Raw genomic sequence first — 57,671 nt, 5'->3', positions numbered from 1 at the left:
ACCGTTTAATAAAGACAATGCCCAGATCATCGCCCAGATTCTAAGTAATTCGGGCTTGATACTTTTTGAGAAAATCGAAGACGGCAAGGGTTGGATTTACACCAATATCCGGCAACTCAACGAGTTGGTAAAGCAAGTGATGGAAGTAGCGCGATCTGGAAATGAGCAAGGGATATTTACTAAACAACAGCTCCAAAAAATCCGCTTTCACGAGGAGATTACAGGGCTTTTGGTACGTAATAATTCCATCATCGAGATCAACCGAGATGAGTTTTTGGCTCCGCAGTTTTTGCCAACAGAACCGGATAAATTTATCCGATTTTTCCTACCTGGGTTTGTGCACACGCAAGTTCGGTACCTGTACCGGGCCTTTTTTCATAAAATACTTCTCCTGAATCTTTTCTCTAAATATCTGGAAAAGGAAAATATCGACACGACCCTGGGAGTTAGGAGTTTTCCTTTCTGGAGAAATGGCATCATCATCAAGAGAGAAAATCCTGAGATGAATACGATGGAAATGGTCTATGTAGAGTTTAAAAAGACAAAAGATTTTGGCTTGGTCAACATCCGAACTCAGGATCCATTTAATAAAAATGGGCTGGAACAGGATATCGTGACCACCCTCGATGAACTCAACAGGGGCTGGACCCATGAGAAGCAAATGTCCGCAGACAGCATCTCTTTTTTCAACATAGCAGAAATGGAAAAGGAGGTCGAAGCCAAACAGTATTCTTTCACCCATACGCCCCGATTTGACAACACAGATGTGCGGGTGTGGGAGGAATGGAAAACCAGAATCACTGATCAACAGGAGGGAAATCTGCCTCAAAACATATTTTCTGTATTTGACTTTAAACACATCGTGGACTTCAAGGAGCTTCCCAAAAAGCTTTTTATCTCCTATAGCTCCAAAAATTCAGGGTTTATCAGACGTTTTGCCACTCATCTGGAAGTACTGAAGTCCAACGGCAGCATCAATCCATGGTATGATCGAATGATCGAATCCGGCACCCGTTGGGATGAGTCTATTCTAGAGGAGATGAACCGGGCAGACCTGATTATTTTCATGCTGAGTCCTGATTTTCTAGCTACAGAATACGTAATGAAAACGGAGGTGAAAAAAGCAATTGATCGATTTCCGAGCGGAAACAAGTTCTTTTTTGTGCAACTCACTCCCTGTAGCTGGGATCAAACGATCCTGCGTCAATTTCAACAAACGGACGATTCCCAGGAAAACAGCAAGAACATCATCACCATCGGAACACCTGAAAACGATGGTGAATGGCAACGTGTCATGGCCGAATTGATTAAAAAATTGAAAATATCGTGACAGAAAAGCTTTGATTTCCAACGTCATTTCGAAGAGCCTAGTTTAAAAGTCTTTATATACGCTTTCTAGCCGGTATGGTAATTTTCCTGTGTCAATTGGGTTACCAGCTCTCAGGGTCAACGTGAAATAAAATCGGATGCAATCAGCACTAAGGGTCAAGCAAACTCCTAAAAGACGGCTCCCCCGCCCCAATAAATGTCGACACAGTCAAACACTTTCCAAAACTGACGGCGAATAGACAAATCCTAAAAGTTAAAGATAGTCTACCGCCTTATCAGTTCGATTGCAAAAAAGGATGAGCTCTATCTGACCAGCAGATCCGTTAGAAAGCATCGTCCATATTTTTTATTTCAGCAAAGTTTATTTTGCAGGCACTCCAAGTTTTTCGAGGTGAGCTTCCTTAATCTTCCTACGAAGAATCTTACCGACATTTGACTTGGGGAGTTCCTCCATGAAATGGACTTCTCTTGGCACTTTGTAGTTGGTAAGGGAAATCTTGCAATGCTGAATAACCTTTTCAGAACTAAGACTAGTGTCTTTTTTGACCACAAAAGCCACCACCTTTTCAGTGGATTTATCATCCGGCAGGCCGATCACTCCGACCTCCAAGACACCTGGACAGGAAGCTATCGCATCTTCCACCTCATTGGGATAGACATTGAAGCCGGAGACGAGGATCATCTCTTTTTTACGATCTACGATCTTCACAAAGCCATCCTTGTCCATCACTCCGATATCACCAGACTTGAACCATTCTCCGTGCATGACCTCGGCGGTCTCTTTGGGTCTTTTCCAATAGCCCTTCATCACCTGAGGACCTTTGATATAGATCTCACCCCGCTCACCGATTGGCACCGCATTGCCCTCATCGTCGGCGATCATGATTTCCGTATTGGGAAGCGGGATCCCTATGGTACCAACCCGCTCGGTCCCATCTATACAGTTGCAGGAGGCTACGGGGGAAGTCTCGGTGAGACCATATCCTTCTGCCAAGGGAACTCCGGTGACGGCTTTCCACTTTTCAGCCGTGGCTTTTTGTACAGCCATCCCACCGCCTACCGCGATCTTCAATCCTGAAAAATCAAGAGCTTTAAAAGCCTCCTGATTGAGCAATCCATTGAAAAGTGTATTGACACCCGTGATAACCGAGAACTTCTTCTTGGCTAAATCCCCGATAAAAGCCTTCATATCTCTCGGATTGGTAATCAATACATTATGAGCACCAATCTTAAACATCGCCAGACAGTTGACAGTCAGTGCAAAGATGTGATACAGCGGCAAAGCCGTGATCACGATCTCCTCACGCTCTTTCAGCTTGGGCTTCATCCATGCCGAAATCTGCTGCATGTTCGCTACGATATTGCCATGGGTAAGGTCGGCTCCCTTGGAGACACCGGTAGTGCCTCCTGTGTATTGAAGGAAGGCAGAATCATCCAGATCGAGCTTCACGGGTTTGAAGGTCAAGTCTTTTCCTTGGGCGAGTACTTCTTTGAAGGAAACAGCTCCCGGAAGTGAAAATGGCGGAACGAGTTTCTTGACATGCTTTACCACCAGATTGACGATAGTCCCTTTGAGCCCTCCCAGCATATCACCCAATTGAGTCAGGATGATGTGTTTTGCCTTGATTTCTCCTCGGATTTGCTGCAGATGGGAAGCGAAGTTTTCCACTATGACGATCACCTCCGCACCAGAGTCATTGAATTGATGCTTCATTTCCGAAGGAGTATAAAGTGGATTGGTATTGACCACCACCATACCCGCCCTCAGCGCACCAAACATCGCCACAGGATATTGCAGGATGTTTGGCATCTGGATCGCCACCCGGGTGCCTTTTTTCAACTTCAAAACCTGACTAAGGTAGTTTGCAAAATGGGCACTTTTCCTATCCAGTTCTGAATAGGAGATCGTTTTGCCCATGCACTCATAGGCTGCAGCTTCTCCATACTTTTTGACGCCTTCATCAAAGAAATCAACAACGCTATGGTACGCTTTGACATCCACCTCTTTATCAACTGAGGCAGGGTAAAATTTAAGCCAGGGAAAATCGGTCATATTTTGGGTGTTTTGAACCTTTGATCAATTACTTAAAATTATTGTGCTTCGCCAAGAATTTTATCCTCACTGTAGAATTTTTCGGGCAATCAATTCTTTCATGATTTCATTGGTTCCTGCATAGATCCGCTGCACCCGCGCATCAGCCCAGGCCCTCGCAACGCCATATTCCCACATGTAACCATAGCCACCATGCAGCTGCACGCATTCATCGGCTACTTTGCACTGCAGCTCAGTCATGTTATATTTTGCCGCTGAGGCCATGGCTGCATCGAGCCGTCCGGAATTGTGAAGGCCTACCAAGTAATCACAGTAAATCCTCCCCTGCTCTAGCGCTGCAGTCATTTCTGCGAGCTTAAATCGAGTGTTTTGAAAATCAGAAATACTCCTTCCAAACGCTTTCCTTTCTTTCACATAAGCAATAGTGGCCTGAAGCATATACTCTCCCAGCGCCACCGCCGCCAGCGCAACAACCAAACGTTCTTGAGCTAGCTCCGTCATCAAGTACTTAAAGCCCTCGCCTTCTTTTCCCAGCAGATTTTCCTTGGGTACTTTTACGTCTTCAAAAAAAAGCTCACAGGTATCCTGCGCATGAAGTCCTACTTTGTCAAAAGGAACACCTCTGGTAAAACCCTCCATTTCCCGATCCAGGATCAAAAGGCTTATACCTTTCGCTCCTTTTGCGGGGTCAGTCTTGACTGCCACCACGACGACATCCGACAGAAATCCATTGGTGATAAAGGTCTTTGAGCCATTGACCTCATAACAGTCTCCCTTATCCACTGCGCTAGTTCTGATAGCTTGCAGGTCGGACCCGGCACCTGCTTCAGTCATGGCTATAGCGCCGATGTAGTCCCCGGCAATCATCTTAGGGACGTACTTTTGCTTAGCCACCTCAGTCGCGTAGTGCAGGATGTAGGGCATGACAATGTCCGAGTGGAGCGGAAACCCTACCGCCGGAGCCGAGCAACCGCTCAGGCCAAGCTCCTCGATCAAGATGGCTTTGTACGTGAAATCCTGAATATTGACTCCTCCGAGGGACTCCGGTGCCTGGATACCCAGAAACCCATTCTCGCCAAGTTTCTTCCAAATCTCTCGCGAAACCATCTTGTTTTTTTCCCACTCCGCATTATTCGGCGTGATTTCCTTAGCAATAAATTCTCTGACGCTCTTTCTGAAAAGCTCATGCTCTTCGGTAAAAAGTGATCTGTGCAATCCGAACATATCTGGGCTGAGTTAGTTTTATCCAAAAATAGAGAATTCGGACGGTTACTATCTGACCGCCTGTCACCCCTAAACCCAATATATTTCACTTAGGAGCCCCTTTTCATTTCCAGCACGATTATCTTGGTGCAAAATCAAAGTCAAATGATTGATTTAATCGAACAGAGCAAATTAGAAACGCTGCAACTTCTTCCCTTTTGGGAACCAGAAGAGATCCTGATCCATGCTGAACCGGCTGGAGAAAGCAACATGAATCTGGTACTGAGGATCAAGACAAACCGACGAAGCCTGATCCTAAAGCAGTCCAAGCCATATGTACGAAAGTATCCGCAGATTCCCGCTCCAATCGGAAGAATCTCTGTGGAGCATCAGTTTTTAACTCGTATTGAGCACGACCAGCTCCTGGCGGCCATGTCTCCCAAAGTCATCCTCTTTGATCCCGAACAGCATATTCTGATCACAGAAGACCTAGGCAAAAGCCTTGATTACACAAGCATCTACTCCGGAAAACGCAGCCTGAAAGAAACCGAAATCAAATCGCTGGTCGACTATCTAAATCAATTGCATGCCTTGGATGCCACGGGTTTCCCAGAAAACCTGGACATGCGCCGACTCAATCATGAGCACATATTTCAATTTCCTTTTTTGGAGGAAAATGGCTTTGACCTGAACAGCATTCAGCCCGGGCTTCAGGAAATAAGCCTTACTTACAAAACCGACAGTCATTTAAAGGAAAAGTTAGCCATTCTTGGCGATCGCTATTTAACCTCAGGAAAGATCCTGTTGCACGGCGACTACTACCCTGCAAGTTGGCTCGATGTCCCGTCCGGCATCAAGGTCATCGATCCAGAGTTTGGCTTTCCCGGCGAAGCAGAATTTGACTTGGGGGTGTTTTTGGCGCACTTGGATCTCGGTCAACAAGAAAAAGAATTGGCAGAGTCTATCCTATCGGCCTATCAAAGGCCTTATGATCTCCAACTCGTCCAGCAATATCGTGGGGTAGAAACGCTCCGACGGTTGATCGGAATTGCTCAACTTCCTGTTGATTTGACCCTGAGGCAAATACAAAGCTTACTGGAAACCGCCAGAAACCTCATTCTAAACTGACGATGCGTTTATTGATTTTCATGCTGGTGGCTGCCTTCTTTTTCTCCTGCGGAGAAAATGAAAACCAACTCTCCCGTCCGGAGTTTTCAACCGAGCTCACCACGGCTTCCGGTCTGACGGAGGCCCAGCTCCACGACAAAGTTTTGGGGATGCTCGTCGGAGCAGCGATCGGGGATGCCATGGGTGCGCCCACCGAAATGTGGCCGCGGGAAAGCATACAGCTAGAGTATGGCTTTGTAGATGGCCTGGATTCTATGATCCGAGAAGTGTCTCCAGAAGGAATCTGGAAGGCCAATCTCCCGGCCGGCGGAACTACTGACGACACACGATGGAAAGTGCTGGCGGTGAACTACCTGCTGACCCAAAAGCCCGGATCGCTCGATCCTGCCGACTTTGCGAAGCATATACTAGGCATCTACGAAAAGGACGCGGACAATCTCAAATCGATCGAAAGCTCCGACCCCGAAGACTTCGAAAACGGGATGCTACGCATAAACTGGCTATCAGAATGGGCCAAAGTGAGCAAGCCCTATCTGGACGACAACCTCACCGGCTATGCAGATTCACTTTCCAAATTCTATGGTGGCGAAATGGTCTGCGCAGGCTTACTTTATGCGCCTGCATTGGGAATTTTCTTTCCCGGAGATCCGGAAAAGGCTTACCGGGAAGCCTTCAAACTTTCCATTTTTGATCTGGGATACGCACGGGATTTGACAGGGATAGCCGCTGCCATGACTGCCGGTGGGATGAAGCCAGAAGCTACCAAGGAGGACTTACTTGCGGTAACGCGCCTGGATCCGGAGGCGTATTTTCAAAGTCGATTGGTTGGAAGGACTGCCCAGCGGATTTTGAAGGATGCACTTTGGATCAATCAGGAAGCGAAAAAGCTAGACAGCGTTGGAAACGTAATGAACTTCGACAGCCCCTCTTTGGCTAGTGCCTTCGCACAACTCGATCAGAAGTTGCAGGATATGCCCTTTCATGCCGGAGAGATTTACCTGCAAACGCTCACGGCGATGCTGTACGCTGATTTTAATTTCAAGAACACCCTCATCTTCTTGGTCAACTATGGTCGGGACAACGACACCACGGCAGCCTTGGCCGGTGGGATATTGGGTGCTTGGATTGGTTTTGAAAAGTTACCTAAGTCAGAACGGGAGCAAGTCCTGCGCGTCAGTAGCGATGAGCTGGACATCGATTTGCAAAAAGTTGCTGAAGACCTGACCGCCCACATGTTGAAAAAATAAAAGCTCCGAATCCGAAGATCCGAAGCTTTTCTACAATAGGCTGGGTTTAGTCACTCAAAGTGAATGGTTTTGGTTCTGCCCAATGCGTCTGTTACGTTGATATAGACATCTTCAGGAGACACCCCATTTAGCCGATAGTTTTTGCGGAATCCCTCTGGTTGCTCGATCTGATCTTGGTGAAGCAATTTGTTGGTCTCTGCATAGCGGATCTCAACTCCTACTCCAGGTTCATCCAGACCAACTACAGTTAGATTGACGGTCTGGTCATCGATGATCTTTCCATAGGCCATCAGCGGAAGCTCATTTTTTGGGATCGGCTTGTCAAATGTAGCCACGGTGTAGTCAACTTGTTCATCCTCAGTGGTGATTCTGACTTTATATTCTCCGCAAGGAAGATCGGTTAAGTTATAAGGAACGATCAAGTCTGAATCTCCGACTTTTACTTTTCTTTGGTGAAGCTTTCTTCCGGTGTTGTCGTAAAGTGCGATTTTGGCCTCGCCCACTCCTTCTTTAAGGAGTACGTTTACTTTCTTGAATTTTGCTTTTACGTTTGACAGTGCCATCAAATCGTCATCTGCTGCGGATACGGCAAGGCTGCTAAAAGACAAGGCGCCTGCAAGTGCTAAAGTGAATAAGGTTTTCATAACAGTGTTGGTTTAGTGTTGTGCTTGACCTTATGCGAAGCCCATACCAACCCATTCCTATGCGTAAAAACCGCCTTTTTTATTCCTTTCCAATTTAAACTGTATTAAGACTGGAGGCCAAAGATCCTTTTGAATTGGACATCATTTGATAATCTGGCCTTGTGCGAATTTGGGATTTCGGCGATTTTCTGTCACAACAGCGGACAAAATTGCTCGGAATTGCCAAATCAGCGGGTTACACATTATTGCAATTTGTTAAGGAAATTTAATTTTCAAAAAATATAAGTTCCTGAAATCAAATGGTTTGCACAAAGAAAAACCTGTACGGTGGCGTACAGGTTTTGTCCGTCTGGACACATTGTTTTTGATAAAAGTCAAAGATCAGAATGCATAGCCCAATCCAACTCCGGCATACAAAGGCCAGAAACCGTTGTTGTTGTAGATCGGAGTCAGATTGACTCTCCAGGTAAATCCTCCGTCCACCGGTACGCGACGATAACCGAAGTTCATCGTACCCATCAGACTCGGCGATCCGTCCACCGGTAGTATAAACTCATAATAGCTATCCTGATCTTGATAAGATGTGCAGACGTAGTTTCCATTGGCGTCGTAGTAGCCGTTGTTACAATAACTATAGTTATCTTCATCAAATGCAAAAAACGTTAACCCAAAACCCAATTCGAAATAGTGAGGTCCTTTACCGTAGAGTTTATTCACCATCACCGGTAAGGAAAAGAATGAGTCGCTTCCGGTGGTGTATCCGCCTGCCCCGACCCGCATTCCCCAGGAGTCCATCCGTTCCTTGTCAAAGCGGAAGTCATAATTGAAACTATAAGGAAGCCCTGCGCCTCCCAATTCCACATAGACAGACTTGGTGGGAAGTACATCCTGAGCATGTGCGAAAACAGCAGAGGCCAGGAATAGAAGAACGAATAATGTTTTTTTCATAGCTATTTTAAAAGTTAATCTAAGATAGAACGTGAAACGAGAATCTTTTGCTACCATGTCCAGCAGAAAGAAATCTCCAATAGGTCCCCGCAATTTAAACTCTTGAATTCCTTACTTTTAAGGATGATTTCAGGTTATTTTTTCCAAAAAAAAGACTTAAAAAAAGCAATGGCAACCTTTGCCCTTTGCGCTTCCTATCTTTTGCTGCTGCTGACTTTCGCCTGTATCGATCAGGAAAATCTTGATCAAGGCGACGGCTGTCCTCGACCTTTGGAAGCTGATGCAATTGATATTAAGCAGGTTTTCTTCAGTCCTTACAGTAACAAAGCCTACGCTACTGCCTCGGATACGGTATTTTTTTCGGAGTTTGGATTCAACTTTGAGCTGGAAATCCAGGAAAAGGAAATGTCCTATGCCTCTACCCTTCCTGGACAGGCTTTGGCGCTCAGCTGTATCCGAACCTATACGATCCGCAATATCTCAAATATTGCAGTGATTCTTCTAGAGCCTTTTGCCGGTCTTCCAATTGGCACTGATATCGCCTATGCGCTCATTACACCTGAGAACAACAAGCTGTCCCAATTACGGGAGTTTGAAAATGTGTCGATTTATTTTGGTACCAGGCTTACCCTGACTCCGGAAAATTATTCTCAATTAAAAACAAGAACCTTTCTATTTTTGAAAAACGGTACTCAAAAAACCTTCGACTCTACGTCACCCTTCCTCAAAACCAACTGATTTTTATGCTACGCAAAATATTCCTGGGCTTGTTTGCCACAGCCATAGTCTTGGTGATCGTCTACATGCTCGGTCCAAGGATAGAAAAACAGGAACTGACGATTAATTTCCCCGAAGTTCCCACTCGGCTAAGCGAGCTCAGCGAGTACGTCCGCAACCGGGAAGACACCGTTATCGGACTCAAACCCGGAAACGAGGCATACATCCAATGGGCCGACAGCAGCAACAAAGCCAAGACGCCCTATTCAATCGTATACATCCATGGTTTTGGCGCCAGCCCGATGGAAGGTGATCCTGTTCACCGCTTCCTAGCTACGCACTTTGGCGCAAATCTCTTTGTAACTCGTCTGCCTGAGCATGGCATCAAGCGAGACAATGGCATGGAATACCTGACCGCACAAAAACTGGCAGATGCAGCCGGCGAAGCCTATCAAATCGGCAAAAGCCTAGGAGATTCTGTCATCGTCGTCGGTACTTCGATGGGCGGAGCCTTGACGCTTTTGCTCGCGAGTCAACAGCCGGACATCAAAGCAGTAGTACTTTACTCGCCCTGCGTCCGTGACGGCGGGGAGCAGCTCAATGCCTTGTTTAAGCCTTGGTCCAAACAGCTGATGGAAACCTTCGCGATGAACAACAGCGTGCTCCACGATGAGCGCACCGGCGAAAAGAAAGCTTACTGGTCCGAAGACTATCACATCAATGCGTACGTAAGCTTGGCGACCGTAGTCTATAGCGAAATGAATGCACAGACTTTTGCTCAAATAAAACAGCCCCTATTCTTGGGCTACTATTATAAGAGTGCCGAGGAGCAGGACTTCGTGGTCTCAGTCCCTAAAATGCTGGAAATGTACGGTGAACTGAGCACCCCGGCAGCGCTCAAACATGAACAGGCTTTCCCAAAGACCGGTGACCACGTGATCGCGTCATCCATTACTTCCGATGATTGGCAGGGAGTGATGTTCAGCACGATTGACTTTCTGGAGAATGTCGCCAAAGTACCTGCCCGGGCAGAGTTTCAAAAGAGGGTAGACGAAATGACCCTTGCAAAGGAATTAGTCGAGGAGATTGATTAAAGGCGGTCAGTTTGGACTATTCCTGTTCTTGCTCCAACTTAGCTCTGAAAGGCACCGCTGGCAAATTCAGGTTATTCACCAAATTTACCTCAGGATTGTCGGCCCAGGCATAGCGGACGCCGATCGGAACAAAACCTTCCGGAACTTTCAGCCTGACCTGATCCTTGCCGGAAATCTCTCCTGTCAACGCCTCAAACTTCCCAGCATCACTCTCAGCAATAAACCCAACAACTTCGTCACCTGAACTTAATTTCAACCCTTCTCCGACTTCCGCAAAAGTCAAAACCAGTTCATCGTTCCTCAATACCATTTCTTTGAAAACCGGCCCTGAGGCCAGAATTTTTTCACCAAAGGCCACTTTTTTGGCTTGGAGCCAAAGCCGCTCTCCTACATCCTTTTTATTTCGCGGGTGAATATCAGTTTCCTCTCCTATATCTATAATCGTTGCCATTCCGGTCGCAGGAAGCTCCAAGGTCTGAGTTTGTGACTCTCTCAGATGAGCCCAACTACTTTCGGGCTGAGGAGCTTTCCGCTCCATGAAATTCGCTAATTGAACGAACAGAAATGGAAAGTCACCAATCCCCCAGCGTCCTCGCCAGTTGGTGATCATCGCGCCGAAAAGCTCCCGATATTCGTCAGCCCTACCCGCGTTGCTTTCGCCCTGATACCAGATCACCCCTCTGATCGCATAATTGGTCAGGGGAGCTATCATGGCGTTGAACATAAATCCAGGCCGCCAATTGTGGTATTCCACCACCGGAACGCGTGGTTCCACAATGTTATTGGAATAAGTCCAAGCTCCTTCCAGGTTGATTTTCTTTTCGTTTTGGGTCAAAAACATCAAGTCAGCGGAGCCAATCTCAGGCTTATTATTCCATCCATTCACTGCACGAATCGCCAGTACATTTTGCCCCTCAATCAAAATCTCAGACGGAATCTTGATCTCCGGTACGGCAGCCCCCCAGTCTTTGAAATAGACCTCCGTGCCGTTGACATAGAAATACGCCATCTGCTGCACCTGCGGCAAGGTCAAGATCGCCTCTTCCGTGGAGGAAAGTTGGAATTTCTTCCGCACCCAAGCGATATGCTCCAGTGGATTGGAGGCTGGCAAGCTGATAGTCCTCCAGTTTCCATCCTTGTAGTTCACAGAGGAAACTTCTGCCCCTTTTGCATCTACCGGCGAGCCGATCAGACTGTCTCTGATCTCCCGGCGACGCTCATTTTCTGCCAGAACTTCTTTCCATTTTTCGGCAGTTTCTATTATTTCTATCGACTCAGCGGTATAGGATCTCTCGGGGATCTCAGCCAAGACTCCGACCTCTGTCCAGCCCTCTGCCGGAGTCCCTCCCCAATTGGATTCGATCACGCCTACCGGCACTCCTTTTTCCTGATGATTTTTCTTGGCGAAAAACCAGGCAACGGCAGAGAAATCAGGGAGGTTTTCGGCGTTGGCAACTTTCCACTGACCATCGGATACGTCCCATTTCTCTTCGACACTGTAGTCTTTTTCAACTTTGAAAAAGCGAATCTTTGGAAAATCAGGATTTGCAAATTCGGCCTCTGCCCCGATCACACTAGACTTCAACGCCCACTCCATATTCGATTGGCCACCTGCCACCCAAACATCGCCGATATATACATCCTTGACCGTTTGGACATTTACTACCAATTCATACGGCCCTCCAGCCGGTAACGGAGGCAGTTGAACAGACCAAGTACTATCAGGCAACACCTGTGAACTCCCGATTGCTCCGGCCAAGCTTGCGCGGATTTTTTCCTTGGGAATGCCCCGACCCCAGATTTTGATCGGTTGATCCCGCTGGAGTACCATGCCTTCGGAAATTAATTTGGGAAACTGAACGGCTGAGTCTGGCTTGGAAAGTCCACAGCCAAAAAACAGGGGGAAAAGCAGGAGTAAGAGTAAATTTTTTTTCAAGGGTCGGTAGGGTCGATTAGTTGGGAATTTGCTCAAAATAAATGATTTCTCCCGCCCAAACCTCCAGAAACTTTCGCCTTCATTTTCAATTTCAGCCCTTCTAAAAGCCATTGGAAGGCAATTGGTGGATGAGCAAGAAAAATCAGATTGCATCTATACCATTAATTCCTTTTTTTGCTGCTGTCTTTTTTATCTTGCCATCTTCTATGAGTCTTACCAAAATCAGCACAGTTGCATTTTTCTCGGTTTTTGCTCTTTTCTTATTGGGCTACACCTTCAAACAAAACGAAAAGAAGATTGTCCACGGCGACTTGGCATTTGTGCAGATTTCGTATACCAATCTCTACGGTATATCGGACTCCCTGTATCAGGCCTTGGAAGAGCAAATCGACAAAGCCTTGGCCTCCCCTGAGCATGTCGACCAAAATGAATTGGACATATTGCGATACTTTGACAAACGTCGTAAACACAATCTTTTGCGCAAGCCACAGATCTTACTTCGAAAGGCAGATGGTACTTATCTGGAAGTGTACCTGCCTGAAGATGAATACGCTAAAGTGAGGAATTTTCGGCTTAGGGAATTAATCCAAGAGGGCTTAAAAGTTTCGCTTACCCTGCAGATCGAAACGCTCGACAGCGCACTTTACTATTCTGACCAAATCATCGAATTGAAAGTCGTAGATGGCCAGACCTATCCGGATGTGCAATACATCGACAGACTCTGACAGGGGAATCCGTACGCAAGATTGCAGAGAACTTGGGCTGAGAGGAGTCGCTCCTGAGGGTTTCCCTTAACTTCTTACTTTGACGGTGAGGCAGTCGGAAGATCCAAGGATATCTATGTTTCTGGAGGAGGTGAAAATGTGATCTACAAAATCTCGAAGTGTCGAAAATGGTGTTGCAAGCGGACTTTCTTTTGAATTCAAGCGTACTCCGACGAAAGGTATTTTCATACGTTAAGTGAAACTTCTTGCAAATGGATAGGTTTATCAAAGCCTATCCATTTTTTTCTGGCCATCGACCCAAGACTTTCAAACCTCAATCCGATTCTGCCTCCGTTGCCTGAATCCCATTAACTAGGTAGGCAAATGCCGCGCTCCAGTTGATCGCAATCTCATTGGAAGCATAGCTACAGGAAACATCTGCATAGGACTCGTCCGGCACCTTGCTTGGATAGGCACATTTATCCTGTTGAGCTGGATTGGGTCCGCCTACCATGAATCCCGGCAAAGGCGGCAATTCTGGTCTGGAAGTGGCCAATCGATGATGTGGATGCAAGGGAGTTTTGCTGCCAAATCCCGTCACATAACTGAAGCCCGTTGCATTCCTGCCCAAGATATAATCCAGGTTAGCTCTGGCACTTTGGAGAAAACCCTCCTCCCCGTTTAGTCGATAGGCCTCAAGCAGCAAGATCCCCTGGTTGGAGGCCACGGCATTGCTACCCCAGATGAAATCTTTGGGGTCGGCTCCCATTGGCGAAAGATAGGGCTGGTTTTGTCCTGCCGACTGATAGGCCTTTGCCGCTGCGATCAAGTTGATCTTGAGCATGGACATCCACTCCACCGGGATCTGGGACAGGGCATCCTCATGACGAATCAAGGAATAAAAGCCCAACCATTTGACTTGAGACCAAGACGGCAAATGGTACTCCAAATCTGCATCTTCCAAGATGCTCCAATAATCCAAATTGTGGGTACTGATATAGAGCTCAGATGCTGCCCAAATCCATTCGTCGCCCAGGTTTTGATCGCCATAGGCTCCCGTGGTGACATCGGGATCAAAGGCTTCATTCATCTCGTTTTGACGATAGCGCAGCTCCGGGTTTTGGATGGCCCAGTTCCAGGCTTTCTCGGCCGCCTTCTGGTAGACGACTGCCCCTTCGGGGGAGAATGGCTTGAAAATCCGCGAGGCCTGCGCCATCACCGCAGCAAAATCCAAAGCCGCGGCAGTACTTTTTTGCACCAAATAACGCTGATTGACAGCCTTGTGAGGTTCCACCATCCCTTCAAACTTGGCCGTGGTCAACTTGTGATACACGCCCCCATCGGCTGGATCCTGCATACTCAGCATCCAGTCCAAGTTCCACAGGACCTCATCCAGAATATCGGGAAGCGCATTGCCAGACTCTGGGATATTCAGTTTTTGCTTTGCAAAAAAGGCAGGAAAGGCCTCATAGAGAGATAACAGCGTTCCCATTGTAATTCCGCTGTTGACGATGTACTTATTGTAATCGCCCGCATCGTACCAGCCTTTTGGAGCAGAAATGACTGTCCCCGCCGGACGCGCGGTACTGGCAGCCGAAGGGTGAATCTCCACCTGCGTATCCGGATGCCCTCCCGTTCTAGCCCACTTCCCGGCAAATTCGGAGAGGATATCAACGGAGGCACGCTGAAAATAAAAAGCTTTGAGCGCCGCATTTGACAAGTCAGAATAAATTTCTCGGTGGACAGAAAAGGGATGGGATTTGCCGAAGTCAACGAGACCGATTTCGAAGTTTCCTTCTTGCGAAAACCCTGTAAAATCAAGCTTCCACACGGTGTTGCCAGACAGAGTCTTTGCCTCGACTTTCTCCGGACGTCCCTCAAAGACGATCCTTTGCGCAGTAATATCCCAAATAAAAAACCCACCCAAAGTCTCCTCCGACAGGACGATCGCTACTTTGCTCTGATCCGGAAAATACCCAACCTGATTGAGCCGGATAAACTCGCTCAACTCCAGTGTATTCTTAGCCTGATCACTCGAACAAGTCGTCCAAATGGAGCAGATCATTAATACAACTATTGACTTCAAATACATATCCTAAATTTCTGTCTTCCAGATTTTTATAATTTTCACCAAAACAGTTTAATCAAGCTGTTTGAAAGATTGTAAGCCTTTGCCTCTTGTACCAATCCACACTTCCCTACCCAACTTCTGAATCGCCGACACCTCCCCATCTAACTCAAATCCAGACTCCGACTGAGGGACGGTTTTCCAGCTTTTTTTCACCGAATCCAGCTCCAGCAAGAGTCCTCGGTTGGCATCGAGCCGCCCGACCTTCAACCTTGGATTATCCTGATTTCCTCCCAACAGCAAATACTTTTGACCTCGGTGTCCCGAAAGCGAAACTGCCGCATTGATCGGTGAAAACTGAACCTGAGCCGGAAGAGAAACGGTTTCGAACTTGCCGTTATTCAAGGTAAAGAGTTGGGTTTCCAAGATTTCGGCGGAGAGGATTTCCGCTTTTGAAAGTTCCTCTGCTGTTAAAATTTCGTTGATCGTTGCGGTGGAAAATCCTTCATGGGTCGGAAAAAGTGCCTTTTTTCGATATAGCTGCCCAGCAAGTTCGTCCCGTGAAAGGAATGGCGCTTCCTTTCCTTGAATAGGGAAAGTCATTAGTGGATCGACAGAACCGTTTGCATCAAAATCGGTAAAATAAATCCGAACCGGAATGTTCGATTCCGTCTTAAGGCGGGAATTCAAGCCCCAATTTCCAGCCAAAAGCTCGGGGCTTCCGTCGCCGTCCAAGTCTTCCAGCAAAAGACATCGCCACAGTCCCGATTTACCATCAGCAAAAAACTCCAGCGTCCGGTCTTCCAACTTTCCATTTTCAAAACTGATCACCCGAAGCCTATCAAACTCCGACGCGACGATCAACTCACCTTTTCCATCCCCGTCCAAGTCATAGGCCACAGCGGCTTTGACCCGTTTCAAGTCTACTAATACGGGATCTTCAAGGAGCTCAAACTTCTCTCCGCTTTTCTTCAAAAGGTAAGAGCCAGCTGACTCCGGCCATTTTCCAGGCGTGTAGCCGCTGCCGACAAAGACCTCATTTTCACCATCTCCGTCATGATCCCAAGCAACGGCCACATCAGTCGCAGTAAGTCTTCTCGGTAATTTGCCCGCTTCGGCTGGTTGGAAATTCCCCTTGCCGTTGTTTATGAGCAATTGATCCTGGAGCGCCGGATCCGAATCGGTGAGATTTCCGTAGCCACCTTTCCCCAGATAAATATCTAGATCGCCATCGCCGTCTGCGTCGAAGCATAGCAGCGCAGAAATAGTCAGCGTGCCCTCAATCAGCGGAAACGCTAGAAGCTCCTGTCTTTTGCCATCAATCAACCAAAAACGCCCCCTATACGTCGTGAAAATTATATCTGATTCTCCATCACCATTCACATCCCCTTTGGCCATCACCGGCCCGGGTTGACTCAGCCCATAGAGCAATTGGCTTTGGCGCTTAAAGTCATTGAATTCCATAACAGCAGGGCCAAATTTGTTTTGCGATGCAATCTCAAACCTCGACGCTGTTTCTCCATTGGCGGAAGTTTTCGGCGCGGCATCTTGAAAATTCAACTCCAGGCGCTGATTGATTTTCGGAGAAACTAAGGTTTGTTGCTCACCAGAAAGCCACTCGATTCTCATCGAGTCCACGGTGTCGCGTTCCAAACCGAAGTGCAAAACCTCGGTTACGTTTCCCTGAAAACCTTTGTAAATCTGCTGCTCCTGATATTGAACTTCTCCTTGGGAATACACCTTGATTTTGGCACCGATTCCAGAGGGATTTCCTTCAGCGCCGTTCAATTTCACCTGAAGAAAATGAGTATTTCCAGTCTCAGAACTCCCATTCCTATAGATTTGAGAGGGTTCGTTCAAGTTATTGAGAATAAGATCCAAGTCGCCGTCATTGTCTAGATCGGCGTACACCGCTCCGTTGCTGTTGCCTGGGATATCGAGTCCCCAAGCAGCAGAAGTGTTTTTAAACGAACTCCCGTTCTCATTTTTGAAGGCATAGTTTCCGACTTTGGTTGCTGGCATCGCGGCGATCAGATCCAAGACTTGCTGCTGCCCCGGCTTGGGATTTTGCAAAACCTCCTGTCGGTAGTTGATGAAATCCAGGTTGGTGAAGTCCTTCAGGAAACCGTTGGAAATAAACAGGTCTTGCCACCCGTCGTTGTCAAAATCCGCAAAAAGCGGTGCCCAACTCCAGTCCGTCGCTGCAATCCCTACGGCCTGCCCGATCTCCGAAAACGTGCCGTTGCCGTTATTGACCTGAAGCATATTCCGCATCAGCTGATGGTGCAGACCCACTTCGAGAAAAAGCTCGTAGTGCTCGTAATTCTCCGGACTGTGCAGAAGTTTTTGTCGCTTGCCATCCTCCGGCAGCATGTCCAGCGAGATCAGATCCAGATGGCCGTCGCGATTGATATCCGCCGCATCGACTCCCATGGAATAGAGACTCGTGTGTCCAAATGACGATTGAAGCTGATCGACAAAAGTCCCGTCCCCCTGATTGACGTAGAAATAGTCCGGAGCAGAATAGTCGTTGCCGATGTAGATATCCGGCCATCCGTCGCCATTGAAGTCCGCAATGCTCGCGCCCAGCCCATAGCTCAGCGTGCCGGTTGCAATGCCGATCTCGGCAGATACGTCTCTGAATTTGTCCTCTTCATTTCGATAGATCTTGCTGGAGCTCATCGTGTCGGAAGTCGCAAGCATCCTCTTGAATGCATTTGCATTCAGGTTATTGAAGAGCGCCGGATTGTGATTGAGCAAGAGCATGTCCAGATCTCCGTCTTTGTCCAAGTCTGAGAAGTAGGCCGAGGTGGAAAAAGCCGGATCATCAAGCCCGAAATCTTTCGCCATCTCCTTGAAAAAAGGAATGCCTTTAGCGTCTAACCCTTGGTTTACAAAAAGTTGGTTTCTCCGCATATCCCCCGGCAAATCGCCAGAATAGCAGAGGTAAATGTCTTTGAGTCCGTCAGCATTGATGTCGACGATGACCGCGCCTGTGGACCAGGCTTGTTCTCTCCCGCCCGTGCCGGTGGCCAGCGTGATGTCGCGGAATTTCAGATTTCCTTGATTGAGGAAAAGTTTGTTTTGGCCTTGGTTGGCGGTGAAATACAAGTCTTCAAGCCCGTCGTTGTTCAGGTCGCCCACGGCCACGCCGCCTCCATTATAGAAATACTGGTAGGTCAGAATATTGGCCTGGGCGGTTTCTTGGATTTGGTTGGTAAAATGCAGGCCGGAAGAATTGGCTTCAACAGCCTGGAAAAGATATGCCACCTTGTTTTCTTTCTTTTTGCATCCCGAAAAAAAACAAACAGCCAACAGCAGAACTGTCAAGCGTGAAAGAAAAGGCAGGTGAAAGCAAACCAAGGCTGGATGTGTATTTTAGGTGGGTCGTTGTATTAGAAAAATCTCCGAGGCAAAACCCTCTGCCTCGGAGACTGAATATGTAAAACCGTCTATGAAATTATTGAACCGCTCTGACGATGCGGACATTGTCTATGCCGACCACAGCTTTGATGTCATTGCTGGTCGTGTTGATGACTACCAAGCGTAATTGCTTTGTGCCACTTTTGTCTCCAGCCAGCAATTCTCCGTAGGTGTTCAATCGAGTCGAGCCATTGGTCAATCTATTTAGCGCAGACGAAAGCGTGTACCAACTACCATCAGTCGCTTTGATAAAGTCACTCAATGGAATATTATAAGACAGGTCTCCATTTTTGGAAGGAAACCAGATTTGCAGCTCCAGTCCCGTAATATTTTCGGTCGTATTGATGGCGATGTCAAACCGTACGTCGAAGTTGGCCGACGGCGCACTTGAATTATATTCGTCAGCCGGAACGGTTGGGAAGATTTGCTCTCCTCCCCAGTTAGTGAGGTTGATTACCTTGTCGTTGTTCCAGCCGTAGTTGGCCGGAAAAGCCTGATTCATCCCACCAAAATCACCGTCAAGGCTTTCGATGCCTGGCTGACTGGATTGGATCATGTCACCTGACATTCCCCACCCCCAGTCCCAAGGCCACTTGAGTGCTCCATCGGTATCAAAGTCTGCGACCATCCCTTTCCCATTGTAGATTTGGGTATTTCGGTTGGTGGCAGAGCCCCCACTTTTGGTCACGACTCTGATAGATTGAAATTCACTGAAGTCCAAGCCATCCGGCACAGTCACCGAAAGAGAGGTACCTGAGGAATTCGTTTCAAAACCAGAAGTGACAAACACGTCCTCTCCGGGAAAATAAACCGTATCCACGAAGTAGAAATAGCGACCGAAAAGAGTCATTTTATCTCCTGCTTTTAGGTATTGATTTTTAACCTGAAGGATCTGTGGAGCTGGAGGGAGCGTCTGAAATTCAATGATAGACTCACCGCTTTTGGTCACCAATCTCAATTTGTTTGACACGTTAGGGTCGGTGGCGACAGTTGGCACGCTGTCTCCTATCGTCACGATGACGTTGGTGTTGGTCACATAGGCAGTGTTCACACCGAGTGGGTAGTCATTCAGGTATACTTCCTGTGTTCCCAGGAAGTTGGTACCCAAGATGGCTATTGTACTTCCCAAGGTCGCTGAAGTAAATGCGCTATCCGCTGTGGTCGGGTCAGTTGTCCTCACCCGCTCGATTGTCGGCGGGCCCACACTGATTTCATCCTCTTCTTGGCAAGCGCCAAGGAAAACCGTCGCCATCAGCATCCCTGCTACCAGCATCGAAGGAGAAGATTGAGTTATATTTTTGATAATGTTCATTTGATTTTCGAAGGTTTAAAATCCTAAAGATCAGTTTCCTGCCGTGAAATCATACGGCACTGGAGGCTTTCGCAAATTGGGCGCCCGAGACAATTCTGAAGATGGAATCGGAATCTTAAAATTTGACTCCCCTACCGCAAAGAACCTTGGCGAGGTGTCAGAGTCTGGAATCTCAATTTCCCACAAGGTCGGATCAGGAATCTGGTCCGCGTAGATTCTGAAAGTGCCACGATCTTGGTTGGCTAAGATGCTGTAAGCCTTAGCTGGATCGTAGTATTGCAGTTTGGTAAACTCGTACCATGCCTGACCTTCCATCGCAAATTCCTTGATCCTTTCCTCGAAGATCGCCTGCCAAGTGACGTTGTCCAGCTCGTTGACTCCGGCACGCTTCCTAACAAGGTTGACATACTTTAAGGCTTCAGCAGGGTTTTTATCCAAAACTGCTTCTGCATAAGTCAAATAGACATCAGCCAATCGAAGGATATAAGTATTGATCTCAGTGCCTTGCTGCACCACTTTTCCCTCGTTGTCTTCGGGTCTGCCGACGACGTATTTTTTCACCCAAGCTCGGCCATTATATGGTCGGCTGCCGTCCAAGCTTCTAGCCGGAACTCTGAGCTGCTGCGCAGATCCTCCGGGAGGCACCTGCGTGATATAAGGATAATGGTCCCCAGGAAACATGAAGGAAGCTTTTCTTCTTTTGTCAAAAACCAAATCATCATACATGTCCAGCATCCACTTGGAAGCTCCGATGTCTCCACCCCATCCGTCACCAAAACCGGTGATTTCTGAGCCGAAAGCAAGGAAAGCTTGCACGGAGTTTTGTGCGCCCCACTGACCCGCCTGACCGGCGTTATACACCCACTGCAAAGCGGCCAAGGTCTCCACGTTGCCATTGTTTTTGGTTTTGAACAGGTCTTCATATTCCGGCAAAAGTGTCGCACCGCTGTTGTCAATGACACTTTTTGCAAAATAGGCAGCGGAATCGAGGTCGGATTGTTTTCTGGTACCGCCTACACCTGCCTTGGTCAGGTACATCTTGGCCAACATGCCTTGAGCACTCCATTTGGTCAGACGTCCGCTCAATACCGCAGTTTCGGGAAGATTCTCCGAAGCATATCTGAAGTCCTTGATAATGAACTGCCAGACTGATTCCTCGGTGTTTCGGGAAATAGTCGTATCCTGAAGCAAAGCCGTATTGTTGGTGATGATCGGCACTGGACCCCAGTTTTGTACCAAGTAGGAATACGCCAATCCACGCATAAATCTGCCTTCGGCAAGGCCGTGGTTTTTGATCCGATCCGTCACGTCCTCACCCACAAACTGCTGGATGTTGTTGATCAGCGAGTTGGACTGGGCGACTACGTTATAGAATGCACGCCAAGAGGCTCCATTTTCGGCTGTTTCACCGGTGGTGTTGAAACGGACGTTTTCGAGCTGGTAGGATCCTGAAGTCAGGATACCACCCCGTGCATCTCCGATGCCATGGCTGGCTTTGTCGTTGTAGGCAAACCATACCATATTGTATAGCGGTGCAGAAGCAGCCAAGATTTGGTCATCGGTCTTGTAGAAATTTGCGTCCACAATCGCATCAAGAGGCGGTCTATCCAGAAATTCTTCCGAACAACCTACCAATCCTCCCAGCAAGAGCGTAGCGCCTGCCATTATATTTAGGAATTTCATGTTAGTTTTCATCGTTTTCATTTTTCGGATTAGAAATCAATACCTAAGCTGAAGGTGTACATTCTGGTCAATGGATATCGGCCATAATCGACACCAATCAGCTGATTTGCCGCGGACACATTGTTACCTACATAGGCACCCACTTCGGGATCATAGCCTTTGTATTTGGTAAAAGTGAATGCATTCTGGATTCCTGCCGACAGTCTTGCTCCCTGGATTACCTTTTGTTTCCCCATCAGAGATGAAGGAAAAGCGTAGGCTAGCTGGATGTTTTTGATCCGGATATAGCTACCGTCTTCTACAAATCGGTCGGAGATTCTGGTACCGTTTCCATTGAGATCGGTCGCGGTGATTCTTGGAATGGTCGCCTCGGGATTGCTCAGATACGGATTTCCGCTGTCATCCATCTCAACACGGGCATAGCCGTAAGTCTCCAAGAGCATGTTTCTTCCCAAGTTCACGTTATTGGGATTCGTGTTGTTGAATCGGGTGTAGTTGTAGATGTCGTTTCCAAAGGAGCCGGTCAACAATACGTCCAGCGTGAAGTTTTTGTAGGAAAACTGCTGGGTAGTACCGAAAGTAAACTTCGGCCAGGGGTTGCCAATAAAAGTCTGATCGCGTTCATCAATCACGCCATCCTCGTTGATATCGACATATTTGATATCCCCCACGTAGATCCCGTTGGTCTCACTCACCGGAAGAGGAGCTCCTGCGTTATCTACCGGGCGGGCACTCGACTCGACTTCTTCGATGGATTGAAAAATTCCATCCGCTTTATATCCAAAGAATAACCAAGGAGCTTGTCCTGGGATAGCCCGCTGGGTAAAATTGTTCATGTACCAAGCCGTACGATCGATGAAGGCCGTCTCAGAGAAGAATTTGGTAATCTCTGTTTTGAACCCTGAGAAATTGAAATTGGAAGTCCATTTAAACGTGCTTGCACGGTTGTCGATATTGATCGTATTGATCGTGATGCCGTAGCCTCTGTTTTCAAGTGCGCCGATGTTGACCGTTGGAGTTCCGATGCTTCCCTCGCCCGAAGTTCCCATGTACCAGGGAAGTGGGTTTGGTAGCAGGAGGTTGTCCGTCTTTTTTATATAGTAGTCTGCCTCGACCTGCACTCTGTTGTTGAACATGTTCAAGTTGAATCCGAAATTGACTGTAGATGTCTCTTCCCATTTCAAAGCCGGGTTACCGAATCTGGAAACCAAGAACCCGCTGCCCCATGGCGTAGGTATACTTGGTGAGCTCAACGGCGCGTAGATAGCATTTGCACTTCCTTGGTTACCAGTCAAACCCGTCTCGAAACGAAGCTTCAACTCGTCCATCCAAGTGGCATTGCTGAGGAAGCTTTCTTCAGAAACTCTCCAAGCTGCTGACATGGATGGGAAATATCCCCAACGGTTGTCAGGCCCGAAATTTGCAGATCCATCTGCTCTAAAGGCTGCAAGAACAATGTATTTTTCGTTGAATGTATAGTTCGCTCTACCGAAGAAAGACTCCATTGCCCAGTGACCTGCGCCACCGCCATTGGTTGCTCCTTGAGCAGATCCAAGCCCCATTTCCTGAAGATCATTGGAAGGAAAATTTACTCTCCCTGCATTCAGATATTCGTATTCGTTAGCCTGTGCTTCGTGGCTGGCCATTACGTCCACAGCATGCTTACCCCATACTTTGCTGTAGTTCAACATTTGGCTCCAGTTCCAGCCAAAGCTGGAATCGGTGTTTTTGTTTAGGCTATTGACATCGTTTGTTACCGAACCGAGGGTGTAGGTTGGCGTGAAGAAATGTCCGTTGTTATAGTTGACGTTTCCGTTTAGCATCGTTCTGAATTTCAATCCTTCGACGATACCGATCTCGATGTTGAATCCACCCAGCGCACCTCTTCTGATATAGGATCGATCGAGCAGATTTGCCAAAGCAATTGGGTTGGCAGGTGTAAACTGCAAGCTGGAACCGTTGATTGGATCCGCGCCACCCCAAGAGCCATCCGGGTTAGTCACCGGAATATTTGGCGCCATTTGGATCGCGTTGTTGATGACGTCGGAACTACCCGTAGCCAACTGCTCATCAGTGTGAAACAACTGAAGGTTCATTCCGATCTTCAACCATTTCCTGGTTTGGTTGTCGATGTTGGTTCTGAGAGAATACCTGTCGAAAGACGAGCCGATAGCAACACCATCCTGGCTGAAGTACTCACCGGAAATGTAGAATTGAGTTGCCTCGTTACCTCCTGATAGGTTCAGGGTGTGCTTGTTTAGACCGGCTGTTTTGAACAGTGCGTCCTGCCAGTTAGTCCCATCACCCAGCAAACTTGGGTCAAGAAATGCCGCGGGAGGATCACCACCTGTGATCTCCCGAATCTCGTTGGTCATGGTCGCATATTGACTGAGCGTCATTACATCCAACTCATCAGGCTTGTCCTGCAAGCTGTAGAGGTAGTTGTAGCTGATCTTGGTCATGCCGGATTTGCCGCGCTTGGTGGTGATCATGATTACCCCATTGGTACCACGTGAACCGTAGATAGCCGTCGCTGATGGACCCTGAAGAACTTCCATGGATTCAATGTCACTTGGGTTTAGACCAGCCATGGGATTGGTACTTGACGTATTGCCGTAGGACACAGTCTGAGGCTGTATCTGCACTCCGTCAATCACATAAAGCGGTTGGTTGGTACCACTGATGGAGTTGATCCCGCGGATGTTGACTGAGATGCCTCCTCCTGGTGCACCGGTGTTTTGCGTGACATAGACACCCGCAGCACGGCCTTGAAGGGCTTGCTCCACGGTCGTATTTACCGTGCGCTCGATGTCTTCGGAGGTTACAGAAACCTGGGCACTGGACATGTCCCGTTTTTTCATGGTACCATAACCTACGACGACAACCTCATCGAGAGAGGACATATCCTCCTCCATAGTCACGTCGATGGTGGATTGGTTTCCTACCAAAATCTCCTGGGATTTGAAGCCGATAAAGCTAAAAACCAACACAGAGTTGGCATTAGGGGCGGAGATGGAATAGCGCCCATCTCCGTCGGTGGCGACACCGGTGGTGGTTCCTTTGACCAAAACCGTTACTCCGGGTAGGGAAAGGCCGTCACCCGAGGAAGTAACTGTGCCTCGCACGGTCACCTGGGCTTGAACCACCCCTACCAACAGCATAAGCCATAGTGGTAATAATTTTTTCATCATTAAGGGTTTAATTATTAGAAATTGAATAATAGGTATGTGAGGGAAAAGGCATTTTCCAGGGAGGAGAATTCATTGACAGTTGATTTGTTCACGGTGTATGAGTTTGGGGTAAAAAATCGCTGCGATATTCCCAAAGAAACCACCGAATATTCCATCACTTTCGAAGTACAAGGACTCCAGTTTACACTTGCAGAGCAAATAATTTGAAGCAATGGATCGAGGTTTTGGGCTTATTGTTTTGATCCGAATAAATGTAGTTTGAGGTATTTTAAAGGAGGGTACTCAAATGTTTTCAATACGGGTATCAAATGTTAACACCGTAAAATATCGATTGAAAATGCCCTAAACGGGGTTTTCGAGCTGTTTTGGAAAATCCTTTTTTGCTATTTTTTTGGACATTCTATCGCAAAGTTTCCTTTTTGTTAAATGACTTCAGTTTCGAAGCCAGTTTTTAACTCTGCATCAAGCCTAAAGACTTTACTTTTCCTTTAGGATTTTTCGCACAGCCTGACCCCAGGGTTTGAGCTGAGCCTCCGTCCAATTTCCCGTTGACGAAGCGCTGGGCATGAGCATGGAGCAGGTTTCATCTTTGTCCGCCACTGACCAGGCTGTCCAGCTTATTCTTTTACTTTCCATCCAAGTAAGCCAAGCGTTCCAAGATGCCTGATCGATCGGCCCGTCTCCAGTCGCTTCCATCCCTGCACATTCCGACACGAAGATCGCTAGGCCGGCGTTAAGCGCTGCGTCCGCTCTGGTTCGCAGGTAGTCCTTGTGCGTTGCCGCATAGAAGTGCAGCACGTACATGATGTTGATCTGGTTTCGGATTGGATTCTGGGCGACCAAGTGCAGGTCCTGACTCCAGGTGGGTGAGCCGACTAAGATGATATTGTCGGGATCGTGAGCTCGGATTTCGGTAATGAGTGCCTCGCTGTATGCTTTGACTTCCCCCCAAGTCTCATAGTCCGGCTCATTGAAAAGCTCGTAGATCACATGAGGATTTTTGCCGTAGGTCTTTGCCATTTCACCAAAAAACTCCAACGCCTCGTCCTGATACAAGTCGTGGCTGTGCCAGTCGATGATGACATAAAGGTCAGCGGCAATGGCCGCTTCAATCACTGCCTTCATCTTTTCTAGCGCAAAATCCGGGTTTTCCAGATAGGCGCCATCGGGATCGACTCCCATGGATGCACGGACTACATTTGCATTCCAATCTGACTTGAGCCATTTGACGGCAGCCTCGTTGTAAAATCTTGGCCACCAGTTGTGCCATCCAAAACTGACCCCCCGCAGCATCACCGGATTCCCGTCCTGATCACTGAGTTGGGTGCCTTTGACCTGGAGCGGTCCAAAATATTTTTGGGTGGAGATTTCTTCGGGAGGTTTGACGTCAGGAGTTTGTTGGGAAGGCTCAGACGCCTCAGTGCATGACGCCATCAGCGCCAGACAAAGGATCAAGAATCGTTTCATGGATTGGGTCGGTTAATTGAGGAGCAAGTTTAAGCCAATCAATTCGACCCGATGGGTACCGATTGTTTCGGATTGGGGGGGTGAAAGTTAACAATGGGAAGGTAAGGCGTCGTCGCATACAACAATGAAGGGAAGTTTCAGTGATCAGTCGCTGTATTCAGTCATCTAGACGTTAGGAGAGATCTTTTCAAACATACCGCTGCTCCACATAAAAAGATTTCTCCCTGCGGTCGAAATGACATGTCCGCAGAGATCACCGAGACTGGTCACTACCTACCGGCATCTGTTTGGCAGCATACTCCGATGGTAGGATCTCATATTCGGCCTTGAAGTGCTTGGCAAAATACTTGGCGTTGTTGTATCCGACTTGGTAAGCGATTTCGGACACATTCAGCTTGCTTTTACAAAGCAATTGTGCCGCACGCTGCATCCGGATCAAGCGGATGAATTCAATCGGGCTTTTTCCCGTGAGCGACTGAAGTTTCTTATAGAGGTGCACCCGGCTCATCCCTAACTCAGCACTCAAAAATTCAACCGACAATTGCGTATCGTCCAGGTGTCGCTCCACCAGTTCAACCGCCCTCTGGATCAGCAAGTCATCCATAGAGACCACGTCCACTTCGGTTGCGTTAACTTCTATCTTTTTGCGGTTTTGCTCCTGCAGGACGTTTCGTTCACGGAGGAGGTTTTTGATACTCAGATTTAATACTTCAAGATTGAAAGGCTTAGTGAGGTAAAGGTTACACCCACTATCCAGCCCTTTAAGAAGGTTCTCGTCAGACTTTTTTGCCGTCAGCAAGATTACCGGAATGTGGGAAGTCTTGATGTCACCCTTGATTTTCTGACAAAGTTCCTTCCCGTCCATCATTGGCATCATCCAATCCGAGATCACCAAATCCGGAATCTGCTCCTGTGCTATCTCCCATGCCTGCACCCCATTTGCAGCGGTCATTACATGGTAGGTTTCAGACAGGCAGTCCTTCAGATAGTTTCTGAATTCCCGATGATCTTCCACGATCAGGATGCTATCTTTTTGCGATTGGGACAAAGCTTCATCTGGCAGCCCATTTTCTTCCCATTCTTCCGACAAAATCAATCCAATCGGCATAGTCAATATAAACACCGAACCCTTACCCAGTTCACTTTGCAGGGTGATATTCCCCCCCATGACCCTCGCAAAATCCTGAGCAAGCGAAAGTCCAATTCCACTTCCCTGGTTCAACTGATGACCGTGACCTTCGGTAGTAAAGAAGCGATCGAAGACTTTCTTTTGATCTTCCTCAGAGATTCCCACTCCGGTATCCGACACGGATAGCGACATAATCCCCTTGTCTTCCTGCTCAATCTGCAACTCCAAGTTCACCGTGATCTTGCCGTCCTCCGGTGTAAATTTGAAGGTGTTGGACAGCAGGTTAAAAATAATTTTCTCGAGCTTATCAGAGTCAAAGATTGCCTGCTGAGAATCTAACCCACATTCGAAGCTTAACTCGATGTGTTGATTTTCTGAAAGCTCCTTGAAGTCGGCAATACTTTCTCTTACAAACTGCACAATGTCGCCCTCCGACGGGTGAAAAGCCAATGCACCTTTGTCGACATTTTTCACATCCAAAAGTTGATTGATTAGTTTCAGCAGCCGGCGGGCATTGCGCTGTATAATGCGGTATTGTCCCGTCAACATCGAATCCTGGGATCCGGCAATCAAGTGCTCCGTCGGAGTCAAAATCAAAGAAAGCGGAGTCCGGAACTCATGGCTAAGATTTGTAAAAAACTTGGTTTTCAACCGATCCAATTCTTGGACTCTCTTGGCCTCTCTAATCGCATTTTCCCGCTCAAATTTCTCCCTATGCCGTACCAGCAGTTGATTTCTAAAAAAGTAAACCAACGCCGCCAGAACAAGCAAATACAAGAAATAAGCGATCGGCGTCCTCCAAAACGGAGCCTGAATCACGATCGTCAATGGGTACTCTTCCGTACTCCATCCTTCCAACATGGTACCCGGCTGCACGATCAAGGTGTAGGTACCGGGATCCAGGTTGGTAAAGGTGACTTTGGCCAGGTCATCATTGAGATAGATCCATTCCCCGTTGAACCCGAGCAATTTATAGCGGTATTTATTCTTTTCCGGATAAAGAAAATTAAGCGCACTAAACCCAATGCTGAACATGTTTTCGTCATGGTTCAGGATCAACTTTTCGGTGTGTTCCAGGGATTTGGTGAGCAGCACTCGATTTCCAATCTCTTGTCCGACCTCGACCATTTCATTGAACAGTTGGAAATAAGTAAAGACCACAGGAGGATTGTTTTGCTCAAAAGCGAAGTTTTCCGACTTGAAAATATTGTAGCCATTTGGCCCGCCAAAGATGAACTCCCCAGACTTGGTTTTGAGCGCCGAGTTTTTATTGAAAAGAGAGGCCTGCAAGCCATCTTTTTGGTCAAAGTTTTGGAAAACAATCTGGAAGGGTCTCGAGCGACGGTTCACCTGCGCATAGGCCAGCCCCTTTTGGGTGCTGATCCAAAGATTGCTCCGGTCGTCCTCCAACACGTCGACTAGATAATCTGACGGAAGTCCTTGCTCGAGTCCATAAAAGACAAAGACGCTGTCCCGATTGTCAAAATAGTGCAGGCCTTTTTGTGTCGCGGCCCAGATGACTCCTTCCGAATCGGTGAAAAGCTCCGTAAAACTCGACTCCTTCAGTCCATTGTCTTGGGTGTCTGAATAGAAAGAGGTCGTGTTTTTATCGTAATTGATGACGTTCAGCCCACTGCCTCCCCCGATCCAGATATTCCCGGCCTTGTCTTCAGTGAAGCCGGTGATGTATTGATTGTTTGTCCTGAATGGTGCACTGCCCGCAGGATAATTATGAAAGGTTTTGCGATCCGGATCCAACATCGACATGCCCGATCTCAGTGTACCGATCCAGATCCTATTTTTGCTGTCTTCAAAAAGCTTCCAAATATTCGGCCCCGGAATCCCATTCGTCGCACCTTGTTGGTAAGGATAATTGGTGAATGTGCGACCGTCAAATTTCCCCAGTCCATTGAGGTAGGTTCCTACCCACAAAATTCCCTCGTGATCCAGCATCAAGTCCACGATGACATCGCCAGTCAGACTTTTTGGATTGTCCGGATCGTGTCTGTATTGTTTATACTGATTTGTCTTGCGGTCATGGTAGATCAGGCCTCCCCCATTCGTGCCAATGTATAGGTTCCCTAAACTGTCCTCAGCAAAGGCATTGACATCGTTGAATGGCAGGGAATTAGGATCGGAGAAAATTTTTCTAACGTGAGAAAACCGAAGCAAACCTTGATGGTAGTAGGAGACTCCTTTTTTATGGGTACCAATCCAGACAATATCCTCCGGATCCTTGTATAAGGCATACACCACGTTATGCGGCATTGCCAATTCAGGATTGCTTTTGTCATAAAAAAATCCTACCGTTTCCGACTCCTTATCGATCACGTTGATGCCACCATGATCCGTGCCGAGCCAGATTTGACCCTTTTTAGCTTCAACCACCGCCTTAACCATGTTGTTGTTCAGACGCAGTTCGCCATCGCCCTCCCGACACACCCGAATCTCATGACTGAGCCCATCGATCCAAAACACCCCTAAATCCTGCTCGGGATTGTAAATCCAGGCGTCCCCCTCCGAGTCTATAAACAGGTCATAGTTTGCCAAGGCGGGGATCTTTGATTTGGGAAGTTTCAGGGTTTTTGTAACAATGAGTCGATTGGGATCGATAAGTTCTACCGTTCCGGCCTGATCAACTGCCCAAATCATCCCATCAGGGGACTCCGCGACGGCAGCCATTTGCCCGGTTGCCAAATTGCCATTGATGGTGCCCGCTTTTAGGTAGCTGGTGGTTTGGTACTTTGGGTCAAAGATGCTGATTCCTTGCTGCGTGTGAGTAAACCAAAATCGACCTTGGCGGTCCTTCATCACTATTCCGATCGAATCGGAAGCCAGGTGATACTCACGCGTGAACTTCGCTGTTCCTCGAGTAAATTTTCCACTTTTTGGGTCGTAGACGTCATAGCTGCCGTTGACGTTCTTCACCCACAGTTTATCATCTGGACCGATGCCGAGTTTATAGATCGAATTATGTGAAATCGAAGTGGAGTCATTGGTATTGAAAAAAGCCTTGACCCGAGTACCATCGTAGCGATATAGCCCAAAGGCAGTTCCGTACCACATCATCCCACTATTGTCACGAAGGATTGAGAGGACATTGGAATTAGAAAGACCCAAATCCTCGTCAAGATTGCGGAAAACCAGCTCCTCCAGCTGAGACTGCGCGCTCAGCTGCTGAAGTGACATGATCCACACCAAACAAGTTCCTAGAAAATACCGTCCTACTCTCCCCATATTATTTTGAATCAGCGGCAAATCCCTGTTTTGTTGACAAAGGATTAACTTAGCTCGACGACCAATGGCACATTTCCAAAAGAAACAAAAAATTCAGCCAATGAAAACACGACGGGAATATCGATGGTTTTTTTTGAATCAACAGGTTCCTTTAGCCCTATGCTTTCCTCACAAACTCAGACTTCAGCGCCATCGAGCCAAATCCATCAATCTTGCAATCGATGTTGTGATCGCCTTCGACTAGGCGGATGCTCTTCACCTTGGTGCCTGCCTTGATGGGTTTCGGCGCTCCTTTCACCGGAAGGTCTTTCACGATCACGACTGCGTCGCCGTCAGAGAGCAGGTTTCCGTTGGCATCTTTCACCACCAAACCTACCTCTACTTCAATTTCCTCCGGAACCCACTCGTGGCTACATTCTGGACAGACCAGCAGATTGTCCATTGGATAGGTGAACTCTGACTTACACTTCGGGCAAGAGGGTAAATTTTCCATTCGGCAAAAATACGCTATTCTAGTACCGAATGGTTGGATCACCGGAAAATCGGCATTCTAACATTCCAAGTTAGGGCTGCTCACCAATCAATTCAGTGTAGCCAAGAGTTGATAGACTGCGATATCGAGGTATTCCGCATTCATTTGCTTCAGCCCGTAGGTGATGCCAGTCCCCACACCCATCCAGGAGATATCATTAGTCTTTGTGTCTTGAATCAAAAATATCACCTTACCCACCATACCGGTGTTTATTGTACCTTCCACAATACTCGAAGTGGGTATACTGGAGAAAGCGTTGCCGTTGTAGACGCGATTTCGAACCAGATCTCTGGTAACCACGACTGCTTGAATCAAAAAATCAGGATTCTCTGAGGACTCTTCGAAACCATACCTGAGCAATCCCTCTCGGAAAGCCATGGTGAGCTGTTCGTTTCTCTTGTCAGAATAACTATCTTCTACTACTTTGAAGGTTTGGTATTGTCCGAGTTTCTCATTGTTCGCAACAGCGTCCACGGTAACGGTTTCGGAGGTTTTGCAGGAGGAAAAAATAAAAAAAGCGACAGAAACCAAAATGAGATTTTTCATCCGTAGATAGATTTAATGGAACTGACTAAAAATACGAGAAAACTATAAAATAGTTTTCCGATAGCCAGCTTTCTCACCAAGGTATTCGAACGGAAGATCCGGCTAGTCCCAAACTTATATTCTCCATCAATTCAGCCAATTCTTTCGCTTGAGTTTTATGAAAATCATACATGACCCCGTGCCAAAACCGATCAACCTGGAATTATCGGTTCGCAAACCTCTTTCTTTACTATAAAGTCCTCCTGTCATGAAGGCCAAATCCAGTGAACCATTGAGCAAAAGGATTTTCTCAATGCCATGCTGTGCGTCAATCGTTGCCCAAAAATCACTTCCAGGCGACTCTTTGGTCGCATGCCAATAGGCTAAGCCTGCAACTAAGAGATTTTACGGATTTCCGATACAAGTTCATCTGATGAAATGCTCTGGTTTCTCCGGTAGTTCGGCTGGCTCCTATCCCACCCCGGACCATATTTCCAATCGCCCAAGAGCCCAGAATCATCATTCCTTGGAGGTTGTAATCCAAGCGGGTTTGGCCTGCGATGTGAGAAAGTAGAAAACAAGTAGAAACAGTCCGAAAGTGAAAGGAGCTTTTTTTCATTTTTGCACGACTGGTTTTCCAATGCGAAAGTTTTGTCAGACTTGATACGTCAAGTAAATCATCCTCAGCCCATAGAAGATCAAGGCCCCGCCCACTCCTTTGTTGAGCAAGCCCAAAATTTTTGGCGTGACAAACCGGCTGAGCTGCTTCGCGACGAAAGCTTTGGCCAGATCAGTGCACAACACCGTCAGCAAAATCCCCGAATAGTAGAAAAAGGTCTGGATACTTGTCCAGTCATCGCGAAGCGAAACCAAACTGGCGATGGAAATCCAGAAAAGCAGCACGAATGGATTGATGCCATTGATGCTAAATCCTTTGGCGAAAGCGTTTCGTCTTCTTGCAACCGGAGGATTGAGTGCTTTGGAATTGGCGTCCGGCTTCTGTCTTTTCATTAATGAACTGACGCCAAAACCGACTAAAATCGCGCCTCCGACGTATCCCAATACTTCTTCAAATAGCGTCGTGTTAGCCAAAAAGCTAATGCCAAAATAGGTCAAAAAGCCATATAGCGAATCACTGACGAAGATTCCCAAAGCCAATACCGCAGCATATCGGAAACCATGCTGCATGCTGCTGCTGATCAGGGCAAAAAAGACTGGCCCAATAAGCAGCGACAGCAACAGCCCCATGCTTATCCCCTCCAGCAAACTTTGACTCATTTTTCCAACTCTTTTTCTGCCAAGAAATCCTTCCAACTTTCTGCCTTCTCTCCTTTTAAAACACGCGGAAACTTGTTTTGTCCACCTTCCTTTCCCTGCGATCTCATCCAATCGTAAAAAGCTGCCGACGGAAGTACCGTGACTTTCACTTGTTTCAAGGCATGTCTTCGCTCTACCGCGTAGTCGTCGTTCAGCTTTTTCAGGTGCTCATCAATGGAGTTTTTAAGTTTTTTGATCGAAACTTCATCATCCGATCCGATGTACCAGTGGTGTGCAAACAGGTTTTTATGTGGCTCTCCCAAAACAGTAAATTCCTTCACCCGAATACTGAGTTCGCCAGAGGCCAATTCAATAGCCTTGTTCATATTGTCCACGGACAGATGTTCTCCACAAAGACTCAGAAAGTGCTTCGTGCGACCGGTGATGATGATTTCGGATTCTTCTTTAGACACAAAGCGAACGACGTCCCCGATCAGGTAGCGCCAGGCACCGGCGCAGGTGGAGATCAGCAGCGCATAGTCCCTACCCTCCTCCACTTCGTCGATTTTGAGCGTCTGGGCATTCTCTTTCACATTCCCCTCCTCGTCAAAGTTGGCTTCGGTGAAAGGTATGAATTCATGGAAAATCCCATTGTTCAGCACCAGCCGCATGGATTTTCGATTGGGCAGTGCCTGCAAGGCCAAGAATCCCTCTGATGCCAGATAGGTTTCGATGTAGATCAGCGGCTTGCCCAGCAGCCCTTCAAATCCTTTTTTGTAGGGTTCGAAGGATACTCCCCCGTGGACGAAAATCTGCAGATTCGGCCAAATCTCGTGGATGTGCTTGACCTGATATTTTTCAATGATCTTTTCAATCAGAATCTGCAACCATGCCGGCACACCAGCTATAATCCCGATATCCCAGTCTCTGGCCTTTTCCACGATTTGATCCAGCTTGTCACCCCAGTTTTTATTTCTGGCAATTTTCTTTCCAGGCTTATAAAATCGTTGCAACCAGATCGGCAGCTTCCCGGTAGTGATACCGCTCAGATCACCGGAGAAATAGGTTCCGTTGAACTCCAGATCCGTACTTCCTCCGAGCATCAGGATACCTTTGGTAAAAAGCGAAGCGGGTAAATCGTACTTGGAAAGGCTCAGAATCTGCCTCACCCCCGTGCGCCTGATGGCCTTCACCATGGAGTTGGTGATGGGGATGTATTTGGATGCCGACCCCGAAGTGCCGGAGCTCAGCGCAAAGTATTTGACCGCTCCCGGCCAGGTGACGTTTTTCTTGCCAGAGAGAAGCCTGTGCCAAAATTCGGCGTGGATTGAATCATAGTCATAGATTGGAACCTGGCTTTTGTAGGTCTCATAAAAAGTCCCATCACTCTCCCGAAACGTCTTCAGGATACCGTGAAAATCATACTTCCTACCGATCTCGGTGTCTTTGGCTTTGAGTAGAAGTTTCTTCAACTGATCCTTTTGTAGGTCAAGCGGACTGGAATACTCCTGTTCCAAACTCTCCCGAAGTCGGATCCCTTTTTTTAGCAAAGTGCTGATGATTGCCATATCTTTGTTTTAAGCTCAAAAAGCAAAAAGTGAAGTCTAAAATTATACAATGGACATCAAAGCCAACCTCCAAACAGTAAAAAAATCCTTTATCAACCCCGACTGTCAGCTCATTGCCGTGAGCAAAACCAAGCCCCTTCCAGACCTTCAGAAAGCTTATGCGGCTGGGATTCGGGATTTTGGTGAAAACAAAGTTCAGGAGATCCAGACCAAGCAGCCCGAGATGCCCGCCGACACCCGTTGGCACATGATTGGTCACCTGCAAAGCAACAAGATCAAATACATCGCGCCGTTTGTTCATTTGATTCACGGAGTAGATTCTTTTAAGCTCCTCAAGGAAATCAATAAGCAAGGCAAAAAGATCGACAGAACCATTCCGATATTGCTGCAGATGCACATCGCCGAGGAGGAAAGCAAGTTTGGCTTTGACGGAAGTGACTTGGAAGAAATGTTAGCTTCAGACGATTTCGCTGCTTTAAGCCATGTCCAGATAAAAGGACTGATGGGAATGGCGACTTTCACCGAGGATGTAGCCCAAATCCGCAAGGAATTCCGCTCGCTCAAAAGTCTCTTTGACTCCCTGAAAGCAAGAGATCTTCCAAGGTTTGTTCAGCTTCAAGAACTTTCCATGGGCATGAGCGGAGACTATAGGATAGCCCAGGAGGAAGGCAGCACGATGGTACGGATCGGTTCGGCGATATTTGGGGCAAGAAATTATTCTGAAACATGAAAGGAAAAACCATCATCATGATAGCCGGCCTTTCAGGCACGCTTGCGGTGGGTCTAGGTGCGTTTGGCGCTCACGGATTGGCGGAAATTCTAAACAATACAGGTCGAGTGGATACCTTTCAAACTGCCGTCGATTATCATTTTTACCATACGCTGGCATTGCTTTTTATTGGCCTTTTGGCACTGGTACGACCGAACTGGAAAAGCTTGCCGTTCACAGTCTGGAGTTTCATTGGAGGAATTCTGTTGTTTTCAGGATCACTTTACATTCTATCCTTAACCGGGCGAACTTGGTGGGGTGCTGTAACTCCTTTGGGGGGTGTCGGATTCATTATGGGCTGGTTGGGTTTGTTTTACGCCGCATTAAGAAATGACCAAATTTTACCCGACTAAGCTTCTTGTAAGTTTGCTGTTTCTTTTGTTTCTCAGGGAAGCAAACGCTCAAATTACCCGAGATCAATACATCAAACTGGAATCGGCTCTGGGAGAAACCAGCTTTTTCAGCGGGCATATGACTGGATTCATGCTGTATGATCTGGATTCGCAGCGGGTTTTGTTTGAGAAAAACTCCCAGATTCGATTTCTTCCAGCCTCTACTACAAAACTGTTCACCCTTTTCTCCGCACTTCTAATCCTCCAAGACAGCACCCAGACGCTGCGCTATGTGACGGATGGCGACACGTTGAGAATATGGGGAAGTGGTGATCCGAGCTGGAAATACATGGAATTTGCCCAACCGGATTTTACCCGGTTTCTTGCCCCGTTCAAGGCTGTCGTCTTTTCGGATGCGAATCAGCTCACACCGGTTTTCGGCTACGGCTGGCAGTGGGACGACTATTACTACGACTATGCGGCAGAGCGGACTTCCCTTCCGATCTATGGCAATTTGGTTCAGGTGAGAAAGATCGGTAGCCGAGCGCAAGTCTTTCCTGCAAGATTTCAAAGCACGGTTGCGACTACCTCCCGTCCGATCAAAGAACTGGAACGGGACTTCCACTCCAATACCTTTGAATACAATCCAACAACGTTCTTGGGAAAAGAGGAATTCATTCCCTTCCTCACTTCGCCGGAGCTTTTTACAGAATTTGCCAGCATGGAAACTGGGAAACCATGGATCTACCGTCCCGACCCTTTGCCTCTGGAAAACCAAAGCTGGAGGGGGGCTCCGCTTTTTCCCCTTCTGAAAGAAATGATGCTCGAAAGCGACAACTTCATCGCCGAGCAGCTGATGTTGATGGTTTCCGACCGCCTTTTTCAAAATCTGGACACCGAGCGCGCCATCGAATACATCCAAAAAACCTATTTCTTCGATCTGCCAGACCAACCAAACTGGGTAGACGGAAGTGGACTGAGCCGACACAATCTTTTTACACCCCGATCCATGGTGGCGCTTTTTGAAAGGCTGTATCGAATCCTTCCCGAGAATCAGCTTTACGAGATTTTGCCCACCGGAGGCAAGAGCGGTACACTGAAAAACAGCTACAGGGCAGCGCAGCCCTACATATTTGCCAAGACCGGCACAATGAGCAACAACCATAGCCTCGTCGGCCTGATCAAAACCAAAAGCGGCAAAACCTATTGCTTCGCCTTTATGAACTCCAACTACCCCTACACGGCCTCAGTTGTGCGACGGGAGATGGAAAAGGTCATGGTGATGGTGAGGGAGATGTTGTAAGTTTTTCCGAACAGCTAGGAGCCACTGCCAACTGCAGGTAAAAGATCAATCCCGAAACCCTTGCCATCTTCCGGCGCGGACGGATGGATAGTTATCGCGGCGAAGATTTTTTCAAAATTCTGTAAGGTTTGGCCAAGGCCTTAGTCTAAAGAAGAAAAAACACCATGAAAAAGTTGATACTTCTTTACCTCTGCCTCTTTGGCTTGACAGCGACGGTACAATCCCAAAACCTGGAAGTCCAAGTGACCGGTTCCGGCCCGAAAATCGTCCTCATCCCTGGCCTGGCTTCTTCAGGAAAAGTTTGGGATGAGACGGTCAGCCAACTTTCCAAAAGCTACGAGTGTCATGTCCTGACTTTGCCGGGATTTGCCAAAAACTCACCCATAGACTTAAGTGCGGGGTTCCTTTCAACAATGGAGGGGTTGGTCAGCTCCTACATTCAGCAGCAAAGCGAACCTGTAGTGCTCATCGGACATAGTTTGGGAGGTTTTCTTTCTCTCAAGCTTTCTCAAAGTCTTCCTGATCGAATCGATAAAGCCATCATAGTAGATTCCTATCCTTTTTACTCGGCAGCTTTCAATCCCGCAGCGACCGAAGAAAACATGGTAGAAATGGCGGATCAGATGAAAAAAATGATGCTTTCGCTAAGCCCCGAGCAATACCGGGAACAACAGCAAGCCACCATGCCGGTGATGACCAGCAACCCGGGAAAACTTCCCTTGGCTGTAGAATGGTCCATCGAAAGTGATCGAAATACCACGGCGGAGGCGATGTATGCGCTGATGACGACGGACCTGCGGGATGAATTGGAAGAGGTGGGAACGCCTATTTTGGTCCTGGGAGCTTGGTATTCGGGAAAAAACTACGGTATGACCGAAGCAAGCGTCAAAAAGAACTTTGAAGGCCAGTACCAGCTGGCCAAAAATATCCAAATTGAAATGGCTCCAACAGCCCACCACTTCATCATGTGGGACAATCCAGAATGGTTCATGGATCAGATAACGCAGTTTCTCAAATGAAAAACTCCAAAGAACTTCAGTTCGAAGGCTTGTATCAAAGTCACAAGGATAAAGTGTACCGACTTTGTCTGGGCTTTGTACGGGAAAAAGAACTTGCAAACGACCTCTTTCAGGAGATTCTGATCAAGATCTGGCGACACTTAGATACGTTCAAAGGCGAAAGCGAACTAAGCACCTGGATCTTCAGAATCGCCTATAACACCGCCCTGACTTTCGCAGCAAGGGAAAAGAAAAAAGAGGGAAACCAGACCGGACTTCCGGAAAACCTGGATCTGGCCGAACCTGAAAACTTTACGGAGTTGCAGGAAAGCCGAATTCAGAGGCTGTATGAAGCGATCAACGGGCTTCCGGAATTGGATCGAGTAATCGCCACGCTGCTTTTGGAAAACACCCCGTACAAGGCGATCGCCGAGATCAGCGGAATCTCGGAAAACTATGTGGCCGTCAAGGTCAATCGGATTAAAACAGTTTTAACCCAAAAACTCAATCCTCAACTCCATGGAAACTAACTTCAACGATATCCAACAACTTTGGCAAAGCCAAAAAGCAAGTGATTTTGATCTCTCCGGCCTAATCAAACAAATGAAAGCCAACGAGAAAAAACAAAAACTAGGTTGGATGCTAGGCTTGATTTGTACACCAATCACAATCTTGTTTTTGGCTTATGTGCTTCCTTTAAAAGACAGCCTACTTGGTATTTCAACCTTGGTATTAATTGCTTTTGGAATGGCCTGGGTGATATGGCTCAATAGCAAATCGCTCCTGAATTCAGTGGAAAATTCAGAATCCTACAGCCAGCGGAAATTTGTGGAAGATCAACTCCGCAAACTCAACCTTCGCAGCAAGATCATTCAAAAACATATGATCACCTATGGAATTATACTAGCCGTGGCAATCAATCTGGGTTATTTGGAGGTTCTCTCTCCGCTTTCCTTGGAGCTAAGACTTGCAGCGCATCTTGGGGCGACTTTATTTGTCTTTGGAATCATGTGGTTTACCCTGAGAAAAAAGAGGAAAACCTTTGAACTTGAATCCAGACCCATAATCAGACAATTGGAAAAATTATTGGCTGAATTGGAAAAATAAACATAACCCTGTCATTTGGCAGGGTTTTTACTTTCTACCCCTCGGAAAAAGGAATTATTTTCACGCCAAATCCCAGCAACATGAACAAGCGCACCTTTCTAAAATCATTCGGGTTATTGGCCACGACTGCACCTTTTTTGGGTTTTGAGATGAAGAATCAAGCCTCAGAGGCCGCACTCCTGCCCAAAGCGATCAAGAAAGGAGACACCATCGGGATCGTCTCCCCTTCAGCCGCTTCTGCAGATCGCATGGAATTCACCTATGCGAAAGAGGCCATGGAGGCTTTGGGATTCAGGGTAAAGCTGGGCGAAAACCTCAGGAATCGTTTTGGCCATCTTGCCGGAACCGACGAAGAACGCGCCGGAGACCTAAATGCCATGTTTGGCGATCCAGAGGTAAAGATGATTGTCTGCATCCGTGGAGGTTCGGGTGCGGCGAGAATCCTCCCCCTTCTCGACTATGAGTTGATCAAGAAAAACCCAAAGCCGCTTCAGGGCTACTCCGATATCACGGCGCTCCACTCGGCGATTCAGAGTCAAACGGGACTGAACACCTTCCATGGACCAAATGGTTCGGGCAGCTGGAACAGCTTCAATGTAAAGCAGTTTGAAAAGGTCTTTTTCGGCACCGAACCGATCGTCTTCAAAAACGAAACCAGCAAAGGAGATGAGCTCGTCGCCAAGGCAAACCGCATCCAAACGCTCACTGGTGGCAAGGCTAAAGGAAAGATTCTCGGAGGGAACCTAACTGTATTGACTTCTTTATCAGGAACGCCATACTACCCTGAATTTCAGGATGCTCTTTTATTCATAGAAGACATTGGCGAGGATCCCTACAAGATCGACCGAATGATGAGTACGCTAAAGCTGAACGGCACTTTGGACAAGATCAAAGGTTTTGTCTTCGGGCAATGCTCGGACTGCTCGCCCGGTGGAGGATATGGGGCATTCACGGTCGATCAAATCATGGATCACTACGTCCTACCCCTTAAAATCCCAGCTTATACCGGCGCGATGATCGGACACGTGTCCCGCCAGTTTATCATCCCCGTCGGTGCGGAAGTTGAGTTGGATGCAGACTTGGGAACGATCACGGTGACCCAGAAGCTTTTTCAATCCTAAAAAAAGATGTCTTTTCTTATCTCGATTTTTCAACTCTCTCTAACGATTCTCGCCATGTCAGAACATTCATTACAAAATCAGAAGCCACTCACCTACCTCGCCCTTGGCGACAGTTATACGATTGGAGAGGGTGTTGCGGAAAAAGACCGCTACCCCGTTCAGCTTGTTCGAGCTTTAAATTCAATGGGTAATGACACTTGGTCAGATCCACAGATCATCGCCAAAACCGGATGGACGGTGGACGAACTCCAAGCGGGTATCGATGGCTCGGAAACCAATCCACAGGGATATGACTTGGTCACCTTACTCATAGGTGTCAATAACCAATATCGCGGCCGGTCGGTAGCCGAGTTTGAGAAGGAGTTTGAGGCTCTGCTGACTCGGGCGATCGGATTCGCGCGGGGTAAAAAGGATCATGTGGTCGTAGTATCCATTCCCGATTGGGGCGTCACTCCTTTTGCACTAAACAAAGGATCAGATCAGAAAAAAGTAGCCGTGGAGATCGATGCTTACAATGCCGCGAAAAAAGCGGTGTGTAGCCAATTGGGCGTAGCCTTCGTTGAGATCACAGCGGACTATCGGGCGATTGGATTTCAACCTGAAATGGTCGTCGAGGACGAACTCCACCCTTCAGGCTTGGTCTATTCACGCTGGACGCAAAAGCTTTTAACCCAAGTTCAAGAAATCAAATTTTGATATGAAAATCCTACTTTCCGTACTCGCTGTACTTCTGATGGCACAAACCTGCGAAAAACAAGGTTCTGGAAAAGCCGAGGCAAACACTGAAACGTGGTGGGTCAATTCCGCCAAAGTCGATTGCACCGGTGCCGGTCCCATGACCTGTATGCAGATCCAAAAAGGTGAATCCATAGAGGAAGGCGAATGGAAACTGTTTTACGACCAAATCTCGGGTTTTGAGTACGAGCCAGGCTTCATCTACCAGCTCGAAGTTGAAGTCAGCAAGAAAGAAGAACCTATTCCGGCCGATGCTTCTTCGTTGTCATACAAACTTGTAAAACAGATCAGTAAGAACCCCGATCCGAAATTGGCCCTGACCAACATCTGGAAACTCCTACATGTGGGCTCGATCAAAGATCCAAAGTCAGCAAAAGGTGAGGCGTTGGTCTTTGAGATCAACGGTTCCCAAAGCTCTTACTTTGGGGAAACAGGCTGTAATTCCATCCGCGGCGGGTTCTTTCTAGAAGGTGAAAATAGGATTCGATTCGGCCAAGGGGCGGCGACTATGATGGCCTGCCCGGATATGACGGTGGAAAGCGAGGTCAAGAAAGTAATGGAGCTGATTCGCAGTTTCGAGATCGAAAACAATGTGCTCTATCTCCGGGATGAAAAAGGACAAGCCTTGATGAGCTTGAGGGCGGTGGATTGAGACGGTGCCAGCCTGTACCTATTCCCCGTCTTTATAAAAATGTATTGGCGGGGAATTTTTATTTCCGCCCTGCCGTTTTCCCTTTTCCCGACTTTTCGGGACATAGGATCTTTTCAAACCAATTTACTACCACATGGATTTAAAACTCAAGGGCAAGAAAGCCCTAATCAGCGGTTCTACCGCAGGAATCGGATATGCGATCGCTTCACGTTTTTTGGCCGAAGGTGCCAGCGTCGTCATCAACGGCCGGAGTCAGGGAAGCGTCGACCAGGCTATCGCTGAGCTGAAAGCTAGCTATCCCAATGCCGACATCGCCGGCGTAGCTGCTGATCTTGCCAAAGCCGATGAGGTCAACAAGCTTCTTTCCCAAGTGCCCGAAGTCGACATCCTAATCAACAATACGGGGATCTTTGAGCCCAAAACCTTTGCCGATATTCCCGACGAAGACTGGCTCCGCTTCTTTGAGATCAATGTGCTAAGCGGCATCCGACTCGCCCGCCACTATTTCCCAAAGATGCTGGCGAAAAACTGGGGCCGAGTTATCTTCGTCTCCAGCGAATCAGGCGTATTCATACCCGAAGAAATGATCCACTACGGCATGACTAAAACCGCCCAGATTGCCGTAAGCCGAGGTTTGGCCGAGATGACAAAAGGCACAGCCGTGACCGTCAATTCCATCCTACCGGGCCCAACCAAATCCAAGGGAGTAAGTCAATATATCGAAGAGCTGGCTGTTGTGGAAAAGAAAAGCACCGCTGAAGTGGAGCGGGAGTTTTTCAAAGACATGCGTCCTACCTCACTGATTCAGCGATTTGCCGAGGTGGAGGAAGTAGCTGATACCGTCGTGTATTACTCCAGCCCACTCGCCTCTGCCACCAATGGCGCTTCAATTCGGGTAGAGGGCGGATTGGTCAAGTCGATTTTGTAAATTCACAAAACGAGTTGTAGGTATCGACTGGCGCTGCTCCATGTTCGGTCAGTTTTGCAGACCAAGTAAGCAGCGTCATCAGCACTCTCCATACATCAAGACTTCACCAAAACCCAGAATCCTATGGATGCAGCCACCCAAACCATGATCGACAATCTCCACAAAAACACAGGGAAATCCCTGGACGAGTGGATCAAAATCGTCAACGCCGAGAAGCTCCAAAAACACGGAGAAATCCTGAAGTTCCTAAAGGAAAATCACGGCTTCACACACGGGTTTGCAAATCTGGTGGCGCATAAGGCGCTCAAATCCGATGCGGGTTCTGCCGATGATCAGGATGAGTTGGTGAAAAAGCAGTATGTGGGCAAAGAGTCGTTTTGGCCTATTTATGAAAAAATTAGAACCGAAATTGCGAGCCTGGGGAAAGACGTTGAGTTTGTACCTAAGAACACTTATGTGAGCGTCAAGCGCAAGAAACAGTTTGCTATGCTGGTGCCCGCTACCAAGACCCGATACGAGGTCGGCATCAATCTCAAAGGCCATCCAGCCGAGGGAATCTTGGAATTGGAAAGCAAGTCAAACGCCATGTGCAGCCACAAAGTAGTCGTCAACCACGAGGAGCAAATAACCCCCGAATTGATCGACTGGCTCCAGAGAGCCTACGATGCCGCAGGATAATATCTATTTTCCTCCTACATGAAAAAGGGCCGTCCTGTACAAATTCAGGGCTGCCCTTTTTTCTTTTTGGCTATCTTCAAATATGCCCTAAACCTTGTTTCATGAACAGCTCCAAATATTCCGCGATTTTTCCAGCCCTCTTCCTTGCACTTGCCAGCATCTCGCCCCAGAGGCTGAGCGCCCAAATCACCGAAGACACGTATCACCGCGCAGAGTATTTCCTGCTCAATTCCATCCAAAAGGAAGTCTATCATCTCGAAGTAATCCCTTCCTGGACTCAGGAAAGCCGGGCATTTGTCCACTCGACCTACACCGCTGAGGGGAAGCGCTTCTTCAAGACCGACACGGAGGCATTGACGACGATCCCCGCCTTTGACCACTCAAAACTTGCCAAACTCCTCGAGGACAAAAGCGGTGAAAAGATAGACCCCCGCGAGCTCCCCATCGAGCGCGTATCCCTGAGCAACGGCTCCAAAGTCACTTTTGTGTGGAGAAGCCACAACTGGGTATGGAATACCAAAAATGATTCGCTGGAGTCACTCCCGATGTCGGATCGGAACGAGATGGAATCCTTTTCTCCCGACAAAAAATGGATGGCCTACTCCAAAAACTATAACCTCTACGTGAAAAACCTGTCCACCGGAGAGGAGACTCAGGTGAGTTTTGATGGAAAAAAGGGCTTCGAATACGCCTCCTACTACGGATGGAGCGATCTCATGAGCGGTGAAAATGGCGAAAGGCCTCCCCACTTTACCGTCAACTGGTCGCCCGACTCCAAAAAGATCTATACCCAGATCGTGGATCTGCGCCTAGCGGAAAAGATGTACCTGCTGGACTTCAGCAAGGATGAAAAATTCCGCCCCGAACTGCTCTCCTACTATCGTGGGTCTCCTGGAGACAGTACCGTGGTCATGTATATTCCGGTGGTTTTTGATCTGGAGAAAAAAACAGAGCAAAAGCTGCCAGCACTCGCCTCTCCCCATTTCATCGGTATCAGCCTCCGCTGGTCGGAGGATAGCAAAAAACTCAATGGCTTTCATTTCCCAAGAGGTTTCAAGGAGTTCCTGCTCCTTGAGATGAATACCGAAACGTTTGACATACGCCAGATATACTCCGAGTCCGCCCCCACCCACATCAACCGGGAGCATGCCTTCCGAAGATTGGAAGATGGAACGTTCATCATCAGCTCCGAAAAATCCGGCTGGAACCAACTTTACCTTCACGACTGGGTCACGGGTGCGGAACTCCACCCCATCACTACGGGCGAGTTTGTGGTCAATAGACTGAGTTATTTGGACGAAGAAAACGGCCTGCTCTACTTCGAGGCTTCCGGCAAAGAAGCAGGCGAAAACCCTTATTTCAACCACCTCTACCGCGTCAATCTCGACGGCTCTGACCTACAGTTGCTGACTCCCGAAAATGCCTTCCACGAAGTTTACATTTCACCTGACGGGAAATTTGCCGTGGACAACTTCTCCGCCGCCAACCAGCCTACCCAATCCGTCCTGATCGACCTGAAAAGCGGCGAACGAATCCACCAAATATCCAAGGCTGACATCAGCAACCTGTCGAGACGCGGCTACAAACTGCCAGTTCCCTTTACCGCAACTGCCAAAGACGGCAAGACAGAGATCCACGGCGTATATTTTCTCCCCACTACTTTTGATACGAAAAAGAAATACCCTGTCATCGACTACACCTATACTGGCCCGCATACCTCCACTGCGCCAAAAACATTTAAATCGGCGATCCTTGGCCATCAGCAGGCAACCGCAGAGATCGGGTTTGTCGTGGTGACGGTGGACGGACTTGGGGGAGCTGGCAGATCCAAGGCCTTCTCCGACGTGTCCTACAACAATCTCGGTGACGGCACCACAGACCATGTCTTGGCGATCACACAGCTGGCGGAAAAGGTGAAATTCCTGGACATCAACCGGGTTGGGATCTTCGGACACTCTGCCGGAGGATACGATGCAGGACGGGCCATGCTTTTGCACCCCGACTTCTACAAAGTCGGCGTGGCCTCAGCTGGAGACCATGATTTCCGGATGGAAAAAGCCTGGTGGCCGGAGATGTACATGGGTTACCCCATCGGCGACTACTACCACGAGCAATCCAACATCACCAATGCCGCCAATCTAAAAGGACATTTGCTCCTGGCTCATGGTGGAATAGACGAAAACGTGAACCCTTCGGCTACCTTCAAGCTGGCCGAAAATCTCATCAAAGCCGGAAAGGACTTTGACCTCTTTATATGGCCGAGCCGCAACCACAGCTTTGGCCGCCCTCCGGGAGATTACTTCACCAAAAAGCGCTGGGACTATTTCATCGAGCACCTTATGGGAGAAAAGCCGATAAGGCATTATCAGCTGCAGTTGGAGGACTAGAAACAGCTAAAAACGAATCACATTCGTTTGCTGGCATTCAAAAGGGTGATCCCCACTACTTCACCACCTTCATATCTTATGATAAGATCATCCTTCGTCATTTCAGAGTCATCGGAAATCGCATTTTCTTTGAAGTGGACGTATAGCACGTCCGACTGCTCGTCATAGCTAGTCCACAGAAATTTATGCTTTAGAAAATAGGGCAAAACCGCCTTGATGTCCTTATAGTCTATCGTCTCCATAGCAGTTTTTTATTTTTTAGCCGATCCAATTTTGATATCAAAAACGAGGTAATTAGAAACCCCTCGTCTCGAGTTGATTCTCGGTAAACAACAACAATGAGCTTCCCGAAGTTGCTTAAATAATCTCTTACAGCAATTTTTTCTTTACTATTTCCTTCAAACACAAAATCTGGCAGCTGCAAGGTCTCTAACACTTCCTTCTTATAATTAAGCATTTCTGGATGTCCCAATGCCACATGCTCCCATCTTTCATCTGGCACACGAATAGGCACTTGATCGATTGACAGCACAGTTTGCATCCTCTTAAAATAACAATTTCTCACATCTTAGTGACCATCTCTCTAACACAGCTTAAAAACAGAGTTCTAACTTCATTCTATCCGACACCCAGCATCCCGCTTCCAACAATTTCACCTCAAAATTTGCATTCTTTCATCGCCCGGTTATCTTTGCCAACCTGAATGGAAAACAACAATAGAAATATTGGATTTTTAGCAAATGCACAGCACGCCTACATGCTGCATCACTTCCATCATTCCTCCTGAGGAAGACTTTTACATACCCCATCCGGTGATGCTGATGACAGGGATTCGGCCATCCACCAAAATTTTACTGAAACCAAAACTTTCCAAGCGTAACTTGTCCCCATGGAACAAATCATCCGCATTGCCGTGCAGAAAAGCGGCAGACTATCCGATGACTCACTCAGCCTAATCAAAGAGTGCGGCATCAAATTTTACAACGGTACGGGCAAACTCAAGTCCACCTCGACCAATTTTCCTGCTGAGTTTCTGTTCCTCCGCGACGACGATATCCCCGGCTATGTCGCTGACGGCGTCGCTGATCTGGGCATCGTCGGCCAAAACGAACTCGTCGAAAAAGACAAAGACGTCGATACACTCAAGAAGCTTGGCTTCTCCAAATGCCGTCTTTCCCTCGCCGTTCCGAAAGGTCAGGACTACTCCGGCATCGGGTATTTCGAAGGAAAAAACATCGCCACTTCCTATCCGAAAATTCTCGGCGACTACTTGAAGACCCAAAAGATCAACGCCGAAATCCACGAAATCAGCGGTTCGGTAGAGATTGCTCCCAGCATCGGATTGGCCGAAGGCATCTTTGACATCGTCAGCTCAGGCTCTACCCTCATGATGAACGGCCTCAAAGAAGTCGAAGAAGTCTTCAAATCCGAGGCAGTTTTGATCGGCAACAAAAATCTGGCAGATTGGAAGAAGGTCATCCTGGACAAGTTGCTCTTTAGAATCAACGCCGTCCAAACAGGCAAAAGCAACAAGTACGTGCTGATGAATGCACCCAACGATTCGATACAGCGCATCATCGAGCTCATCCCCGGCATGAGAAGCCCTACCATCCTACCCTTGGCGCAAGAGGGCTGGTCTTCCATCCACTCCGTGCTGAGTGAAGATCAGTTTTGGGAAAACATCGAAGAACTCCGCGCCGCCGGTGCAGAGGGCATCTTGGTGGTTCCAATCGAAAAAATGGTTATTTAATCTTAGTCAACAGTCAACGGTCGACAGTCAGCAGCAAATCGTCAAGGCCAAAATTTGGTGGCACTTCCGTCTTCGGTCTTCTGCCTTCTGTCTTCTGTCGTTCCACCAAAATCGCCTTCGGACAATCTTAATTTTCAACATCCTATGCAACTCTTGGTCAACCCATCGCCCGAAAAGTGTAAAAAAAACCTGGCCCGTCCAGTCCATAAAACCAAGCAGATCAACAAGATCGTCAAGCCTATCCTGAAAAAGGTGGAGAAAAGCGGTGACAAGGCACTTAAGAAATTTGCCCAGGAATACGATCATGTGCAACTCGACACCCTGCTGGTGACCGAACAGGAAATCACTGCCGCCAAAGAACTGGTAAGCAAGGAGCTGAAAGCCGCCATTGCCGTGGCCAAATCAAATGTGGAGCGCTTCCACGCTGCCCAAGCCACTCCGGACTTGGTCGAAGAAGTCATGCCGGGAGTGGTTTGCCGGAGAAAAAGTGTCCCCATCCAGCGCGTCGGCCTGTACATTCCGGGAGGTACCGCTCCGCTTTTTAGCACGGTGCTGATGCTGGGTATCCCCGCGCAGCTGGCCGGTTGCCAAGAAATCGTCCTCTGCACGCCCCCAAACCGTGAGGGAAAAATCCATCCCGCGATCCTCTTTACCGCCGATCTGATTGGCATCAGCAAGATTGTAAAAGTGGGAGGAGCGCAGGCTATTGCCGCGTTGACCTTCGGTACGGAAAGCGTGCCCCAAGTCGACAAGATCTTTGGCCCGGGCAACCAATACGTCACCGCAGCGAAGCAGTTGGTGACCAAGTACGGCGTAGCGATCGACATGCCTGCCGGGCCCTCGGAAGTCTTGGTGTATGCCGATGAGTCCGCGGTTCCCGCATTTGTCGCGGCGGATTTGCTTTCGCAGGCTGAGCATGGCATCGACTCCCAGGTCGTCTTGGTGACTCCTTCGGAGAAATTTGCCAAGAAGGTCTTGAAAGAAATCAATGAACAGCTGGAGACGCTACCGCGAAAGGACATCGCTTACAAGGCGCTTTCCAATTCCACTGCCGTGGTGATGGAAGATCAGGAAAAAGCGATCTCGCTGATCAACCAATACGCTCCCGAGCACCTGATCATCGCCGTGGAAAATGAAGACGAGGTCGTCGACAAGATCGTCAATGCAGGTTCGGTTTTCATCGGAAATTATACTCCGGAATCCGCAGGAGATTATGCCAGTGGCACCAACCATACCCTGCCGACCTATGGCTACGCCCGCAACTACAGTGGCGTGTCCCTGGATTCTTTTGTCAAAAAGATCACCTATCAAAAGATCAGTCCGGAAGGTTTGAAAACCTTGGGTCCGATCGTGGAGGTGATGGCCGAAAATGAGTTGCTTCACGCGCACAAGAACGCCGTCACTATCCGTCTTAACTACCTGAAAGGCAAAAAGAAATGAGCTTCGACCTGAATTCACTTTTGCGGCCACACATCGCAAAACTTCAACCCTATACTTCAGCTCGGGACGAATACACCGGCAAGGAAGGTGTGTTCTTAGACGCCAATGAAAACCCATTTGGCTCGATCACCGAGCAGGATTTCAACCGCTATCCAGACCCCTACCAGAGCGCTTTGAAGGCTGAGATCGCCAAGATCAAGGCCGTACGTCCGACCCAGATCTTCTTGGGAAATGGCTCCGACGAAGCAATCGATCTGCTTTATAGAGCCTTTTGCAATCCGGGCAAAGACAACGTGATCCTCCTGCCTCCCACTTACGGGATGTACGAGGTCAGCGCCAATATCAACGACGTGGAGATCCGCAAAGTCGCCCTGACGGAGGACTTCCAGCTTCAGCCCGAAAAGATCCTGGCAGCGGCCGACGCCAAGTCCAAGATCCTCTTCATCTGCTCGCCCAACAACCCTTCGGCCAACAAGGCCAAGCGTGAGGATGTGCTATTCCTGCTGAAGAACTTCAAAGGTCTGGTCGTGGTCGACGAGGCCTACATTGACTTCAGCGACGAGCCAAGCTTCACGACCGAGCTGGACAATTATCCCAACCTGCTCGTGATGCAAACCTTCTCCAAAGCTTGGGGCCTAGCCTCTTTGCGTCTCGGGATGGCTTTTGCCAGTGAGGAAATCATACGCATCCTCAACAAGATCAAGCCGCCCTACAACATCTCGGGGCTTACCCAAGACACCGTCTTGGCGGCAATCACGGATAAGGAAAAGGTGGATCGCATGATCCGGGAGATCCTCGACGAGCGGGATTTCCTGCAGGCGGAATTGGAAAAGTTGCCTTTCGTGCAAAAGATCCATCCTTCCCATGCGAACTTCCTTTTGGTGAAAATGCCTAACGCCACGCAAGTCTATGACGACCTGATCGAAGAAAAAGTGATCGTGCGAAACCGCGCCAAAGTCCTGCTTTGCGAGGACTGCCTACGGATCACCGTCGGGACGAGGGGAGAAAACGAAGCGTTTTTGTCGGCACTTTCCAAAGTCAATTCTCAAATCGAATCCTCCAGGCACTAAAACAGAGGTTGGGTAAAACCAAATCCTGAAAATCAGCCCGTAAATCATAAATCCAAAATCGTACATGAAAAAGAAAGTTCTATTCATAGATCGTGACGGCACCATCATCAAGGAGCCACCTACAGATTTTCAGGTAGACAGCCTGGAAAAGCTCGAATTTCTCCCCAAAGCCATCTCCAACCTTCGCAAGATCGCGGAGGAGACCGACTACGAATTGGTCATGGTGACCAATCAAGACGGCTTGGGTACGGATTCTTTTCCCGAAAAGGACTTCTGGCCAGCGCAATACAAGATGCTGAAAACCCTGGAGCAGGAAAATATCTTCTTCAAGGCGATTCATGTGGACAAGACTTTTGAGCATGAAAATGCGCCAACCCGCAAGCCTCGCACGGGCTTGCTTACCCAATACTTTTCCGAAGAATACGACCTGGCTAATTCCTATGTAATCGGCGACCGCCTGACCGACGTTCAGCTGGCGAAAAACCTCGGTTCCAAAGCCATCTTCATCGGGGAGGCCAACCCTGATTCGGCACTTTCTACGACAGACTGGGATGAGATCTACGACTTTCTCAAAATGCCGCCTCGCGCTGCGGAGGTAAGCCGTAAGACTTCCGAAACGGACATTTACATCAAGTTGAACCTGGATGGAAGTGGAAACTGCAAGATCTCTACAGGTCTGCATTTCTTTGACCACATGCTGGAGCAACTCGGGAAGCATGGTAGCACGGACTTGGAGATTCAGGTCAAAGGCGACCTCCACATCGACGAGCACCATACCATTGAAGACACGGCTTTGGCTTTGGGCGAAGCTTATTTGAAGGCTTTGGGCGACAAAAAAGGAATCTATCGCTATGGCTTTTTACTGGCCATGGACGATTCCCTGGCTCAGGTGGCAATCGACTTTGGTGGAAGACCTTGGCTGGTTTGGGATGCGGACTTCAAGCGTGAAAAAGTTGGTGATATGCCTACAGAGCTGTTTTACCACTTCTTCAAGTCCTTTTCCGACACCGCCAAGTGCAACCTCAATATCAAAGTAGAAGGTGACAACGAGCACCACAAGATCGAGGCAACTTTCAAAGGACTTGCCCGCGCGATCAAGATGGCCGTGATGCGTGATCCCCGTAACATCAACCAGCTTCCAAGTACCAAAGGAGTGCTTTAAATTTCGTCAACGGTCGACAAACGACAGTCCACAGCCGAGCAAAATGAGATTATGAATATGATTAGTAAGACAGATTTATCCTCTATTGTTTAAAGAATGGAAAAAGTTAACCTAAACGAGAAATTCGGACTTTTCAGCGAGCACTGGACACCAAAAATCGTCGGCGAACTCAACGGCCAGCACGTCAAATTGGCTAAGCTTCAGGGCGAGTTTGTATGGCATAAACACGATGCTGAGGACGAGCTTTTCTTTGTTGTAAAGGGCACTCTTTCTATGGAATTCAGGGACAAGACGGTGACCATCGAAGAGAATGAGTTTTTGATTGTTCCGAAGGGAGTCGAACATCGGCCTGTGGCGACAGAGGAAGTCTGGGTCATGCTCTTTGAGCCAGCCAGCACCCTGAATACGGGTGACGCTGAATCAGAACTGACCAAAACGAAGCTGGATCGAATCTGAAAATGCCCTAAAAATAAGATCGATTTGTAAAACTGCCGGAGCTAAACCTCCGGCAGTTTTTTTTTGAAAAAGAGAGTTGAAAAGCCCGCTCTTCGGAATCTGCAATTCCGAAGTTGTATCTCAGGATTTGTAATCCGAAAGATTCTGCCCTAGGATTGCAAATCCCGAGGAACGACGGAGTCAACGATTAAATCCTCTCCCAATCCCCCTCCCCCCTTTGATGTTGAGCAGGATTTCAAAATGACTTGGAGTCGAAATGGGAATTCTATCCAAAATACCTCCACCTGAGCTTAGCTTGAAACCGCCTCCTGACCTCCCAGAATTTTTAACCCTTCCCCTTTACAATCCGGTTGTATTTTTGTTTATTTCGTTATGAAACGATTTTTAAATATTTCTACGATCATCTCATGCACGTTTTTGCTGCTCTCCTGCTCAGCCGATCCCGCACAGATCGAGGCTATGTATAGGGATGGGAAATACGAACGGGCCATTCAGGCTATCAATCGACGCTTGTTTATTCACGTCAATGAGGTAAAATCCTTACACATACGAGCCCGCTGCTATGAAGAGTTGGGAGACTTCGATAAAGCCTTGGATGACTTCAACCGCATACGCGACATCGATCCCAACTATGCACAAGCGTATGCTGCAATCGGGAAGATCCTCTTCGAAAGGGAGTTTTACCAAGATGCAGAATTATATATCCTGAAGGCAGCAAGTCTGGAACCGGAGGACTTTGAGATCGTTTACCTCACCGGTCGTTCTCAGTTGATGGTCAAAAACTGGGACAGAGCTGAGATTTTTCTCAAGCAAGCGGAAAAGATGAATCCGGAATTTGCTCCGGTCTACTACTATACCGGCATGGCCCGTGCAAGCCGCGGAGATATTTATGGCGCAGCGGCTTCTTTCAACACCTATCTCAAAAAAGAACCGGACAACCTCGCCGCCCGCTATAACCGTGGCTTTGCTATGTTGAAGATCGGTTACCTGCCCTGGGCCTTGGAGGACTTTGAGTTCGTGTTAAAAAATCAGCCCAATCATATCGAAGCCTTGGCCAGAAAAGGAATCTGCCTCGCTAAGATGGGAAATCCGGAAGGCTGCCAGCTAATCCAAGAAGCAGCCAAAAAGGGCAGTGACTATGCAGATAGTCACTTGGAGGAGTATTGTTTGTGAAGGAAATAAGCTCGTCTAGCCATCTGTCATGTCGACGATCGAAGTAGACTCAGCTAGGTAGAGGTCATCACGACGATAGGAGAAAACTCCCTGCGTAGAAATGCCAGACGACTTCATAGAAACCAGCCTTGCGATTGCGCAAATCGCGGAGAGCTCAGCATCTCAACCTACATTCTCCAAAAGCCTCTCCCTCAAGGCCTCTCTATAATTTGGAATCGCCTTTTCCGACAACGCCAAAAACAGGTAGGGCTCGATCAACTCCAACTCCATCAAATGGAAAACGCCACCAATCTCCACCCCATCTACCCGGGCATAAAGCGTTTTTGAGCCAAATTCATTGACTAGCTTTTGACAGGAATCCAACATCGCAACGCTGGGCTGAATCTCTTGGATAGTACCTCCAAAATAGTGCTGTACCCGAAAATCCGACTTAGCCGGAGTTTTCAAGACTGCGTGTGAAAACTTTTTATTGAAAAAAATCAGGGAATATTCCCCCACCTCAGCGACCTCTGACACAAAGGGCTGTACCAAAAAATCCTCAAATTGCATGAACTGAGTGACTTTCCCTTCAAAGTCCACCCATTTTTCCACTGGAATCTTATGCGTGTTTTTTGCTCCGCCGCTGACCAAAGGTTTGACCACGATCGTGCCACTTTTGACTTTTTCCGCTATCTCTAATATGTCGGGCTTACTTCCTTTTTTCAAGATCATTCCGGAAACTACCGGAAAACCTTTGGCTTCAATTTCAAGAAGATACTCCTTGCTCGAGTTCCAGACGACGGTATCCAAATCATTCCAAACTGGAATTCCCAACGCCCTGATTTTCTTAATCCAATCCAAAAATTCGGGATAATAATCAAAATAGTCCCAGGGGGATTTGATCAACAAATAGCTGTAACCTGTCCAATCAACGGAGGAATCTGACCATACCCGAATTTCGTGCGCAATTCCCAATTCGGTCAGGATCGAGGACAAGATTTTGTCTTCATCTACAGTATTGGAATCATAGGCTCCGACGGACAAATAGCTGACGATGGCAACTTGATGTGGCATGGATGTTTTTTATGCAAAACTAGCTTTTAAGCAAAATTCACAATTGCCATTCTTCAAAAATCCGCCCGAAACCTTACTTTTGACCTTTGATAGCAATATGGCCAACCGGAAACTCGTCATCATCCCCACCTACAATGAGCTGGAAAACATCGGCGATATGGTGCAATCGGTGATGGAACTCAGAGGGGATTTTGAACTTTTGGTCATAGATGACGGCTCTCCCGACGGTACCGCAGCGATCGTCAAATCCCTTCAAGCTAATTATCCTGATCGACTTCACCTGTTGGAGCGAAAAGGAAAATCCGGGCTAGGAACAGCCTACATCGCCGGGTTTAAATGGGCACTCGAGCGTCCCTATGACTTCATCTTTGAGATGGACTGCGATTTTTCCCACAATCCAAAAGATCTCATTCACCTCTACGACGCAGTAAAGGAGAGAGATTTTGACTTAGCCATCGGTTCCCGCTACATCACTGGCGTCAACGTGGTCAATTGGCCAATGGGTCGTGTCTTGATGTCCTATTTCGCAAGTGTATACGTCAAGTTCGTCACCGGACTTCCAGTCAAAGACGCGACGGCTGGCTTTAAATGCTATCATCGAAGCGTACTCGAAGGGATCAAATTGGATGAAATCAAATTTATCGGCTATGCATTCCAGATTGAGATGAAGTTTACCACTTGGAAGCTTGGATTCAAAGTCAAAGAAGTCCCGATCATATTCACCGACCGTACCAAAGGCACTTCCAAGATGAGTTCGAAAATCTTCAAAGAGGCCGTTTTGGGCGTGATTTGGATGAAAATCAAAAGTATATTTTCCCCCTACAAACTCAATCAAAGCGGATCGATTTAATCGGATCAACCCTCGAAATCACCATCACCGGAATCCATAAGACCAGCGAGGTCAACAATGCTATACCGATATTCAGCGCCACAAACACAGGCCAATTCCACTCAATCGGCACATAGCTCATGTAGTAACTCGCCGCGTCGAGCGGAACCAATCTGAATTGATATTGCAAAAATCCGATTCCCAGACCGATCAGATTACCCAAGACCAAGCCCCTTCCAAGGATTTTCATTCCGTTCCAAAAGAATATTTTTCGAATCTGCGAGTTTCTCGCTCCCATCGCTTTCAGTAATCCAATCATCTGCGTGCGCTCCATAATCAGGATAAAAAGGATGGCACCCATGTTAAAAATTGCGACAAAACCGATGAGGGACACGAAAACAATCACGTTGGTATCCAGCAGGGTCAGCCAGTCAAAAATCTCCAAAAACCTCTTCCGACTATCTACAAGCTTTAGGTCAAGATCCAGTTCATCTTCGATCAGGGGAAAATAGTTCTCTGTTTTCTTGGGATTATCTACGAAAATCTCCAGCCCGCCGACCTGATCCACTGTCCAGCCATTCAGGTTTCGAATCGTCTGAAGCTCGCCCACCACGATCTTTTCGTCAAAGTTTTCGAGGTAAGTTTCGAAGATTCCCACGACCTCTACCCTCCTGAATCGGGGAGGGTTTTGGACAAAGTACATCGTGACCTTATCCCCTACCTCCAGAGTCAGCTTGTTGGCGATCAGGCTACTGAGCATCACCTCGTTGCTCACTCCAGAATCAGGCAAATGAATCATCCTCCCCTCGACGAGGTATTGCGCAAAAGCCAAGGTATCAAAGTCTTTCCCCACGCCCTTCATGAGAATCCCTTCTACTTCTTCGTCACCCTTGAGCAGTGCCGCTTTGTGGGCAAAAGTCTGCGTCCGTGTCAGAAAAGGAAGTTTTTCGGTGTTTTGGGAAAATTCGGAATTGAGCGAAAAAGGAACCTCTTCGAAGGCATTGCTCATCTGAAAACGCTGAACCTGATAGTGCCCTGTGAATCCGAAAACCCGCTCCGAAACCGTATCCTGAAAACCGCCCAGCACCATAAACGCGAGGATCGAAACCCCAAGGCCCAAAGCCAGACTCCCTACCGCAATCCGGTGGATGGTGCCAGAAAAACCTCCGGCCTGCTTGAAACTGATTCTTTTGGCAATGAAATAGGAAAGGTTCAAGGGCTTGTATTAATTTGGCTCGAAATCCCCGCAAAATAGCATGAAGCAAACGAAAAATTCATTCCTGATTTACTTTTTGGCGTTTTCACTTGGCCTTTGCACGGAGCATTTGGCACTAGCACAGCAGACTATTCTCACCGGGGCCGAGCGTGCGGATCTCTACCTTCCTTTGCTAGAGGGGAAAAAGGTCGGTTTCGTCGGCAACCAAACCAGCATCCTGCCCCAGTCGGCCAACCAACATGTGGTGGATTTTCTGCTTGAGAAAGGCATCGCGGTGAAAAAGGTCTTTGTGCCCGAGCATGGCTTTCGTGGCACGGCCGATGCGGGCGAAAAGGTGGACAACAGCGTAGATCAAAAGACCGGTTTGCCGATCGTATCGCTTTATGGCAACAACAAGAAACCGAGCGCTGCCCAGATTGCCGATCTCGATGTCGTGATCTTCGACCTTCAGGACGTAGGCACGCGCTTTTTTACCTACATCAGCACCATGCACTACGTGATGGAGGCCTGTGCCGAGCAAGGGAAAAAGGTCATCATATTTGACCGTCCCAACCCCAATGGAGGCTATATCGACGGGCCGATGTTAAAGCCCGGCTTCGAATCTTTCGTGGGCATGCACAACATCCCCATCGTTCATGGCCTGACTGTAGGCGAACTGGCCCAGATGATCAATGGTGAAAAATGGCTTAAAGGAGGCCTCAGCGTAGACTTGGAAGTCATTCCCGCCACCAACTGGAACCACGCCGATCCCTATGCCCTCCCGGTAAAACCATCTCCAAACCTCCCCACAGACTTGGCTATCAAACTCTATCCAAGTACCTGCCTCTTTGAGGGCACGGTGGTGTCGCTTGGTCGAGGCACTTATTTTCCTTTCCAGGTTTATGGCTACCCTGATCCCAAGTTTGGCGACTTCACCTTCACCCCCGTCAGCATAGACGGCATGTCCAAGACTCCTCCGCTTCAGGACAAGCTCTGCTACGGTGTGGATCTCAGAGGGGAAGCTATGGATCATCACTTCACCTTGAGCTATCTTCTGGATGCGTACACAAAGTCAGGCATGAAGGAGAAGTTTTTCAACAACTACTTCAACACCCTAGTGGGCACCGATGAACTGAAAAAGCAGATCCTGGCCGGAAAGACCGAATCCGAAATCCGCGAAAGCTGGAAAGCCGGACTGGATGGGTACAAGGTGATGCGGGAGAAGTATTTGATTTATGAGTGAAGGAGGATTTGGGATTCGAGGTTTGAGATTTGAGATTGGCAAAGCCTGATGTTGAGGTTCCCGCTCTTCGCTGTTCTTCGGAATTTGCAATTCCGAAGCGTTACAACAGAAAGAATTTATACTAAGTATGAAATGTGGAAGTCAAATCTGCTTCCTATTACATTTTCAATGCAATCAGCAATTTTCATATTCACACTAATTTCAATATCCTTTCAGGCATTTTCACAAGAATTGGAATGCTCCTGTGACAAAGCTGAGATCGCTGAAGAAAACCATTACGAATGTGATTACCAACGTTTTCAGAATGGCTCCCGCCTGTATTGGCAATGGAACTGTGATTCTGCTTGGCTGACTTTGAAAACAATGAAAAAGTGGTTTTGAAATCCTGCGAAAATGAAACAGTTTACGGATGCGAAAGGACAGGACTTGGTTTTCTAAAAGAGTATCCAAACTACCTCTTGTTTCAATACAAATGGATTAGTGGTTGTTGCGCTTCGCCAGACATCATATTCATCAGCAAAGAGTCAGGAAAGGAAATAAACAGAATTTCACAGGATCAATTTGTTTGGGGCGACCTAGAAAAGAACTATTTACTTTACTTTTCCGATAGCAGTTTCACTTCTCTGGCGCTTTTGAATCATTCGACAGAAAAGATTTACAGTTTGGAATTTCATGTCAATCAAATCGACAATTCCATTAGAGAAAATCAAGTTCTACAATTGACTGACTTGTTCAAAAACATCCAAAAAACCGATAGAGCGTTAACATTTGAATTTCTTTCCGAACAAGGGAGGCTAGAACAAAAGAGAATTGTGAGCATTCCCCCAAAAACGGGACAGTAAATTAAGTTATGATTAACCCCTTAAATTTACTGTGATGACCACACGAAGAAAAT

Annotated in this window: 49 protein-coding genes and 1 pseudogene (1 of these 50 running past the window's edge); 28 read left to right on the top strand and 22 right to left on the bottom strand. The window is 47.8% G+C overall.

All coding sequences use genetic code 11. The annotated features are described in order from the left end of the window. A protein-coding gene (locus ABD031_RS16040; protein ID WP_343853274.1) for a TIR domain-containing protein crosses the window boundary here: on the top strand, positions 1 to 1,330 show its final stretch. 1,991 nt of this gene lie to the left of the window's left edge; only the last 1,330 of its 3,321 coding nucleotides appear in the window; its start codon lies beyond the left edge, outside the window; its stop codon occupies positions 1,328 to 1,330. 360 nt (positions 1,331 to 1,690) lie between these two features. Here ABD031_RS16040 and ABD031_RS16035 read toward each other — a convergent pair whose 3' ends face one another. Together ABD031_RS16035 and ABD031_RS16030 are read right to left on the bottom strand one after the other, a co-directional pair. Beyond that, on the bottom strand, positions 1,691 to 3,382 hold the full coding sequence (locus ABD031_RS16035) for an AMP-binding protein (RefSeq protein WP_343853272.1): 1,692 nt from the start codon (positions 3,380 to 3,382) through the stop codon (positions 1,691 to 1,693). 66 nt (positions 3,383 to 3,448) lie between these two features. Further along, positions 3,449 to 4,606: an acyl-CoA dehydrogenase family protein gene (locus ABD031_RS16030; protein WP_343853270.1), complete on the bottom strand. Its 1,158-nt coding sequence runs from the start codon at positions 4,604 to 4,606 to the stop codon at positions 3,449 to 3,451. Positions 4,607 to 4,750: 144 nt separating this feature from the next. Between ABD031_RS16030 and ABD031_RS16025 the strand changes: the two genes are divergently transcribed. Next, entirely contained in the window at positions 4,751 to 5,713 is a 963-nt protein-coding gene (locus ABD031_RS16025) for a phosphotransferase (RefSeq protein WP_343853268.1), read from the top strand. A gap of 2 nt (positions 5,714 to 5,715) precedes the next feature. Then, entirely contained in the window at positions 5,716 to 6,960 is a 1,245-nt protein-coding gene (locus ABD031_RS16020) for an ADP-ribosylglycohydrolase family protein (RefSeq protein WP_343853266.1), read from the top strand. Between the two features lie 50 nt (positions 6,961 to 7,010). Here ABD031_RS16020 and ABD031_RS16015 read toward each other — a convergent pair whose 3' ends face one another. Further along, positions 7,011 to 7,604, bottom strand: coding sequence for a hypothetical protein (locus ABD031_RS16015; RefSeq protein WP_343853264.1), 594 nt, complete (start codon positions 7,602 to 7,604; stop codon positions 7,011 to 7,013). A 381-nt stretch (positions 7,605 to 7,985) separates the two neighbouring features. Beyond that, on the bottom strand, positions 7,986 to 8,552 hold the full coding sequence (locus ABD031_RS16010; protein ID WP_343853262.1) for a hypothetical protein: 567 nt from the start codon (positions 8,550 to 8,552) through the stop codon (positions 7,986 to 7,988). Positions 8,553 to 8,720: 168 nt separating this feature from the next. Here ABD031_RS16010 and ABD031_RS16005 point away from each other — a divergent pair, with 168 nt between their 5' ends. Both ABD031_RS16005 and ABD031_RS16000 read left to right on the top strand, forming a co-directional pair. Continuing rightward, complete coding sequence (locus tag ABD031_RS16005) at positions 8,721 to 9,290, top strand: hypothetical protein (protein ID WP_343853260.1); 570 nt, start codon at positions 8,721 to 8,723, stop codon at positions 9,288 to 9,290. A 5-nt stretch (positions 9,291 to 9,295) separates the two neighbouring features. After that, complete coding sequence (locus ABD031_RS16000) at positions 9,296 to 10,363, top strand: alpha/beta hydrolase (protein ID WP_343853258.1); 1,068 nt, start codon at positions 9,296 to 9,298, stop codon at positions 10,361 to 10,363. Positions 10,364 to 10,379: 16 nt separating this feature from the next. Here ABD031_RS16000 and ABD031_RS15995 read toward each other — a convergent pair whose 3' ends face one another. Further along, entirely contained in the window at positions 10,380 to 12,299 is a 1,920-nt protein-coding gene (locus ABD031_RS15995) for a sialate O-acetylesterase (protein WP_343853256.1), read from the bottom strand. 206 nt (positions 12,300 to 12,505) lie between these two features. Between ABD031_RS15995 and ABD031_RS15990 the strand changes: the two genes are divergently transcribed. After that, positions 12,506 to 13,024 carry a hypothetical protein gene (locus ABD031_RS15990; protein WP_343853253.1) on the top strand — a complete coding sequence of 173 codons (519 nt, stop codon included), beginning with the start codon at positions 12,506 to 12,508 and terminating at the stop codon, positions 13,022 to 13,024. Positions 13,025 to 13,337: 313 nt separating this feature from the next. Here the strand turns inward: ABD031_RS15990 and ABD031_RS15985 are convergent, their stop codons facing one another. The 5 genes from ABD031_RS15985 to ABD031_RS15965 all read right to left on the bottom strand — a co-directional run bounded on the left by ABD031_RS15985 (position 13,338) and on the right by ABD031_RS15965 (position 24,677). Continuing rightward, positions 13,338 to 15,068 carry a glycoside hydrolase family 9 protein gene (locus ABD031_RS15985; protein WP_343853251.1) on the bottom strand — a complete coding sequence of 577 codons (1,731 nt, stop codon included), beginning with the start codon at positions 15,066 to 15,068 and terminating at the stop codon, positions 13,338 to 13,340. 75 nt (positions 15,069 to 15,143) lie between these two features. Next, on the bottom strand, positions 15,144 to 18,341 hold the full coding sequence (locus tag ABD031_RS15980; protein WP_343853249.1) for a VCBS repeat-containing protein: 3,198 nt from the start codon (positions 18,339 to 18,341) through the stop codon (positions 15,144 to 15,146). A gap of 190 nt (positions 18,342 to 18,531) precedes the next feature. Further along, positions 18,532 to 19,806: a glycan-binding surface protein gene (locus tag ABD031_RS15975; RefSeq protein ID WP_343853247.1), complete on the bottom strand. Its 1,275-nt coding sequence runs from the start codon at positions 19,804 to 19,806 to the stop codon at positions 18,532 to 18,534. A 30-nt stretch (positions 19,807 to 19,836) separates the two neighbouring features. Next, positions 19,837 to 21,489, bottom strand: a complete 1,653-nt coding sequence (locus ABD031_RS15970) for a RagB/SusD family nutrient uptake outer membrane protein (protein WP_343853245.1) — start codon at positions 21,487 to 21,489, stop codon at positions 19,837 to 19,839. A 29-nt stretch (positions 21,490 to 21,518) separates the two neighbouring features. Then, positions 21,519 to 24,677 (bottom strand): SusC/RagA family TonB-linked outer membrane protein, encoded by a 3,159-nt coding sequence (locus tag ABD031_RS15965; RefSeq protein WP_343853243.1) that lies wholly within the window; start codon positions 24,675 to 24,677, stop codon positions 21,519 to 21,521. 24 nt (positions 24,678 to 24,701) lie between these two features. Here ABD031_RS15965 and ABD031_RS15960 point away from each other — a divergent pair, with 24 nt between their 5' ends. Next, complete coding sequence (locus ABD031_RS15960) at positions 24,702 to 24,887, top strand: hypothetical protein (protein ID WP_343853241.1); 186 nt, start codon at positions 24,702 to 24,704, stop codon at positions 24,885 to 24,887. Between the two features lie 270 nt (positions 24,888 to 25,157). Here the strand turns inward: ABD031_RS15960 and ABD031_RS15955 are convergent, their stop codons facing one another. The 8 genes and pseudogenes from ABD031_RS15955 to ABD031_RS15925 form a co-directional block, all read right to left on the bottom strand. Beyond that, a complete protein-coding gene (locus ABD031_RS15955) occupies positions 25,158 to 26,147 on the bottom strand; it encodes a glycoside hydrolase family 5 protein (RefSeq protein ID WP_343853239.1) in 990 nt (329 codons plus the stop codon). Between the two features lie 253 nt (positions 26,148 to 26,400). After that, complete coding sequence (locus tag ABD031_RS15950; RefSeq protein WP_343853237.1) at positions 26,401 to 30,534, bottom strand: hybrid sensor histidine kinase/response regulator transcription factor; 4,134 nt, start codon at positions 30,532 to 30,534, stop codon at positions 26,401 to 26,403. Between the two features lie 136 nt (positions 30,535 to 30,670). After that, on the bottom strand, positions 30,671 to 31,006 hold the full coding sequence (locus ABD031_RS15945; RefSeq protein WP_343853235.1) for a zinc ribbon domain-containing protein YjdM: 336 nt from the start codon (positions 31,004 to 31,006) through the stop codon (positions 30,671 to 30,673). Positions 31,007 to 31,093: 87 nt separating this feature from the next. Then, complete coding sequence (locus ABD031_RS15940; protein ID WP_343853233.1) at positions 31,094 to 31,591, bottom strand: DUF4136 domain-containing protein; 498 nt, start codon at positions 31,589 to 31,591, stop codon at positions 31,094 to 31,096. Positions 31,592 to 31,717: 126 nt separating this feature from the next. Continuing rightward, positions 31,718 to 31,915 (bottom strand): annotated as a pseudogene (locus ABD031_RS22410) (DUF6992 family protein); the annotation flags it as partial. Position 31,916: 1 nt separating this feature from the next. Further along, on the bottom strand, positions 31,917 to 32,189 hold the full coding sequence (locus ABD031_RS15935; RefSeq protein WP_343853231.1) for a DUF6992 family protein: 273 nt from the start codon (positions 32,187 to 32,189) through the stop codon (positions 31,917 to 31,919). Positions 32,190 to 32,224: 35 nt separating this feature from the next. Further along, positions 32,225 to 32,848: a LysE family translocator gene (locus ABD031_RS15930; RefSeq protein WP_343853229.1), complete on the bottom strand. Its 624-nt coding sequence runs from the start codon at positions 32,846 to 32,848 to the stop codon at positions 32,225 to 32,227. Continuing rightward, a complete protein-coding gene (locus tag ABD031_RS15925) occupies positions 32,845 to 34,395 on the bottom strand; it encodes a GH3 family acyl-acid amido synthetase (protein ID WP_343853227.1) in 1,551 nt (516 codons plus the stop codon). The genes ABD031_RS15930 and ABD031_RS15925 overlap by 4 nt, the downstream gene beginning before the upstream one ends. Before the next feature lie 49 nt (positions 34,396 to 34,444). On the opposite strand from ABD031_RS15925, the gene ABD031_RS15920 reads away from it, so the two are divergent. From ABD031_RS15920 to ABD031_RS15865, 12 genes are all read left to right on the top strand, one after another. After that, positions 34,445 to 35,125, top strand: a complete 681-nt coding sequence (locus ABD031_RS15920) for a YggS family pyridoxal phosphate-dependent enzyme (protein WP_343853225.1) — start codon at positions 34,445 to 34,447, stop codon at positions 35,123 to 35,125. Beyond that, positions 35,122 to 35,517, top strand: a complete 396-nt coding sequence (locus tag ABD031_RS15915; RefSeq protein WP_343853223.1) for a DUF423 domain-containing protein — start codon at positions 35,122 to 35,124, stop codon at positions 35,515 to 35,517. The genes ABD031_RS15920 and ABD031_RS15915 overlap by 4 nt, the downstream gene beginning before the upstream one ends. After that, a complete protein-coding gene (locus ABD031_RS15910) occupies positions 35,495 to 36,799 on the top strand; it encodes a D-alanyl-D-alanine carboxypeptidase/D-alanyl-D-alanine-endopeptidase (RefSeq protein ID WP_343853221.1) in 1,305 nt (434 codons plus the stop codon). Before ABD031_RS15915 ends, ABD031_RS15910 begins: the two co-directional genes overlap by 23 nt. A 164-nt stretch (positions 36,800 to 36,963) precedes the next feature. After that, positions 36,964 to 37,818, top strand: a complete 855-nt coding sequence (locus ABD031_RS15905; protein ID WP_343853219.1) for an alpha/beta fold hydrolase — start codon at positions 36,964 to 36,966, stop codon at positions 37,816 to 37,818. Then, positions 37,815 to 38,327: an RNA polymerase sigma factor gene (locus tag ABD031_RS15900; protein ID WP_343853217.1), complete on the top strand. Its 513-nt coding sequence runs from the start codon at positions 37,815 to 37,817 to the stop codon at positions 38,325 to 38,327. Before ABD031_RS15905 ends, ABD031_RS15900 begins: the two co-directional genes overlap by 4 nt. After that, positions 38,317 to 38,904, top strand: a complete 588-nt coding sequence (locus ABD031_RS15895) for a hypothetical protein (protein WP_343853215.1) — start codon at positions 38,317 to 38,319, stop codon at positions 38,902 to 38,904. Before ABD031_RS15900 ends, ABD031_RS15895 begins: the two co-directional genes overlap by 11 nt. 80 nt (positions 38,905 to 38,984) lie before the next feature. Beyond that, complete coding sequence (locus ABD031_RS15890) at positions 38,985 to 40,025, top strand: S66 peptidase family protein (protein WP_343853213.1); 1,041 nt, start codon at positions 38,985 to 38,987, stop codon at positions 40,023 to 40,025. A 6-nt stretch (positions 40,026 to 40,031) separates the two neighbouring features. After that, positions 40,032 to 40,721, top strand: a complete 690-nt coding sequence (locus ABD031_RS15885; RefSeq protein ID WP_343853211.1) for an SGNH/GDSL hydrolase family protein — start codon at positions 40,032 to 40,034, stop codon at positions 40,719 to 40,721. Position 40,722: 1 nt separating this feature from the next. After that, positions 40,723 to 41,412: a DUF4377 domain-containing protein gene (locus ABD031_RS15880; protein WP_343853209.1), complete on the top strand. Its 690-nt coding sequence runs from the start codon at positions 40,723 to 40,725 to the stop codon at positions 41,410 to 41,412. 133 nt (positions 41,413 to 41,545) lie between these two features. Continuing rightward, positions 41,546 to 42,340: an SDR family NAD(P)-dependent oxidoreductase gene (locus ABD031_RS15875; protein WP_343853207.1), complete on the top strand. Its 795-nt coding sequence runs from the start codon at positions 41,546 to 41,548 to the stop codon at positions 42,338 to 42,340. Between the two features lie 123 nt (positions 42,341 to 42,463). Then, positions 42,464 to 43,018: a DUF4287 domain-containing protein gene (locus tag ABD031_RS15870; protein ID WP_343853205.1), complete on the top strand. Its 555-nt coding sequence runs from the start codon at positions 42,464 to 42,466 to the stop codon at positions 43,016 to 43,018. Between the two features lie 101 nt (positions 43,019 to 43,119). Continuing rightward, positions 43,120 to 45,405: a S9 family peptidase gene (locus ABD031_RS15865; protein ID WP_343853203.1), complete on the top strand. Its 2,286-nt coding sequence runs from the start codon at positions 43,120 to 43,122 to the stop codon at positions 45,403 to 45,405. 17 nt (positions 45,406 to 45,422) lie between these two features. Here the strand turns inward: ABD031_RS15865 and ABD031_RS15860 are convergent, their stop codons facing one another. Beyond that, on the bottom strand, positions 45,423 to 45,647 hold the full coding sequence (locus tag ABD031_RS15860) for a DUF2283 domain-containing protein (protein ID WP_343853201.1): 225 nt from the start codon (positions 45,645 to 45,647) through the stop codon (positions 45,423 to 45,425). Beyond that, on the bottom strand, positions 45,635 to 45,946 hold the full coding sequence (locus ABD031_RS15855; RefSeq protein ID WP_343853199.1) for a PBECR2 nuclease fold domain-containing protein: 312 nt from the start codon (positions 45,944 to 45,946) through the stop codon (positions 45,635 to 45,637). Before ABD031_RS15855 ends, ABD031_RS15860 begins: the two co-directional genes overlap by 13 nt. 348 nt (positions 45,947 to 46,294) lie before the next feature. Between ABD031_RS15855 and hisG the strand changes: the two genes are divergently transcribed. The 6 genes from hisG (at position 46,295) to ABD031_RS15825 (ending at position 52,456) form a co-directional block, all read left to right on the top strand. Next, the gene (gene hisG / locus ABD031_RS15850) at positions 46,295 to 47,155 is read left to right on the top strand and encodes an ATP phosphoribosyltransferase (RefSeq protein ID WP_343853197.1); all 861 of its coding nucleotides are present in this window, start codon (positions 46,295 to 46,297) and stop codon (positions 47,153 to 47,155) included. A 144-nt stretch (positions 47,156 to 47,299) separates the two neighbouring features. Then, positions 47,300 to 48,595, top strand: a complete 1,296-nt coding sequence (gene hisD / locus ABD031_RS15845; RefSeq protein WP_343853195.1) for a histidinol dehydrogenase — start codon at positions 47,300 to 47,302, stop codon at positions 48,593 to 48,595. Then, entirely contained in the window at positions 48,592 to 49,665 is a 1,074-nt protein-coding gene (hisC, locus tag ABD031_RS15840; protein WP_343853193.1) for a histidinol-phosphate transaminase, read from the top strand. Before hisD ends, hisC begins: the two co-directional genes overlap by 4 nt. Positions 49,666 to 49,729: 64 nt before the next feature. Continuing rightward, positions 49,730 to 50,827 (top strand): bifunctional histidinol-phosphatase/imidazoleglycerol-phosphate dehydratase HisB, encoded by a 1,098-nt coding sequence (hisB, locus tag ABD031_RS15835; protein WP_343853192.1) that lies wholly within the window; start codon positions 49,730 to 49,732, stop codon positions 50,825 to 50,827. 96 nt (positions 50,828 to 50,923) lie between these two features. Beyond that, positions 50,924 to 51,283 carry a cupin domain-containing protein gene (locus ABD031_RS15830; protein ID WP_343853189.1) on the top strand — a complete coding sequence of 120 codons (360 nt, stop codon included), beginning with the start codon at positions 50,924 to 50,926 and terminating at the stop codon, positions 51,281 to 51,283. A 372-nt stretch (positions 51,284 to 51,655) separates the two neighbouring features. Continuing rightward, the gene (locus tag ABD031_RS15825) at positions 51,656 to 52,456 is read left to right on the top strand and encodes a tetratricopeptide repeat protein (protein ID WP_343853187.1); all 801 of its coding nucleotides are present in this window, start codon (positions 51,656 to 51,658) and stop codon (positions 52,454 to 52,456) included. 162 nt (positions 52,457 to 52,618) lie between these two features. Here the strand turns inward: ABD031_RS15825 and ABD031_RS15820 are convergent, their stop codons facing one another. Next, the gene (locus ABD031_RS15820) at positions 52,619 to 53,509 is read right to left on the bottom strand and encodes an ATP-grasp domain-containing protein (RefSeq protein WP_343853185.1); all 891 of its coding nucleotides are present in this window, start codon (positions 53,507 to 53,509) and stop codon (positions 52,619 to 52,621) included. 97 nt (positions 53,510 to 53,606) lie between these two features. Between ABD031_RS15820 and ABD031_RS15815 the strand changes: the two genes are divergently transcribed. After that, positions 53,607 to 54,359: a polyprenol monophosphomannose synthase gene (locus ABD031_RS15815; protein WP_343853313.1), complete on the top strand. Its 753-nt coding sequence runs from the start codon at positions 53,607 to 53,609 to the stop codon at positions 54,357 to 54,359. Here the strand turns inward: ABD031_RS15815 and ABD031_RS15810 are convergent. Then, positions 54,337 to 55,554 carry an ABC transporter permease gene (locus ABD031_RS15810; protein WP_343853182.1) on the bottom strand — a complete coding sequence of 406 codons (1,218 nt, stop codon included), beginning with the start codon at positions 55,552 to 55,554 and terminating at the stop codon, positions 54,337 to 54,339. The two genes, ABD031_RS15815 and ABD031_RS15810, sit on opposite strands and share 23 nt — an antisense overlap. A gap of 40 nt (positions 55,555 to 55,594) precedes the next feature. Here ABD031_RS15810 and ABD031_RS15805 point away from each other — a divergent pair, with 40 nt between their 5' ends. Next, positions 55,595 to 56,776, top strand: a complete 1,182-nt coding sequence (locus ABD031_RS15805; RefSeq protein ID WP_343853180.1) for an exo-beta-N-acetylmuramidase NamZ family protein — start codon at positions 55,595 to 55,597, stop codon at positions 56,774 to 56,776. Between the two features lie 344 nt (positions 56,777 to 57,120). Next, positions 57,121 to 57,618, top strand: a complete 498-nt coding sequence (locus ABD031_RS15800) for a hypothetical protein (protein WP_343853178.1) — start codon at positions 57,121 to 57,123, stop codon at positions 57,616 to 57,618. Positions 57,619 to 57,671 lie beyond the last annotated feature (53 nt).

This window comes from Algoriphagus jejuensis (assembly GCF_039523455.1).
GTDB lineage: Bacteria > Bacteroidota > Bacteroidia > Cytophagales > Cyclobacteriaceae > Algoriphagus > Algoriphagus jejuensis.
This window is presented reverse-complemented; position numbering and strand designations above follow the sequence as displayed.

What these genes read in the sequence shown, in the direction of transcription:
- ABD031_RS16035 (WP_343853272.1), bottom strand. Translation starts at nt 3,382, where the DNA reads ATGACCGATTTTCCCTGGCTTAAATTTTACCCTGCCTCAGTTGATAAA.
- ABD031_RS16030 (WP_343853270.1), bottom strand. Translation starts at nt 4,606, where the DNA reads ATGTTCGGATTGCACAGATCACTTTTTACCGAAGAGCATGAGCTTTTC.
- ABD031_RS16025 (WP_343853268.1), top strand. Translation starts at nt 4,751, where the DNA reads ATGATTGATTTAATCGAACAGAGCAAATTAGAAACGCTGCAACTTCTT.
- ABD031_RS16020 (WP_343853266.1), top strand. Translation starts at nt 5,716, where the DNA reads ATGCGTTTATTGATTTTCATGCTGGTGGCTGCCTTCTTTTTCTCCTGC.
- ABD031_RS16015 (WP_343853264.1), bottom strand. Translation starts at nt 7,604, where the DNA reads ATGAAAACCTTATTCACTTTAGCACTTGCAGGCGCCTTGTCTTTTAGC.
- ABD031_RS16010 (WP_343853262.1), bottom strand. Translation starts at nt 8,552, where the DNA reads ATGAAAAAAACATTATTCGTTCTTCTATTCCTGGCCTCTGCTGTTTTC.
- ABD031_RS16005 (WP_343853260.1), top strand. Translation starts at nt 8,721, where the DNA reads ATGGCAACCTTTGCCCTTTGCGCTTCCTATCTTTTGCTGCTGCTGACT.
- ABD031_RS16000 (WP_343853258.1), top strand. Translation starts at nt 9,296, where the DNA reads ATGCTACGCAAAATATTCCTGGGCTTGTTTGCCACAGCCATAGTCTTG.
- ABD031_RS15990 (WP_343853253.1), top strand. Translation starts at nt 12,506, where the DNA reads ATGAGTCTTACCAAAATCAGCACAGTTGCATTTTTCTCGGTTTTTGCT.
- ABD031_RS15985 (WP_343853251.1), bottom strand. Translation starts at nt 15,068, where the DNA reads ATGATCTGCTCCATTTGGACGACTTGTTCGAGTGATCAGGCTAAGAAT.
- ABD031_RS15975 (WP_343853247.1), bottom strand. Translation starts at nt 19,806, where the DNA reads ATGAACATTATCAAAAATATAACTCAATCTTCTCCTTCGATGCTGGTA.
- ABD031_RS15970 (WP_343853245.1), bottom strand. Translation starts at nt 21,489, where the DNA reads ATGAAATTCCTAAATATAATGGCAGGCGCTACGCTCTTGCTGGGAGGA.
- ABD031_RS15965 (WP_343853243.1), bottom strand. Translation starts at nt 24,677, where the DNA reads ATGAAAAAATTATTACCACTATGGCTTATGCTGTTGGTAGGGGTGGTT.
- ABD031_RS15955 (WP_343853239.1), bottom strand. Translation starts at nt 26,147, where the DNA reads ATGAAACGATTCTTGATCCTTTGTCTGGCGCTGATGGCGTCATGCACT.
- ABD031_RS15945 (WP_343853235.1), bottom strand. Translation starts at nt 31,006, where the DNA reads ATGGAAAATTTACCCTCTTGCCCGAAGTGTAAGTCAGAGTTCACCTAT.
- ABD031_RS15940 (WP_343853233.1), bottom strand. Translation starts at nt 31,591, where the DNA reads ATGAAAAATCTCATTTTGGTTTCTGTCGCTTTTTTTATTTTTTCCTCC.
- ABD031_RS15935 (WP_343853231.1), bottom strand. Translation starts at nt 32,189, where the DNA reads ATGAAAAAAAGCTCCTTTCACTTTCGGACTGTTTCTACTTGTTTTCTA.
- ABD031_RS15930 (WP_343853229.1), bottom strand. Translation starts at nt 32,848, where the DNA reads ATGAGTCAAAGTTTGCTGGAGGGGATAAGCATGGGGCTGTTGCTGTCG.
- ABD031_RS15925 (WP_343853227.1), bottom strand. Translation starts at nt 34,395, where the DNA reads ATGGCAATCATCAGCACTTTGCTAAAAAAAGGGATCCGACTTCGGGAG.
- ABD031_RS15920 (WP_343853225.1), top strand. Translation starts at nt 34,445, where the DNA reads ATGGACATCAAAGCCAACCTCCAAACAGTAAAAAAATCCTTTATCAAC.
- ABD031_RS15915 (WP_343853223.1), top strand. Translation starts at nt 35,122, where the DNA reads ATGAAAGGAAAAACCATCATCATGATAGCCGGCCTTTCAGGCACGCTT.
- ABD031_RS15910 (WP_343853221.1), top strand. Translation starts at nt 35,495, where the DNA reads ATGACCAAATTTTACCCGACTAAGCTTCTTGTAAGTTTGCTGTTTCTT.
- ABD031_RS15905 (WP_343853219.1), top strand. Translation starts at nt 36,964, where the DNA reads ATGAAAAAGTTGATACTTCTTTACCTCTGCCTCTTTGGCTTGACAGCG.
- ABD031_RS15900 (WP_343853217.1), top strand. Translation starts at nt 37,815, where the DNA reads ATGAAAAACTCCAAAGAACTTCAGTTCGAAGGCTTGTATCAAAGTCAC.
- ABD031_RS15895 (WP_343853215.1), top strand. Translation starts at nt 38,317, where the DNA reads ATGGAAACTAACTTCAACGATATCCAACAACTTTGGCAAAGCCAAAAA.
- ABD031_RS15890 (WP_343853213.1), top strand. Translation starts at nt 38,985, where the DNA reads ATGAACAAGCGCACCTTTCTAAAATCATTCGGGTTATTGGCCACGACT.
- ABD031_RS15885 (WP_343853211.1), top strand. Translation starts at nt 40,032, where the DNA reads ATGTCTTTTCTTATCTCGATTTTTCAACTCTCTCTAACGATTCTCGCC.
- ABD031_RS15880 (WP_343853209.1), top strand. Translation starts at nt 40,723, where the DNA reads ATGAAAATCCTACTTTCCGTACTCGCTGTACTTCTGATGGCACAAACC.
- ABD031_RS15875 (WP_343853207.1), top strand. Translation starts at nt 41,546, where the DNA reads ATGGATTTAAAACTCAAGGGCAAGAAAGCCCTAATCAGCGGTTCTACC.
- ABD031_RS15870 (WP_343853205.1), top strand. Translation starts at nt 42,464, where the DNA reads ATGGATGCAGCCACCCAAACCATGATCGACAATCTCCACAAAAACACA.
- ABD031_RS15865 (WP_343853203.1), top strand. Translation starts at nt 43,120, where the DNA reads ATGAACAGCTCCAAATATTCCGCGATTTTTCCAGCCCTCTTCCTTGCA.
- ABD031_RS15860 (WP_343853201.1), bottom strand. Translation starts at nt 45,647, where the DNA reads ATGGAGACGATAGACTATAAGGACATCAAGGCGGTTTTGCCCTATTTT.
- ABD031_RS15855 (WP_343853199.1), bottom strand. Translation starts at nt 45,946, where the DNA reads ATGCAAACTGTGCTGTCAATCGATCAAGTGCCTATTCGTGTGCCAGAT.
- hisG (WP_343853197.1), top strand. Translation starts at nt 46,295, where the DNA reads ATGGAACAAATCATCCGCATTGCCGTGCAGAAAAGCGGCAGACTATCC.
- hisD (WP_343853195.1), top strand. Translation starts at nt 47,300, where the DNA reads ATGCAACTCTTGGTCAACCCATCGCCCGAAAAGTGTAAAAAAAACCTG.
- hisC (WP_343853193.1), top strand. Translation starts at nt 48,592, where the DNA reads ATGAGCTTCGACCTGAATTCACTTTTGCGGCCACACATCGCAAAACTT.
- hisB (WP_343853192.1), top strand. Translation starts at nt 49,730, where the DNA reads ATGAAAAAGAAAGTTCTATTCATAGATCGTGACGGCACCATCATCAAG.
- ABD031_RS15830 (WP_343853189.1), top strand. Translation starts at nt 50,924, where the DNA reads ATGGAAAAAGTTAACCTAAACGAGAAATTCGGACTTTTCAGCGAGCAC.
- ABD031_RS15825 (WP_343853187.1), top strand. Translation starts at nt 51,656, where the DNA reads ATGAAACGATTTTTAAATATTTCTACGATCATCTCATGCACGTTTTTG.
- ABD031_RS15820 (WP_343853185.1), bottom strand. Translation starts at nt 53,509, where the DNA reads ATGCCACATCAAGTTGCCATCGTCAGCTATTTGTCCGTCGGAGCCTAT.
- ABD031_RS15815 (WP_343853313.1), top strand. Translation starts at nt 53,607, where the DNA reads ATGGCCAACCGGAAACTCGTCATCATCCCCACCTACAATGAGCTGGAA.
- ABD031_RS15805 (WP_343853180.1), top strand. Translation starts at nt 55,595, where the DNA reads ATGAAGCAAACGAAAAATTCATTCCTGATTTACTTTTTGGCGTTTTCA.